Here is a 57,671-nt window from a genome sequence, read left to right on the forward strand (position 1 = left end):
CGGTCCGCGACACCGTCTACGCCGGCAACACGATCGTCGGCCGGGCCGGGTTCTCGGGCCTCACCCTGAAGGCGGGCAGCCGGGACAACGTCGTCCGCGACAACCGGATCGACGTCGACGCGCCGACCCAGCTCAGCGTCGGGGGATACGGAAACTCGCGCCTGGACCGGGAGTTCCCGGCGGAGTGGCAGGGCTTCGAGGCCAGGAACACCACGGTCACCGGCAACGCGATCGACGGCAGCGTGCGCCTGGTCTCGGCGGTGGACAACAGGATCACCGGCAACGCCATCACCGGTCCGGTGAGCAGCGGCACCAATGTCCACATGCCGAACTCCGTCAGAAGTTCGGGCAACACCGTGGACGACGGCTCGCGCCTGGAACGGGGCGTGGACGGGGTCGGGGCGAACATCGGCGACACGGGATCGAACATCTCGGGCTCGGTCGACCGCGGGGCCTACCGCTCCCAGCGACGCCTGGAGGATCTGCTGTCCGGCGACGGGATCACCCGCCAGGCCAACCGGGCGATCGACGGGGCGACCGGCGCCGTCACCGGCGCGATCGACAGGGCCATCGACGAGACGACCGACACGGTGATGCAGCCGGTCGAGGACATGATCGACGGCATCGGCCAGACCCTGTCGTGCAACGTCGCCGGCGCCGCGGTCGCCGGCGCGGCCGGCATCGTCAGCGGGATCTTCAGCGGCGGCAGGGCGACGCTGGGCGCCCAGCTGGCGCAGCACATGACCCAGATCGCCGGGAACCTGTGCCTGGGCAAGCAGCTCGCGGCCCAGCGCCGGCAGCTCGAGGTGCAGCGCCGGATGCTCGACCTCGAACGGCGCAACATCGCGGCCGGCACGGCCGACAACGCGGCCGGCCTCGACGGCCTGATGGCGAGGACCCTGCCCGGGCTGGACCGGGCGGGGTTCCTGCTGTCCGAACCGCGGATCGAGGATCAGTATCGGCAAACCTATCCCGACATGTTCCCGCCCCTGCCGCCGGACGGACTGGTCGAGGTCGAGGACGGGTTGCGCCGGCACGAGCGCGACGCGCATCTCCGGTCGCTCGCCCTGCAGAACCGGGCGGTCCAGGAGCAGGCCGGCACCCTCGGCCGGGCCGTGGACCATGCCGCCGCCGGTCGTGCCGGCCCGGGCCTGCGCTCCGAACTCCAGGCCATGAACGCCATCCAGGGCGAGACGATCGCGTCGATCAACGTCCTGACCGCGGCCACGGTGGGCCACCAGCGGGCCGTGACCGAGGCACGCCTGCGCGACGAGACCAGGAGAACCGCCGCCAACGCGACGGCGAAGGAGTTCATGAGCACGCTCGCCGTCTGCGGCAATTGCAACATCAGCCGCCCGTTCCTGGGCGATTAGACAGGAGGCACCATCATGAGACACTTGGCAACGGCTGCACTCGTTCTGGCGGGCCTGACGGTTACCGCATGCTGGGACGATGAGAAAGAGAAAAAATCCTCAGAGTTCATGTCAAACTTAACGAAGTGCGAGAACTGCAAGATTGATAAGCCATTTCTTGGCTCAACGGAGAAGATCGATGAACCCTGATTATAGCTATGATTACGCTTACCTGAACACTGCTATTACTGACATGCTGGGACGTATCACGTCGGTTGGTGGGGTGATTGATGCCGCATTACAGCCGGTATATTTCATTGTTGGCGTGTTGCTCCTGGTGTTGGCTTGCATCAAGTTCATGTGGCAGCGAGATTTAGCTCCATTGGCCCTTTTTGTAGTCCGATATATTCAGCTGATGGTGCTGATTCTTATCTCAGGCCAATGGATGCCACTGGCCGATGGTTATGTATCCCAGATGGGTGCCTTTGGAGCCAATGCAGCTGGATTCGATGTTCTTCAGTTGGCACCAGGAACTGTGATCATCCGCGCTTTGGAAATCGCAAATCGGATGTACACGGAGAATGTATCGTGGATGCGTGTACTATTCGGTTCATCGGAAGATACGATTGCTCATGTCCTGCTGCTGCTTGGATGCGCTGGCACGATCTTGATGAGCATTTTCATGGCTGCCTGGATCATGCTGTTTTTCGTCGTATTCAAACTGGCGTCGGTTGTTGCTCTAGTCTTTTTGGCATTTCTAATGTTTGAGGGCACGCGGTTCATGGCAGCGCCCGGTCTTGCCCGCATTTTGGCTTATGGTGTCCAAATGCTGGTGCTGAGTCTCGCCACAGGCTTGTTCTTTATGACCTTGGATGCACTCGACCTCAGCGGACACCTGCATGTAGGACAATCAGTGGCTCTGCTTGTGGTCATGTTCTTTTTCGGGCTGCTGTTCAAGTATACGACGGATATCGCCAAGGAACAGGTCACCGGCGTGCCGACCCTGTCGCTGCATGACACCGGCCAGCTTGCAGGCCGTGCCGCAGCCACTGCCGCATCGATGGTCGGCCACATCGGAACGGTCGGGCTCGGTACGCTGGGAGCCTTGAGGCTGACCGGCGCTGCCACAGCCGGGAGATACGCCAGCATTCCCACTTCGACCTCGGGCGCCGCCGCATCGTCAGGCATGAGACACGCCGTAGAAGGAGGTGCCGCCGAGGCACCGGCCACAGTTGCCCGTTTGCTGAACCGCTCGCCGATAGACGCCACATGGACCGAAGCCCGCGACCTCCCCCGGACGGCGGCACGCCTGCTGGAAGCGCGCCGCGCCCTGCCGCCGCCACCGCGCCAGCTACCCCCACCCCGTTCATGATCGGAGTTTCCCATGTTCGGATTTAGCCGAAGCAAGTGGAAGGAAGAGGACGAGTACAAGCGGGCCCGATGGGCCTACGAGGGCCAGGGTGCCGCCGCGACCAAGGCGGCGTGGTTCCTTGGCTTCGGCCTGATCGCCATGACGGGATTCGCCGCCCTGCAGACCTGGGACAAGCACCTGTTGGCCAGCCTGGGCGACCTGAAGTTCGCGACCATCGAAACCTCCCGGACGACCGGCGACGTGGTCAGCGTGTCGATCACCGACGGCGAGCTGGTGGTCGACGAAACCAAGCGGCGCCAGTTCCTCAAATGGTGGATCCCGCTCTGGAGGGCGGTCCCGGCCGACGCCGTGGCCTACAATCACAACTACCTGACGTCCCAGATCTACATGAGCGAACCGGTATACCACCGTGTCGCGGAGTACATGGCGGCGAACCCGGTGGACCAGTTCATCAGGGCGGGCAACGCCCGCATGGTGCGCGTCCAGAACGTGACGCCCACCGGCACCGGAACGCGCTACCGGGTGGACTGGATCGAGAGCGTCTACCGCCATTCCCAGCTCGTCGCGCAGATCCCGATGACGGCCGACATCGACCTGGAGCAGCACACGCCCCGCACCGAGGCGGAGGCCGAGGCCAATATCTTCGGCTTCGTGATAGAAGGCTTCTACTGGACCCCCTCTCCGGGAACCTGAGCCACCTTTTCCGAGTCCGCATGACTACATTAATACGGTAGTCAGACCGGAACAGGGATGGTATCGATGAGACGCGCCGCCGTTCTTTTGCTGTCCTGCCTCTCGGGAGCCTGTTCGCCCTCACCGGGATACCAGCCTCCCCTGCCCACTCTCCCGTCGGCCGCCGCGTCCCTGCCGGTCCCGGCGGCCAGACCGCCGCCGCCGGAAACCTTGCCCAAGCTGCCTCCCGAAGACCCCGTCAGGGCGACTGTCACCGCGCTGAGGGAGGGATTGGTGAAGCCGCGCCGGGAATGGTTCAAGGGAGTGACCTACGCCCCGCCCTACCATCCCAACCACAGCTACCTGGTCTACATTCCCGAAGGAGCCGTCTCGACGTTCGAATTCACCCCCGGAGAGAAGCCGCGTCCGGCCTACTGCGGCGACGGCGGCGTGATCCTGTCGCAGTCATGGTCGCACCTGGGCACCGGGCCGTCGAAGGCGTGGGTCTGGCACGTCAAGGCCAAGATGACCGCACCGCGCCAGACCTGCACGGTCACGACCAGCCGCGGCATCTACCGCGTGGTCATCCAGCCGACGGCCAGCACGCACATCCCCGCCGTCCACTGGTCCGATCCCTACGGGTTCCTGTCGCCCGCCGATCCCGCGGCGCCGGAGATGATCTGCCAGAAGGCCGACATCAACTACGCCTTCGCCGGGGATCCCGGCGCCTTCGGCCTGCGCCCCGGCGACGTCTCCAACGACGGGATGCACACCTGCATCCAATTTCCCCAGTCCGCCGGTTTCGCCACGCCGGCGGTCTGGCTGATCGAGGGTGACCAGGCACGTCCGGCCAGCCCGACCATGATCGACGGCGCATACCTGGTCGACGGCGTCCCCGCCGTCCTCGAGTTGCGCACCGACACCGCGACACTGCGCATCGAAAGGTCCATCCCATGACTTATGCCGAGCCACCGCGGCCGGTGGACGATCCCCGCCCGCCGGTCGAAACCCTGCGCAAATGGCCGTTCGTCGTGATGGGGCTCGCCGCCGTCGCGGTCCTCGGCGCCGTCACCATCGGCCCCTCGCTGCTGCGCGGGGAGCCGGAAAGCAGACGGATTGAGCCGGAGCCCCGGACGAGCACCCCGCGCCCCCTGCAGGGCCTGCCGCTGGACTACACCCAGGTGGTCCAGCAGCCGCCGCCTCCGGTACCGGAACCGGCGCCGCCGCCGGCCCCCGAACCGGCCGCACAGGCCCCGGCCGCCCCGGCCATCGGAATGGAAGGAATGCGACCGCAAGGCCCGACCCGGGCCGAATTGCTCAAGGCGGCCCGCATGGCCGATCTCGCGGCGGTGCCGGTCGCCGCCGCCGGCGCGGTCGAGGATACGGAACCGGGCGGCGGTCCCGCCGCGTCCGGCAGCAGGCTTTACAGCCGCCATTCGCTGACCGATCCGTTCCCCTGCCAGGTCAATGCCGGCGTCAGCATTCCCGCCATGACGGAGCAGCGCATCACCAGCGAGTCGCCGGGCACCGTCTCCGCCATCGTCACCCGGGATATCTGGAGCGCCGACAAGACCTGCCTGGCCATGCCCCGCGGGACGCGCTTCGTCGGCCGGTACCAGACCGCGGTTGCCGAAGGCCAGGCCCGCCTCGGCATCGTGTGGACCGGCCTGACCCGCCCGCCCCCGCGCAACGACACGATCGACCTCGACGACACCGTGGCCGGCGATCCGGACGGCACGGCCGGGCTGAGCGGCGAGGTCAACGCCCACTTCTGGCGCAAGCTGGGCTACGTCGCCGCCGCCTCGATCCTCGACATCACGAAGACCGCCATCACGGCCAGCGGCGAAGGAGGCATGGGGGCAGCCATTGCCGGTATTTTCGCTAATCGCGCGACAAACCCTATGGACGAGTGGGCGCGGAGACAGTTAGACATCCCGCCGGTTATAGAGGTGGAGCCCCGCGAGATCACCATCGTCCTCGCCCGGCATGTCCCTCTGGACGAGTTCAGAACCAGGAGATGAAGCTTCATGCCCCAGCGCGATGATAAGATCGGCGTACACTTCGGAAAGATCTCATCGGCAGTCTGGGACAGGATAAAGGATCAGCCCGGGGCCATCGTTGAGAACGCGGTGCCCCTGCTGGTCCGGACATACCGAGCCGGCACCCCCATCAACTACCAGCCGGCGATGAAGGCCGGGTTGTCGAAGAAGCTCTGGCTGACCCCGGAGACGGTGCAGATGCTGAACACGCTCAGCGAGGAAACCGGGCATCGCCGGACAACCCTGATCCTGACCGCCCTCGACCTGTATCTTGACGGCATCTACGAAAGCGCTGGGCCAAGGCAGATATCACAAGAACGCCGATGGTGATCCAGCCGCCCCAGGCGAAGAAAGCCGCCTCAAAGGGCGCCAGGGCCCGGTCGATGGCTCCGAACACAATTTCGATGAGCAGCAACAGAGCCAAAGTGGACACATCGCGCTCCATCTCGATCCTCACAGCCGCCGGGAGCAGGTCTTTCCTTGACGTTCGGTGTTTGCGATCTTGCCGCTGTTTCGTCCAGCTCGCAAGGCGAAGAACCGTTTCGGGAACTCGGCGGCGCCGTGAAGTCCCTGCAGTCCCGCCGCCCGGATATTGGGCACAGCATTGGAAGGGGGCGTCCCAGGACGGTGTCCACCACCGCCGGAGATCTCCTGGTCGAGGTCATCGGGCTGCCCAAGGCGGCGGACCACAGGCGCTGCGCAAGGCCGGCCACAGCCATGTCTTCGCGCGCCCGCTCTTTTTCTCCTGCCCTGGCGCTGTGCGGTCCTGATCAATCCCTGTCGGAGTTGGTCAGATCAACCACTACTGGGCAGTGGTCGGACAGGTGCCGGTAGGCGGCCGGCATCGCGGACCTGCTTAGCGGCGCGCATCGGGCGACCGCGCAGTACCCCGACACGCGAACCGTCTCCGGTCGCAGTTCAGTCATTGCCCGGGTCGCCACGATATGGTCCAGCCATCCTCCTGTGCCCTCGAAGTATTCGGTGCATTGCATCTCGGGCTTGAGGTGCCGGAACGCCACGGACTGGCGCCCGAGAACGGCCTCGAGATCGGCGATCTCATGACGGTCCGAGATCCCGCCATCCATGCCCATGGTATTCCAGTCACCGAGGATGACGATGTCCTGGTCGGTGCGTGCCAGTTGGGCGGCGACATCGGCCACCCGGTCGCGAGCCCGTTCCCGGTGGCCCAGATCGCGCTCCGACCGGCCGGAGTCGGCATGGACGACGATCACGTGGAAATCGGGGCCGCCGCCAAGGCTGCTGACACGGGCATGGTAGCCGGGCCGGAGGTTTCCGGCACACGGGTTGTTGGCAGAGTGGGCGGCGCCGTTGAGACGCCATTCGTCCCGGGCATCCGCGACATGCATGGTCCCGGCATTCCAGAGGAACCCGACATGCTGCGCGGTCGCGCCGCCGCACTGCTGGAATCCGGCCCGCCACGGATGGCCCGTCAGGTCGCCCAGGCGGCCGAGCAGCGCCGCCAGCGAGGCTTGCGCCTGCCGGGTGTCCAGCATTTCCTCGACCGCGACCAGATCGGTATCCAGCCACGTTATCGCGCAGGCCAGCCACTCCATGTCGGTCGGCGTGGCACTGTCCTGCCCGGGAGCGCCGCCGATAGGAAACCAGCGGATGTTCCAAGTCGCGAGACGACGGCTTCGCGGTTCCGCCTTGGGCAGCCGACCGCCGGCCTGGACGACGTCAAGACAGCCGGTCCGGCTCGCCCACACCCGCGCTTCCTGATCCTGGAGGGCAGGCCGTTTGGCGGGCACGCTGGGAGACGGTACGACGCGACCGATGTAGCGGGGCACGATCCAGCCGGTCCGGCCGTCCGGCAGGCGAACGTTGAGCCAGTGCTTGTCCGCGGTGGCACCGATCACCTCCGCGCCGCTGCCATCGGCGATGCGTCCGGTCATGCTCGGGCGCGGTCCCGCATGCAGCGGCACGCCATCGGCATGCTCGGCGTTCAGCTCGATCGTATCCCCGACCTGCTGCGCCTCCGCGACCGGTATCGATGCCAGGACGACCAGCATCGCCGCCATGGCGGTGCGGAGGAGGAACGGCAAGGATACGGACCTGAAGGACTGCACTGGGTGAACCTCGTCTGATGTCGGAAAAAATCTCATCGCGACCGGTATAGGATCATTGTCGGCGCACAGGCTGACGGTTCCTTTGCCTGCCGACTGCCTGCCGACTGCCTGCCGACGCGCCATGTGTTCCTGCGCCACACGGGAACGATGGCCGGGAAGGCTCCTTACCGGCACTCTATCCTGCCGTCGAGATAGGACACCCGTGTTCCCGGAGCGCAGTTCAGCAGCCCGGCCGCCGGTGGCGCCGCGGGTCGATTCTGTCCGGATCGGACTGGAACCTCAACGGGCTGACCGGTGATCGCGGCTCGTGCCTGCAATCCCGATAGAACGTCGGCGAAGCTGACAGGCTCGGATCCCGCCTCCTCGGCCGAAGGTTCAGCCGCGGCTGCCCCGGTCGCCCGAGCAAGCGACTCCTGGGTTCCGACGCAGATGTTCTTGCCGTTCCACCGTGTTGGGGCCGTTCCCGGCGGGCAGTCATCGGCACCGGCTCCGGCCCGCCGGTCCAGGTTGGAAGCCTCCCCGCCATCGGCAGGTCCCGGTCGCATCCCGATCGCCGGTTCCACGGGCATTGGCGGTGGCGCCGGTGCCGCCGTCCGCGGTTTCGCCGGCTTGGTCGCCGCCAAGTCCTGGGAATCGGTACTCCTCGCCCGGAATGTCGCTATGTCGGCTGCGGACACGTCGGAAGGATAGCACAAGGGGGACCCGCCGCCCGGGCGGCTGTAGGCGCTCGATCCACCACACCGGTGACCGTTTCTCTTCGAGTTGTAGGGGCACGGACAATTGCCGCTGTAGCCCGCAATCGACTGCTCGATCAGCAAACGCCTGATCGCATCGTCGGAGAGGCCTTGTGCGGATGCCTGCGGAACGGAGACAAGGAAAAGCCCGAGGAGTGCTACTATAAACTTCATGAACGGGAGTTCCGCCACAATCAGGGTGCTGCGGCAAGTGCGATCAAGGATATGGTCCGAGGCGATAAGCAAGTCCTGTGGCTTAATAAGGGCCTCGGTATCGAATAACAGGAAACGCCGTGAGGTGGAAGATGCATACCGGTCCACCGGGCAATGAATGATGAAGTGCCGGCCGGACAGCGATCACGCACAGATACTTGGTGCTGTCACGAAGGGGTGCGGTCAGGGCTGTTCAGTTCTCGCTATGAGAGGCGATATGCGAGCGCATTGTCGAAGTTGAGCGCGTTGACGTAGAGTTCGCGGGCGATGTTCTGGACGCCGTTGGCCCGCAGGATGTTGATCGCGAAGCTGCGGAACCGGGCGACGTGGGTGGGCTTGACGCGGGTTCGGCTGGCGTCCTCGCCGAACGTGACGTCGCGGACCCAATGGCTCCGGTTTTCAATCGCCCAGTGCCCCCGGACCGCCCGTCCGAACGCCTCGGCGCCGAGCGCGACCTGGCAGGCGTAGAACGAGACGTCCTCGGTGGCGTGCCACAGGCCTGACCTGGTGTCCTTGTGCCAGGTCAGGCGGGCGACGCGGGCGGCGCAGACGATTAGGCCGTCCCATTCGGCGTCGAGTTTGCCCCGGACATCGAAGGTCTCGACCGTGCGGGTCTCGTGGCGGCCGTGGCCCTTGGGATCAACGCTCCTGTGGCTTTCGGCCGGGGGCTGGGTGGCGGCGATGGCCTCGAGCGTGGCCAGCAGGGTCGGCTGGTTGGCCTTGACCTGGGCGAGCAACGCGTTGCCGGTGTCGCGGGCCGCCTCAAAGGTTTTTTTGACAGTGCAGCGCGTCGGCGGTGAACAGCACGCCGCTCAGGCCGAGCTCCGCGATCAGGCGCTGGGCCGCCGGGATCTCGTTGCTCTTGTCGTCGATCTCGCTGTGCGCCAGCAGGATCGCCGCCTCCGAGGCGAACGCGCTGAGCGCCTGGGCCGCCTTGCGGTCGTTGAGGTGGTCGAAGCTGCCCTTGAGCGTCTTGCCGTCGAGCGCGATCGCCGGCATCCCGCCCTCGGGGCGCGCCAGCAGGCTGGCGGCGTGCCGGCGGAACGCCCGCTCCAGGGCGTCGGCGTCGAGGTCCTGGAGCACGGTGCGCAGGGTGTTGACCGATGGCGCCCGCCTCAGGGCGACGCCGAACAGCTCGTTGAGCAACTCCCGGCGCTGCTCCAGGAAGACGATGATGCGGCGGTACGAGGTCGCGCCGGACAGCAGCGCCAGCACGGTGAACAGCAGCAGCGGCGCCAGCGGGTAGCGCTTGCCCGCCGCGCGCCGCGGATCGGGAACCTCGCCCAGGGCCGCGAGAAGCCGGCCGAACGGTACCATGGCAACCCCCAAGTCCAGGAATTGCCGAGCAAGGATTCACACATTCGCGCGAGATGGTAGACTCTTTCTACGCTGCTTCACACCCCGCCAGGACTCGCTGCGCGCGAGTCAGGCGCGCAACGGGGAGAACTGAACAGCCCTGAGGATCATCCCGATCTGTTCGATCAGGTGAAGCAGCACGAATCAATCAAGCTGGGACCGGATGTGATCGTTGAGCCTCCCCCGGCCGGTGAGGTCGAAGATACAACACGAGCCAGACGCGCCGTGAAAATCGACTTTGCCACGCGTGAGGCTCGGAACCGTGAGCTTGGTCGGGCGGGTGAAGAATGGGCCTTGGAGATCCTTCGCGAAGGCCTCCGAGAGGCAGGACGATTCGATTTGGCAGACAAGGTACGCTGGGTGTCGGATGAGCTAGGTGATGGCCTGGGTTATGACATTGAGGCATATGATCCTGACGGTCAGCCGCTCTACGTCGAAGTGAAAACCACCAACGGGCCGATCTCTGCACCATTCCTCATATCGGCCAACGAGGTGAGGGCTTCCAATGAAATCGGGAACCAGTATAGCATTTACCGGATTTTCGATTTTGCTGGAGAGCCGCGTGCTTACGTACTTCGTGGCCCGGTCGAAATTACATGTCGCTTGGTGCCGCAGGTCTATAGAGCAATGCCTTCAGCCGCTGAATGAGTTGCGACCATGAAGGTGGCAATGAAAGCTGAGTCTCAGAGTCTGTTTGTAGGCGTCAGGCGCCGATTTCCTGGGGCACAAGGCGCACTAGGCGGCGGGAGAGGATGGAGATGAAGGCGATTTCGATGAAGGCGACGAGATGCCCCTCGGTCCGCTCGAAAATGGTGTTCAACCGGCGATAGCGGCTAATCCAGCCCAAAGAGCGCTCGACGACCCACCGAATACCCTCCGGAATGAAGGTTCCGCCATGACCGCCGACGCTGGGTTGGAGGGTAATGCCGTGTGCCTCGCCGGCCTTGGACAACCGCTCGCCCCGATAGCTGAGATCGCCTGGAGCGGTCCCCTTGAAGCCGCGGCCGGCAAGCTGATGCAGCACCGGGACGATGCCCTTGCTGTCATGCTTGTTGGCCGGTGAGAGGTTGATCGCCAGCGGGAAGCCATACTTATCGACCGCGAGATGGATCTGATGCCCTTGATCTTCTTGCCGCCGTCGAAACCGCGCCCAAAGCAAGTCGGTGCCGAATGACAGGACCGGCTGTCGATGATGACGGCACTGGGTACGAGTTTGTCGCCGCAGGCCTGCCGCCAGGCCAGGATCAGTCGGTTGAGCAGGCGCCGCCACAGGCCGAGCCGGGTCCAGCGGGCGAACAGGGTGTAGAGCGTACCGAACGGGATGTCGCAGAATTGGCCGATGGCACGCCACTGCAGACCGCAGAAGCAGACGCACCAGATCGCCATGATGGCCTTGCGCAGCGCTGCTCCGGTCAACGGCGACTTGGGCCCGGAACGGGTCGACCGGGTGCCATCCATCGCCATGGCCGCGAGTTCCGCCAGCACCGCGTCGACGAAGGCATCGACATCGGAGAACGCATCCCAGGAAGCCGGGGAAGTCTTGGCGGGTCTGACGGCGGTGCCCATATACGGCTGGTCCGATGACTGTTGGCGACGGCCGAAGTCATAGCCCGCCGCCGTCCCGCGCGTCAGCCCTCATTCACCTCAAAGTAGCATCCCGGTCAGCACCGGCCGGCACGTCCCGCCTGCGAACAGACTCTCAACCGAATGCTCGACCTCGGACCCCGTCCCCACCGCTTGAAGAACACCGAACCAGGAGAGAAATCCGTGCTCTTCGGCCCCCGTGCACCACAGCATCATCATTTCAGAAATCGATCAGCCTTAAATCTCACATCATCCCATTGCTCAGATTGATCTCGTCCTCACCTCAACACCCTCTGTTTTTCGGAACAGCAGGCCTCTGACGAACCCCCCTGTCTCATTTCCGGGAACCAGCTCATCCGTGAGCGGGCGGTCCTACGATATGAGAGGAGCGGGGTATTACCACGACCTGCACAGGTCCTCGTCGATGCCGCTGCGGCCGGCGGCCCGGATCAAGTGGTAGCGCATGTGGTAGACCGCACCCTCGGCGTCGTGCCGCTCCAGCGCGGCCACGATGCTCTCGTGCTCGGCCACCGGTTCGTACAATCGGTCGCGAGCCGTCAGCGGCGCCCGGTGGCTTTCCAGGATCATCGCCGAAAAGCTCTGGTACATGTCGGTGAAGACCCGGTTTCCCGCCGCCGTCACGATCGCCGTGTGGAAGTGCAGGTCGGTCCGGGCAACGCCCTCCAATTGACCCTCCTCGAAGCAGGTGCGCATCTCCCCGATCGTCCTGCGCAGTTCATCGACTTCCGATTGGGTGATCCGCGGCGCGGCGAGACCCGCCGTATAGGCTTCGACGTGAAGACGGACCTGGAACACGTCCTCCTTCGGGATGCGGTTGCCGAAGCGCCAGCCGGGTTGCGAGCCTTCGGCGCAGACGACGGCGCCGCGTCCCGGCTCGATCCGGATCGAGCCCAGCGTTTCCAGGACGCTCATGGCTTCGCGGAGCGACGCCCGGCTGATGCTGAAGCGGACGGCGAGGTCCCGCTGCGAGGGCAGCTTTTCCCCCGGCTTGATCTCGCCGGACTGGATCATGTCCTGGATGCGCCACACGATGGTCTGCGGAACCGGCGCTCGCGCCCCGTTGAGTGGAGTCATTCCTTCACCGAGCTTGCCTTTCACCGAGCCTGCTATTCCTGATTCCCGTAAAGGGAGAAAGCCATATCGCAAAGCGCGGAACCGGTACAAGGTTTCTGGACCGGCCGCGTTGATTGGTCTGACCGGTCCGATCTCATGCCGTTCCGCTCGTTTGCCACGATACCGCCTAGAAAATGGACCGCAAGCGCTATTTACTTGAGCATACTGCAGAAACATTAAGCATGGTGCAGATTTTTATTGCGCCGCATACCGGCATATGATGATGCTATGTGGTCTTACCGGTAAGGCAAAAGGCCGATTCCGATATGTTCCAAGATTTCACGACCCGGACTGGCCAGGTTCGGACGGTTACCGCCGAGGCATTCGATCCGTTCGGTGATCTGCCGGAGGGTCCGGCGGAAACGGGCCGGATCGATCTCGCGACTACATTCAGCAATCTGCGCCCGCAGGCACGGATAAACGTGGCGCTCGTCCGCTGCGACGCCGTCCCGGCGGAACTGCGGGTATCCGAGATGGAGTGTCATCCGTTCTCGGCCCAAGCGTTCATTCCGCTGGACGCCCGCGACTACATCGTCGTCGTCGCCCACGATGACGGCACCGGCAAGCCGGACCCGTCGACGCTGACCGCGTTCCGCGTCAGCCATTCGATCGGCATCAGCTATCATGTCGGCGTCTGGCACATCGGCATGGGGTCGTTCGGGGACTCCGCAACCTCCGTCCTGCTGATCCCCGAGGACGGCACTCCGGACGATTGCCGTTTCCCCGCCGTCGAGCCTTTCGATGTGGTGGTTTCCCCGGAAACCGCCTCGGGTCCGTCTTGAGCGATCGTTCACCGGGCCGCGGCTGGCGCGCCCCGCACCACCACCGAATGACTATAGGGGGAGCTTCATGAAAAATCTCGGCACCATGTTTGAGTGGCACCCGTCCGCCAAGCTTCTGTCCGGCCTGCTGTTCTCGGCGTCACTGGCGCTCGCGTCGGCGCCCGCCGCCACCCCCGCCCAGGCGCAGGACGCCAAGTCCACGCTGGTCGTCGCCGGTCCCCGGACGCCGGAATCGCTGGACCAGGAGTATCCGCCGACCGAGGCGGTCCACGAACTGCGCCGCAATGTCTACGAGCGCCTGCTGGCCTATGCGCCCAAGAAGGGCGAGGACGGCGTCACCTACGAGGATTTCGGCAAGATCGTCGGCGCCCTGGCGGAGAGCTGGGAGGTCGGGCCGGACATGAAGTCCATCACCTTCCACCTGCGCAAGGGCGTGAAGAGCGCCGCCGGGAACGAGCTGAACGCCGACGCCGTGATGTGGTCGTTCGAACGGGGCTGGAACCTCAAGGCGAACTTCCACTGGTACATGACCCAGATCCTTAAGATCACGTCGTTCGAGAGCGCTTTCTCGAAGGTCGACGACTATACCGTCAAGGTCAGCATTCCCAATTCCTCGCCGCTGATCGAGCGTTTGTGGATCAACAGCGACCTGGGCATGCTGGATGCGGTCGAGATCAGGAAGCACGTCACGGCCGACGATCCGTGGGCGCAGCGCTGGCTCGCCACCAACAGCGCGTCCTTCGGCCCTTATCGGGTGACCAAGTATTCGCCCGGCCAGGAGATCGTCTACGAAGCCAACCCCGACTACTACCGCGGCGCGCCGAAGCTGAAGAGGGTGATCTTCCGCGAGATGCCGACTTCGGCCAACCGGGTCGCGGCGCTCCAGGCCGGCTCCGTCGACGTCGCCGAATACCTGCTGCCGCGCGAGCTGGCGCTGCTGGAGAAGATGCCGAACGTCAAGGTCAACAAGGTGTTCGGTAACTACATCCACCGTGTCGAGATGAACAACGACACGCCGCCCTTCAACGACGTCCGGGTGCGGCAGGCGCTCAACTACCTGGTCCCGCGCGACGACATCCTGAAGGCGGTCTATTTCAACACGGCGCGGCCGACCAGGAGCCCGATTTCCGAGATCTATCCCGGCTTCACCGACCAGTATTTCACCTATACCACCGATGTCGAGAAGGCCAAGAGCCTGCTCGCCGAGGCGGGCTTCCCCGACGGCTTCAAAACCGAGCTGGGTTATCGCACCGGCGACCAGCTCGAAGAGGAGATGGCCGTCATCCTGAAGTCGGCCTTCGCCAGGGCGGGCGTGGACATCACCCTGTCCAAGCTGCCGGCTTCGACCCTGGTCGAGCGCTACAGCAAGGGCACGATCCCCATGTACTTCTTCCGCGACATGGCGATCGTTCCCGACGCCGCCTACGTCGCGAACCTGTGGCTCAACAGCGCCTCGCTGATCAACTATTCGCACTTCAAGAGCGACGAGGTCGACAAGCTGATCGACCAGGCCCTGATCAGCACCGACGAGCCCAAGCGCCTCGAAGGCATGAAGCGGGTCCAGCAGATCACGGTGGAGAACGCGCCCTGGGTCTTCCTGGTCAATCCCGGCTATCAGGTCGCGACGCGGTCCAACCTGGGCGGCTATTCCTGGTACACGCCCAACGGCAACGCCTGGTTCGACTGGACCAAGAACTGAGCACGGCACACTGATACCGACCCGGCGGAGGCTTGGACCCAGCCTTCGCCTCCCCGCATCCGAGTTGGCGAACCAATGAACCTTCAAGGCTTCTGGCGTGGCCTGCCGCGTCCCTTGCGCATCGTCGCCACCCGTCTGCCGCTGATCGTGCCGCAGATGTTCGGCGTGATGCTCGTGACCTTCCTGCTGGTGCGGATGCTGCCGGGTGATCCGGCCCTGCTGATGCTGGGCAACACGGCCACGCCGGACAGCATTGCGGCGCTGCGCGAACGGCTCGGCCTGGACCGCAGCATCTGGGAGCAATTCATCGCCTACATGGGCAATGTTCTGCACGGTGACCTCGGCGTTTCCCTGTTCACCTCCAATCCGGTGACGGTCGACCTGATGGAGCGGGCTCCGGCAACTCTGGAACTCATCACATATGCGATGATCCTTACCGTCATCGTCGGCGTGACGCTCGCCGTCCTGTCGGTCGTCCACCGCGGCGGAATCGTCGACCGGTTCTCGCAGGTCTACGGCCTCGCGGCGGGGGCCATTCCGGATTTCTGGGTCGGGCTGCTGCTGATCTTCTTCCTGTTCTACCTCGCCGGCGCCGTGCCGGCTCCGTTCGGGAGGATCGACGCGATGGTCTCCGCGCCGCCGGGCGTCACCGGCTTCTACACGATCGACAGCCTGATCGCGGGCGACTGGACCGCTTTCCAGTCCTCCGCCGGGCGGCTGCTGCTGCCGGTCCTGACGCTGACCATCGTCAATGCCGGCGCGCTGATGAAGATGACCAAGACCAGCTTCAACGACATCTGGCGAAGCGACTTCATCCGGCACCAGCGGGCGAGCGGCCTGTCCCAGCGCGCCATCGTCCGCAGCGCCCTGCGCAACAGCCTGCCGCCGGTGATCACCCTGGTCGGTTTCCTGTTCGGCTTCCTTCTCGGCGCCGCCGTGCTGGTCGAGACCATCTTCGCCTGGGGCGGGCTGGGGCAGTACGCGGTCCAGGCCGTGATCAACAGCGACTATCCGGCGCTCCAGGGCTTCGTGCTGGTCGCGGCCGGCTTCATCCTGATCGTCTATCTCGTCGTAGACATCCTCTACGAGCTGGCCGACCCGCGGATCAAGGTGTGAGGAGAACATCCGCCATGGCTTCCCTCCGCAGCCTTCTCCCCTATCTCAGGCGCCACCCGGCGGCCCTGGCCGGACTGGTCCTGCTGACCCTGCAGGTCGCCGCCATCGTGTTCGCGCCGGTGCTGTCGACCCACTCGCCGGTCGAGGCCGACCCGCTCAGTTCGCTCCAGCCGCCGTCGCTGGAACACTGGTTCGGTACCGACGTGTCCGGCATGGACATCTATTCGCGGATCATCCACGCGACGCGGATCAACCTGCTGATCAGCATCTCGGCGGTGGCGCTGGCCTTCGTCCTGGGCGTGCCGATGGGCCTGCTGATCGGCTACTACCGGGGAATCGTCAGCTCGCTGATGATGCGCCTGTTCGACTTCATCCAGTCCTTTCCGGTGTTCGTGCTGGGGATGGCGCTGGTCTCGGTGATGGGGCAGGAGATCTGGAACGTCGCGATCGTCCTGGCCGTGCTGTTCACCCCGATGTTCGCCCGGCTGATCCGGGCCGAGGTGCTGTCGCTCCGCGAGCGGCCTTTTATCAGCGCTGCGCGGTGCAGCGGCGCCACCGACTTCTCGATCATGTTCCAGCATATCCTGCCGAACGCGCTGACCCCGGCCATCGTCCAGGTGTCGATCAGCATCGGCATGGCGATCCTGCTGACCGCCGGCCTGTCCTTCATCGGCGCCGGGGTGAGGATGCCGACGCCGGAATGGGGCCTGATGGTCTCCAGCGGCGCTCAGCAGATGATCCTGGGCGTCTGGTGGGTGTCGCTGTTCCCCGGCCTCGCGATCGTGCTTTCCGTCCTGTGCTTCGCCCTGCTGGGCGACGCGGTGAAGGACCTATCGGACCCGACGACGAGGACCCGCCAATGACCGCCCCCGATTCCAGCGTCCTCCTGGACGTCGAAAAGCTGAGGGTCGCGTTCGGCGACCGGACGGTCCTGAGCGATGTCAGCTTCACCCTGCGGCGCGACGAGGTGCTCGGCATCGTCGGCGAGACCGGGGCCGGCAAGTCCGTCCTCGCGCGGGCCCTGATCGACCTGCTGCCCGAGGGCGGCCGGATCGCGGGCGGTGACGTGCGCCTGTCCGGCCGGTCCGTGCCGTCCATGACGCCGCGGGAGAAGCGCGAGCTTCGCGGCGGCCGGATCGCCCTGATCGGCACCAACGCCAAGGCGCTGCTCGACCCGGTCGAGAAGGTCGGCGCCCAGGTCGCCCGCGTCCTTCGCGCGCACAAGGGCGGCAGCCGCCGGGACGCCTGGAAGGCGGCGGTCGACCTGTTCGCCAGGGTCGGCATCGTCGATCCGGAACGCCGCGCCCACGCCTATCCGCACGAGCTTTCGGGCGGCATGGCGCAGCGCGTCGTCATCGCCATGGCGATGATTGCGGAACCGCAGATCGTGCTGGCCGACGACGCGACGCTCGGTCTCGACGCCACGATCCAGGTCCAGGTGCTCGACCTGCTGGTCAAGCGGTGCCGCGACCTCGGCCTCGGCGCCGTGATCATCACCCACGACCTCGGTGTGGTCGCCAACTACTGCGACCGCATCGCCATCATGCGCGACGGCCGGATCGTCGAGCTGAAGCCGGCCGGCCGCTTCCTGGAGAAGCCGGAGGCGCAGTACAGCGCCGTGCTGCTCGACGCGGCGCGGGTCCGGCCCACTCCGATGGGGGCGTTCGGCACCGCCGCCTCCGCACCGCCAAAGCCGCTGCTCGAGGTCGAGAAGCTGGAGAAGTCCTTCCCCGTCGGCAACGGCAAGCTCGTCCGGGCGGTGGACGGAATCTCCTTCTCGGTCGCGGCGGGGGAGACGCTGGCCCTGGTCGGCGAGAGCGGCTCCGGCAAGACGACGGCCGGACAGTGCCTGGTCCGCCTGCTCGACTCCGACGGCGGGCGCATCCTGTTCGACGGAACCGACACCACGACCCTGTCGGAGCGCGGGTTCCGGCCGCTCCGCCGGCGCATCCAGATGGTGTTCCAGGAACCCTACGTGGCCCTCAACCCGCGCTGGCCGGTGGAGGACCTGATCGCGGAGCCGCTCGGCCTCAGCCCCGGCATGGACCGGGCCGCCCGCGCCAGGCGGGTGCGCGAGCTGCTCGACATGGTGCGCCTGCCCGCGTCGCTGGCGGCGGCGTATCCGCACCAGTTGACGGCCGGCGAGCAGAAGCGGATCGGCATCGCGCGCGCGCTTGCCACCGGTCCCGACTTCGTCGTGTTCGACGAGCCGACGACGGCGCTGGACATCCGGGTCCGCGCCCAGATCATCGACCTCGTGCGCGACCTCCAGCGGGACATGGGCCTGTCGGCGCTCTTCATCACCCACGACCTCAACTCCGTCCGGTCGCTGGCCCACTACGTCGCCGTGATGCGCAACGGCAAGATCGTCGAGCACGGCGAGACGGAGACGATCTTCGCCCGCCCGGCCGAGGACTACACCAAAGCCCTGCTGGCGGCCGAACTTCCGATCGAACAGAGCGAGGCGCAGCGCACCCGCGCGTTGAGTCGCCACGCGATGGCTCAGGCATGAGGGGCTCAGGCATAAGGAACAAGTACGACATGAGCGACGAGTCCACGATCCTGGTCACCGGCGCCGCCGGCCTGATCGGCAACGCCGTCCGTATCCTTCTCGAAGGCCGGGGCAGCCGCGTCCTGCCGGTCGACCGCGTGTCCGCAACTTCCGACGGGCTGCCGGTCACGGTCTGCGACGTCGGCGACGTGCACCGCCTGCACGCCCTCGCGGTCGAGAACCGCATCACCGGCATCGTCCATTGCGGCGCCCATTCCGGCCCCATGGTGGCGCGCGACAACCCGCATTCCATGGTCCAGGTCAACATCGTCGGCACCGCCAACGTGCTGGAGATCGCGCGCATCCACGGCGCCCGCTTCGTGTTCTGCTCCTCCACCAGCGCCTACGGCGACACGCCGGAGGGCCCGGTACCGGAGGACGTGCCGATGAACCCCGGCAGCGTCTACGGCGCCAGCAAGGTCGCGGGCGAGCAGCTCGTCTCCACTTACACGAAGCAGTACGGAGTCGACGGCGTCAGCCTGCGGCTGTCCTGGGTCTACGGGCCGCGCCGGACGACCGACTGCGTCGTACGGACCATGATCACGGACGCGCTCGCCGGCCGTCCGACCCGCATCCCGTTCGGGCGCGACTTCCACCGCCAGTTCATCCATGTGGAGGACGCGGCCCGGGCGCTGGTCATGGCGCTCGACACGCCGGACCTCCCGCGCCGGACCTACAACGTCACCGGCGGCAGCTACCTGACCCTGGCCGAGATCGGCGAGGTCGTCCGCGGCATCCTGCCGGATGCCGACATCGAGCTGGGGGAGGGCGCCGATCCCGTGGACGATGTGCAGCGCCGCTTCGACATCTCCGCCGTCGAGCGCGATCTCGGCTTCCGGCCGGACATGACATTCGAACAGGGCGTGCGCGCCTATGCGGACTGGCTCCACGGCCGGGCAACCGCCTGAACAGGAGGAAAAGGGACATGACGGCCATCTTCAGTCTCGCCGGCCGGAAGGCCCTGGTCACGGGCGGCAGCCGCGGCATCGGCGCCGCCGTGGTCGAGCTGTTCGCCCGCCACGGTGCCGAGGTGGCGCTGTGCCACTACCGCGACGAGGCCAACGCCGGGGCGCTGGCCGCCCGGCTCGACGGCGAGGGCTTCACCGTCCACGCAATGCACTGCGACGTCGCGGACGAGGCGGATGTCGCGGCCATGGCTGCCTGGGCGAAGGAGCGGCTGGGGCAGGTGGACATCCTGGTCAACTGCGCCGGCATCGGCGGCGACAAGCCCTTCACCGGGATCACCGTCGCCGACTGGGACCGCATGATCGGCGTCCACCTGCGCGGCACCTTCCTGGTCACCCATGCCTTCTTCGGAGGGATGGTTGAACGGTCCTACGGCCGCGTCATCAATTTCGCCTCGCAGCTCGCCTACAAGGGCGCTCCCGGCCTGGCGCATTACTGCGCCGCGAAGGCGGGCATCGTCGGCTTCACCCGAGCGCTGTCCTACGAGGGGGCGCCCCACGGCGTTATGGTCAACGCGATCGCTCCCGGCCCAGTCGAGACGGAGCTGCTGATGGGGCTGACCGAGGAATGGCGCGCCATGAAGAAGGCGCAGCTTCCGATCGGCCGCTTCGGGCAGGTCGAGGAGATCGCCCCCACCGTACTGCTGCTCGCCTCCCCGGCGGGCGCCTTCTATGCCGGCCAGACGCTGTCGCCCAACGGCGGCGACGTGATGGTCTGACGCGGGAACGGGACTGAAGGGAGATTCGTGATGAGTGATTTCGATCTGATCATCCGTGGTGGCACCGTCGTGACCGCTGCGGACACGGTCAGGGCCGACGTTGGCATCCGGTCCGGCCGGATCGCGGCCGTCGCCGACCGGCTGGAGGATGGTGCGGCCCGGGTCGACGCCTCCGGCCTGCTGGTGATGCCGGGCGGCATCGACAGCCACGTCCACCTGGCCCAGCCGGCGTTCGGCGGCCCCGCCATGGCGGACGGGTTCGAGACCGGCACGCGCTCCGCCATCGCCGGCGGCAACACCACCGTGATCCCCTTCGCGCTCCAGCCGCGCGGCGCGTCGCTACGCGCCAGCGTCGCCGACTACCACAAGGAGGCCGATGGCAGGAGCTATTGCGATTACGGTTTCCACCTGATCATCAGCGACCCGACCGCCAGCGTCCTGGGCCAGGAGCTGCCGGCCCTGGTGGACGACGGCTACACCTCGTTCAAGGTCTTCATGACTTATGATGACCTGGTGCTGAACGACCGTCAGTTGCTGGAGGTGTTCGACTGCGCGCGGAGCTGCGGCGCGCTGGTCATGGTCCATTGCGAAGGCTACGACGCGATCCGCTTCATGACCGAGCGGCTGGAGCAGGCCGGCAGGAAGGCGCCCTACTACCACGCGGTCTCGCGCCCCGAGTCGGTCGAGCGCGAGGCGACGCATCGCGCCATCAGCCATGCCGAACTGACCGACGTGCCGGTCATGATCGTCCATGTTTCCGGCCGCGAACCGATGGAGCAGATCCGCTGGGCGCAGCACAAGGGCCTGAAGGTCTATGGCGAGACCTGCCCCCAGTACATCGCGCTGACGGCGGACGACCTGAAGGGTCTCAACATGGACGAGACCGGCGGTAAATACGTCTGTTCCCCGCCGCCGCGCGACCACGCGAGCTGGGAGGCAATCTGGGAGGGTATCCGCACGGGCGTGTTCCAGACCTTCTCCTCCGACCATTGCCCGTTCTACTACGAGGGCGAGCAGGGCAAGCTGAATCCCAACGCGCGGACCTCGTTCCGGTGGGTGCCGAACGGCATCCCCGGCGTCGAGACGCGGCTTCCGATCCTGTACTCGAAGGGCGTGGTCGAGGGACGGATCAGCCTGAACGAGTTCGTGGCGCTCACCTCGACCAACCACGCCAGGATGTACGGGCTCTACCCGCGCAAGGGATCGATCGCGCCCGGCTTCGACGCCGACCTCGTCCTGTGGGACCCCAACCGCAAGGAAACGATCCGGCAGGAGCTGATGCACCATGGCGCCGACTACACGCCTTACGAGGGCATGGCGGTCACCGGCTGGCCGGTCGCCACGTATCTCCGCGGCATGCTGGTCGCGGAGGAGGGCCGGATCGTCGGCGAACCGGGCGACGGCGGGTTCCTGAAACGAGGGTTGTCGCCCTATGCGGTGCCTGCGCATGGCCGTGAAATCTGAGGTGACATCATGCCGACTGTACTGATAACGGGCGCCGGCATCGGGATAGGCCGCGCCACGGCGACAGCCTTCGGAGCCGCCGGCTATCATGTCGTCCTGACCGACGTGCTCGACGCCATGGGGGCGGAGGCCGCGGCCGGGATCGTCGCCTCCGGCGGGCGGGCGGAGTTCCACCGGCTGGACGTGCGCGATACCGCCGGGGCGGAAGCGATCGTCGCCTCGGTCATTGCCGCCCATGGCGGCATCGACGTGGTGGTCGCCAATGCCGGCATCGCGCACAAGGTCCCGCTGGCGGACCTGACCGACGAGAAGTGGAACCACACGCTCGACATCGACCTGGGCGGGGTCATGAGGATCGTGCGCGCGGCGGCTCCCGGCATGCGCGAGCGGCGCAGCGGCAGCGTGATTGCAATGTCCTCGATCATGGGCGTCGCCTACGGCTGGAACGAGCACGTCCACTATTCCGCCGCGAAGTCGGGCGTGGTCGGGCTGGTCCGCGGCCTCGCGGTCGAATTGGCACGCGACGGCGTCCGGGTCAACGGCATCGCACCCGGATACATCCGCACCGCCCAGGCTCTGTCGGAGGTCCACTCGCTCGGTCCAGCCGGGCTGGAGGCCGCGGCCGACTACATCCCGATGGGCCGCGTCGGCGAGCCTGAAGAAATTGCCGATGTCGCGTTGTTCCTTGCATCGCCCGCCGCCCGTTACATCACGGGACAGGTCATCGTCGTGGACGGCGGCCTGCTCGTCGGACGGTATTGAGGAAAGGGAAGAGAGACCCGGTGACACATGTCGTCGTTCTCAGCACCGGCGGAACGATCGCCTCGCGCTACAGCGCGGAGCACGCGTCCGTCGTCAGCAACGTCGCGGGCGGTGAGCTGATCGCCTCGCTCGGACCGCTCGCCCCCGATGTCGAGGTGAAGACGGAGGAGTTCGCCAATGTCGGCAGCTACCGCATAGACCTGCCCATGGCCTTCCGGCTGGGGCGGCGGATCGACGCGATCCTGGCGGAGCCGGAGGTCGCCGGCGTGGTCGTCACGCACGGTACCGACACGATGGAGGAAAGCGCCTGGCTCGCCGACCTGGCCGTTAGGTCGGACAAGCCGGCCGTCTTCACCGGCGCGCAACTCCATGCCGACGAGCCGGATTCGGACGGCCCGCGCAATCTCGCCGATGCCATCCGCGTCGCCGCGTGCGACGAGGCCCGCGGGCTGGGCGCGCTGATCGTCTTCGGGCAGGAGATCCACGCGGCCCGGGACGCGACCAAGACCCACGCGTCGCGGCTCGGCACCTTCGCGTCGGCGGAGCACGGCAAGCTGGGCGAGGTCGATGCCGGCCGCGTCCGATTGCACCGCCGCACCATCCGGCACGATCCGATCGCCGCCGACGGGATCGAGGCCCGCGTGGACCTGATCAAGCTGGTCATGGGGTCCGACGCGGCGTTCATCCGGGCGGCGGTCGCGAACGGCGCCCGCGGCCTGGTCCTGGAAGCCTTCGGACGCGGCAACGCGACGCCGGAGGTGACGGAAGCCGCGGTCGAGGCGATCGGCCGGGGCATCCCCGTCGCCGTCACCTCACGCTCTCCGCAGGGGCGGGTCGAGCCGATCTACGGCGCCGGCGGCGGCTCCGACCTCGCGGCGGCCGGCGCGATCTTCTGCGGCGACCTCAGCGGCATCAAGGCGCGGATTCTGTTGGCGCTGCTGTTGGGAGCGGGGAAGGACCCGCAGGAGATCCGGCGGCAGATGCGGCTTCGCGGGCACTGAAGCCGCCGTCGGTATTCTCGAAACAGACATCAAATTGCAGGGAAGAACAGACAGATGGCCAAAGAAATCCTGGTTTCCTACGGGATCGACGTGGACGCCGTCGCGGGCTGGCTCGGCTCCTACGGCGGCGAGGACAGCCCGTGCGACATCTCGCGCGGCGTCTTCGCGGGGCGCGTCGGCAGCATGCGGCTGCTGCGCATGTTCGAGCAATGGGGCATCCAGACCACCTGGTTCATGCCCGGCCACTCGATCGAGACCTTCCGCGAGCAGATGAAGGCCGTCGCCGACGCGGGGCACGAGGTCGGCATGCACGGCTACAGCCACGAGAACCCGATCGCCATGACCCCCGTTCAGGAGGAGGCGGTCTTCGACAAGTGCGTGGACCTGATCGCCGAGCTGTCGGGCAAGCCGCCGCGCGGCTACGTGGCGCCGTGGTGGGAGTTCGGCTCCAAGACGAACGAGCTGCTGCTGAAGAAGGGGATCAAGTACGACCATTCCCTGATGCACAACGATCATCACCCTTACTACGTGACGGTCGGCGACCAGTGGACGAAGATCGACTATTCGCAGCATCCGTCGGCCTGGATGAAGCCCTACGTCTCCGGCGAGGAGACTGACCTGATCGAGATCCCGGCGTCCTGGTACCTTGATGACCTGCCGCCGATGATGTTCATCAAGGCGGCGCCGAACAGCCACGGCTTCGTCAACCCGCGCGACATCGAGCAGACGTGGCGCGACCAGTTCGACTGGGTGTACGAGAACTACGACTATGCCGTGTTCCCGCTGACGATCCATCCCGACGTCTCGGGCAAGCCGCATGTCCTTCAGATGCACCAGCGGCTGTTCGACCACCTGAAGGGCCACGACGGGGTGAAGTTCGTGACCATGGAGACGATCGCCGAGGACTTCGCCCGCCGGTTTCCCAAGTCCGGCACGGCGCGGCCCCACTCATGACGGCAAGCGGATATGGGAGGCGATGAAGCCATGTGCGGGTTGTGCGGAACGTTCGGGGCTGCCGATCACTGGACCGACGGCCTGGGGGAAGGTGCGGCGCTTTCCCCATCGGCCGAGCGGAGGCGGCGCGCTGCCGTCGCCAACGAGGTGCTTGCCCTCTACGGGCTCAAGCTGACGGAGTGGGCGAACCGTTTCACCCTGACCGGCCGGACCGGGAAGTCCGCCGTGGTCGACCAGTTCGGCGCCGTCTGGGCCGAGGCCGAGCGGCTCACCGGACGGACCTGCGACCCGCTTGACCCGGCGGTGATCGAGGCGATGGAGGCGCGGCAATATGCCGGCCGCCGTGGCTGACGCCTTGGCCGCCAGCGCGCTGCCGCCGGTGACGGTCAACATCCTCACCGGCTTTCTCGGCTCCGGCAAGACTTCGCTGTTGAAGCGCCTGCTCGCCCGTCCGGAACTGAGGGATTCGGCGGTCCTGATCAACGAGTTCGGCGAGGTCGGGATCGACCATTTCCTGGTCGAGGAGATCGACGACGACGTGGTCCTCCTGAAGAGCGGCTGCATCTGCTGCACGATCCGAGGCGACCTGAAGGAAGCTCTCCTGGACCTGGACCGGCGGCGTGCCGCCGGGCGGGTGCCCGCCTTCGGCCGGCTGATCCTGGAGACGACCGGGCTGGCCGACCCGGCGCCGATCGTCGCGACCCTGGTGGCCGACCCGGCGTTGCGCCACCACTTCCGGATCGGCAACATCGTGACGGTGGTGGATGCCGTCAACGGCGAGCGGAACCTGGACGCACACCCGGAATCCGTCCGCCAGGCCGCCGCTGCCGACCGGCTCATCCTGTCCAAGATCGATCTGGCGGACGCCTGGACAGTCGATCTGGTCGAACGCCGCCTGGCCGCGCTGAACCCGACGGCGGACAGGGTCCGGCTCGACGAATCCCGGACGCCGGACGTGTCGCTGATCCTTGACGACATCCACGATGCCGAAGCCCGCCGGGGCGAAGTCGCGCGCTGGCTGGCCTCGGAGCCCGGTGAAGACCATCACCGGCACGGCCATCCTGACGTGAACCGCCACGGCGGCGTCCGGGCCTTCCTGCTGACGGCGGAGAAGCCGCTCGACTGGGCCCGCTTCGGGCTCTGGCTGTCGATGCTGCTCAACCGCCACGGAACGGAAGTGCTTCGCCTCAAGGGGCTGCTGTGGATCCGGGGAGTGGACACTCCCGTCGTCGTCCAGGGAGTGCAACATCTCATCCACAAGCCGGTTCACCTCGACGCCTGGCCCGACGGCATTCCGGCCACGCGGATCGTCGTCATTGCGCAGGGCTTGGACCCTGCAACCGTGCAGAGATCCTTCACCGCCTTCACTGATCCGCAGGCCAGGGCCGGTAGACCGGGCGAGACGCTCGAACGACACGTGGGTGGTTGATTACGCGCTTGCGGCGACGCAGCATGCGCTCCAAGACCTTCGGCCACCCAAGAGCCGCGGCCTGATCCACCTCTCCGACCAGGAGTCGCAGCATGTTGCCATTCGGGATGGCGGCATGACTCAACCAGTTCGGCCTCCGGGAATCCCGGCGCGGTTCAACTTCGACATGTCTGTTGCTCCCTCTCAATGCAACTGAGACATCAAGGGGGAACCCCAATTATGCCGAGCGCAAGCGCAGCCCGGACTGGCCAGGACGCCGTGGAATCACGTAAACTGCACAGCTGACCGCCGCGGACTGCGCATAATCAGACGCGCCACATAATTGCGGAAGACCACGGACGAGCGGATTTCCTGCTCGCTGGCGTTGTTGGTCGGCGGCACGCGGCGGTCGGCGAGGAAGACGAAGAACTTGCCGCGCCAAGCCTTGACCAGGCGCTGCAGCTCGCGTCCGGCCGGATGGGCGGCGGGGACGCCGACCAGGGCATCGAGGCCCCGCTCGGCCTTGGCGGCGTAGGCGGCCAGCGTGCTGTCCTTCAGAACCTGTTCGCAGACTGGGTGTGCCGCCCTGTGCTAACCGGTATGCTACTTTGAGATGAAAGAGGGCTGACACGCGGGAGGTTGACGGGCTATGCCGGGAGTCGTCGTCAACAGTCATCGAGCAAGCAGTATATGGGTACCGCCGTCAGAACCGCCAAGACTGGTCCGGCCTCCTGGGACGCCTTTGCCGACGTTGACGTCTTCGTAGATGAGGTTATGACGGAACTCGCAGCGCTGGAAGCGGACGGCACGAAGCCGACACGCTCTGGGCCGAAGCCGGCGCTAGAGCTTTGAGCCTTTAATCTGACGCATATCCGGCGTGTCTGAGATAGTTCCAGCACTCGCTTGGAGTGTATAGATCGCAGATCGATCCGACGGCTTTCCAGAGTTCCTCGATGGTGCGGGCGCCGATGCGTCGCAGATGGGCCTTGAGCTTGGCGAAGGCCATCTCGATCGGATTGAGGTCGGGGCTGCAGGGCGGCAGGAAGAGAAACCAGGCGCCGCGTTGCTTGAGGATGGCTTTGGCCTTTTCGCTTTTGTGGCTGGACAGGTTGTCGAGGATGACCACATCGCCCGGCCGCAGGGTCGGGGCGAGCTGGGTTTCCACATAGGTCTCGAAGAGCGTGCGGTTCATCGCTCCGGTGATCATCCAGGGGGCGGTCAGGCCGTCGCAGCGCAAGGCGGCGATGAAGGTCTGGGTGCCCCAGTGGCCGAATGGCGCCCGGCCTTTGAGGCGTTGCCCGCAAGGTGCCCGGCCCCGCAGCCGGGTCATCTTCGTGGTGGTGGCGGTCTCGTCGATGAACACCAGCCGCTCCGGCTCCTCGCGCATCCGGAGCTGACGATTGTCCCGCCAGATCCGGCGGTCCCGCGCCACGTCACGGCGACCGGCCTCGCTTGCGGGCAGTGTTTTTGTGACGGTGAAGCGTCTCCATGCACGCTGCCACCTACAACACCTTCAACGTCCAGCGCCATCCGATCTCGCGCCGGACCCTGTGCACCTTCTGGGCGCAGGCCATGGCCGAGCGGAATACTGCGACCGCAGCTGCGTGAGGAGCGCCTGAGATTCAGAGTCCTTGTGCACCGGCCAAGATCCTGTGACTGTGCCTGCAGGATGCCAAGGGCGGTTGTATCGGCGCTCGCTGCCGTTCTTCCCGAAATCCCAAGGGTTCATCCTTGAATATATACAATTGAAGTAATTTAATCGAAAAATAATAACTCGACCGTTTCATTTCAGTCCTGTGGCCTGCGTCCTGTCGCGCATCAGGAGCGCGGTGCTGACCGGATCGGGCGGTGGTGACATTGGGCGGGGAGCGGCGGCCGGCATGCCCCAGGAAAAAAAGAAGCACCTTCCTTTCCGTTGCGCGCCTGCCGTCATGGCGACGGTCTGCGCCGTCGTGCTTCTTGCCGTCTGGGGAGGACTGCTTGGCACCGTCCGGTACGACCGCCAGGAAACGATCGGCAAGGCGCACAGCGACGCCGCCAACCTCGCCCGTGCCTTCGGGGCGCACGTGGAGAGCACGCTCAACCGCCTCGACCGCGTCCTGCTGCACCTGCGGGAGGAGTACCGGTACGCGGAAAGGGATCTCGCCGCGGGCGCCAAGCCACTTCTGAACATTCTCGCCGCCGAACCGGTGCTCCAGATCAGCGTCATCGACCGGAGTGGCTTCCTCGGCTACTCCAGCCTTGCCCCGGCCACTGGCCCGGTGGACCTCAGCGACCGCGAACACTTCCGGGGTCCCCGGGACGCGGCGGACGACGACCTGTTCATCGGCAGGACTGTCAGCGGGCGGGTGTCGGGCAAGTGGTCGATCCAGCTGGCCCGCAAGATCATCGCGCCGGACGGCTCCTTCGACGGCGTCATGGTGCTGTCGGTCGACCCGGAACACTTCGCCAGCTTCTACCGGGCCATCGACGCCGGCCGGGAAGGCGTGGTAACCCTGATCGGAAGGGACCGGTACGTGCGGGCGCAGGCCAGCGGCGCCGATGCCGTGAAGGCCCCCTACGACGAGCCCTTGCCCTCCGATCGGCCTTACTTCCAGCCCGACCAGCCGGACCGGGGCGCCGTCACCTTGACCGGCCGCCTGGACGGCATCACCCGCATTGGCGCCTACCGCAGGCTCACGGCCTACCCGTTGGTCGTCCTGGTGATGCTGTCCGAACAGGAGGTGCTGGCCGCCTTCGAGGAACACCGCCAGATCCTTCTCCTGGCAGGAGCCCAGGCCTCGGCCTTCATCATTGCCGTGGGACTGCTCATCGTCCTGGCGACCCGGAAGGAGGCCGCCGCGGCGCGGCGGATGGCCGAGGCCGAGGAACGCTGGCGCCTGGCGCTGGAAGCGGTCGGAGACGGTGTGTGGGACTGGAACGCCCGTACCAACGAGGTCTACTTCTCCCCAGGCTGGAAGGCGATGCTCGGCTTCGCCGAGGACGAGATCGCGAACCGGCTGGAGGAATGGGACAGCCGGGTCCATCCGGACGACCGCGAGGCGGTCCACGCTGCCCTGAACCGGCATCTCTCCCGGGAGGCGTCGGTCTATGTCAACGAGCACCGCGTGCGTTGCAAGGACGGCGGCTACAGGTGGATCCTGGGCCGCGGCGTCGTGATCAGTTGCGGTCCGGACGGCTTGCCGCTGCGGGTGATCGGCACGCACACCGACGTCACCCGCCGACGCCGGGCAGAGGATGCCCAACGGGCGACGGCCGCCCACCTCAAGGCCGTCCTGGCCGGGGTGCCCGTCGGGATCGCTATCGTCGACCGCGACCGGCGCATCGGGATGGTCAACCCGCGGGCGGCCGAGATGCTCGGGTCGCATCCGGACAATCTCAGGGGGGCCTCGGCCGAAGCTGTCCATCCTTCCATGGCGTCGGACCAGGACAGTCGCCTGGACGCAGGCGGGACCGTCGATGACGAGGTCCGGTTGCCGAGGGCCGACGGCACCGGATTCTGGGCCCGTCTCATCGGGCGCCGGGTGTCCCCGGCCGATCCCGACCTCGGCACCGTCTGGATCATCGACGACATCGACAACCGGAAGGTGGCGACGCTGGCCCTTGAGGCGAGCCATCGATTCCAGCGCACGCTCATCGACACGATCCCGCTTCCCGTATTCGTCAAGGACACGGAAAGGCGTTACGTCGACGTGAACTTCGCCCTTGAGCGCTGGTTCGGACTGGACCGCGCCAGCCTGATCGGCAAGACGGCTCGCGACGTCGTGCCGCCGGAGGCCGCCCGCATCCACATGGAAGCTGACCTGACCGCGCTTGCGAGCCGGCAGACCGTGGTCTACGACGAGGTCGTGCCCGATGCCGAGGGCGGCGACAGGGAGATGCGGTTCTTCAAAGCCTCTTTCCCGGATGCGGAAGGGAATGCCGCCGGGATCGTTGGTGTGGTCATCGACCTGACCGAGCGCAGGCAGGACGAACGGGCGCTCCGTGCGAGCGAGGAGCGTTTGCGTCTTGCCGTCCAGGCCGCAGGGGTCGGCATCTTCGAGTGGGACGTCCCGTCGGACCGACAAGTCTGGTCGCCCGAAACCTTTGCGATCTTCGGCTGGGATCCCGGGACGCCGGTCACGGTCGGCGCCGTCATGGCCAGCTACCATCCCGAGGATCGCGCGGGCGTACTGGCCAGTTCAACGATGCTCCGCGACCCGTCCGGTCCCGGCATGCTGTGCAACGAGACGCGCATCGTACGACCTGACAAGGAGGTTCGGTGGGTGCGGACCATGGCACGCGCCGAGTTCACCGAGGTTGACGGTATCCGCCGTACCGTCCGGATCGTCGGTGCGGTGCAGGACTTCACCGATCGGCGGAATGCCGAGGAAATACTCGCGCACGTCAATGCCGACCTGGAGCGGCGCGTCCAGGAGCGGACCGCGCAACTGGTTCAGGCCCAGAAGATGGAGACCATGGGCCAGTTGACCAGCGGCGTGGCGCACGACTTCAACAACCTGCTCCAGGGCGTCGGCGGCTGCTTGGCGGCGCTGAGGCCCCGGGTCACCGATGGCCGGGCGCGCGAGCTCCTCGCCGCGGCGGATCAGGGTATCGAACGCGGGGGGCGGTTGGTCCAGCAACTGCTGGCCTTCGCGCGGCGCCAAGCGCTCTCGCCGAAGCCGACCGACATGGGAGCGCTGCTCGATGGCATGCGCCCGCTGCTGGAGCACAGCATGGGCGGCCTCGTCCGGATCGCCATCGAGGTGGCCGAGGGCACTTGGCCCGCCCACGTCGATCGCACCCAGGCCGAGCTTGGTCTGTTGAACCTGGCGGTCAATGCCCGAGACGCGATGGCCGCGGGCGGTCTGGTCCGCATCAGCGCCGAGAACGCAGTGGTTGGGCGGGGGTGTACCGTGGAGCACACCGTCGATGTCACGCCCGGGGAGTACGTCGTCCTCCGCGTGTCCGATACCGGCGTCGGCATGAACGCCGAGACCCGGGCACGGGCTGTCGAGCCGTTCTTCACGACCAAAGGACCCGGCCATGGCTCCGGCCTGGGTCTGAGCATGGTGTACGGCATGGCGGCACAGTCGGGCGGCGGCGTGCGGATCGACAGCGAGCCCGGCAAGGGCACCACGGTGTCTGTATACCTGCCGCGCGCCTCGGCCGAGGCCGGGAGGACCGACCCGCTCCCGGCCGCGCCGACGCGGCGCGGCGGCGGGACGGTGCTGCTGGCCGACGACGATGAACTCGTCAGGATGGCTGTGGCCGCGATCCTGGAGGAGTCCGGCCATCGGGTGCTTGTCGCCGAGGGCGGGGCGGAGGCCCTGGACCTGTTCAACTCGGACACCGCCGTCGACGTGCTGGTGACCGACTACGCTATGCCCGGCATGGACGGTGCCACCCTCGCGCGCGCGGTGCGCGCCCTGCGACCCGACCTTCCGATCCTCCTGATAACGGGACATGCCGAGCGGCCCTGTGACGTCGCGGGCCTTGCCTTCCTCCAGAAGCCGTTCCGACCCGAGGCGCTGACCTCGGAGCTGGCGGCGCTGCTGGACCGGGAGGCGGGTGGGAACCGTCCCGCCCCTTGCATGCCGGAGGCCGAGCCTATCCCGGCAGCCTGGCCGGGCCCTGGACTGCAAGGCCGCCGCTCGTCTTGCCAGGAGTTGGTCGAAGGAGCCGGCCAGCTGGTGTGACATGGTGGGCCGGAGGATGATCCCGAACCCGCGCCTGAGCGTGTTGCAACTCGACGGACGTCGGTAATGTCCGGCCCAAGCGCCAGCAGCTTGGTCGCCATGGTATGGCGCAGTAGGTGCGGGTAGAGGCGTTTCGTGATCGCCACGGCGTCGGCGACCTCGCGCACCGCTTGGCCGATGCGCTGCCGCGTGTAGACATACGGGTGCGGACCGGCCCCCTTTTCCCGACTGGGGAACAGCGGGCCAGCCCGGCGCCTGCCGATATGCAGGGCGAGCAGCCGGGCCAGTTCGGGGCGGATCGGCACCTCCCGCCTCTTGCCGCCCTTGTCCTCCTCAATGGTGACCACCCGCTCGGCCAGGCTGACATCCTCGACCCGGAGGGCGACGAACTCGGAAACCCGTGTCCCGGTTTCGAACAGGGTCTGCCTCATCAGGCCACGTTGGCCGCCCCGGGCATGGGCCCGGTTGATCCCACTACTTGGTGCCGCAAACCCGGCGTTTTCAGGGCTGGGATAGGCGCCCTTGGCGCGTCCGCGCCGAAGTCCTACTGGCGCTGTTGCTCGATGTACTGTTTGACGATCTCCAACGGCGCGCCGCCGCAGGATGCCGCGAAGTAGGATGGGCTCCAGAGATGTCCACCCCAGAGCCTTTGCGCCACTTCAGGGAAGTCGTGCTGACGCAGCAGGCGGCTCGATACACCCTTGAGGCTGTTGACCAGTTTGGAAAGCTGAACCGTGGGTGGGTACTCGATCAGCAGGTGGACGTGGTCGTCCTCGCCGTTCGCCTCCTTCAGCCGCGCGCCGAACTCGGCACAGACACCCAGGAAGACGTCGCGCAGCACTTCGTGGGCGCGGTCGCTGAGAACGCCGCGACGATACTTCGTGACGAAGACCAAATGAACATGCAGCGAACACACGACGCTACGACCCCTGCGATACTCGATGCTCATGAGCTTGCCTCCGAATGAGAGACCGAATATACCTATGCCATGATCAGGCTCAAGGCATACTGCTATCGCGTGTACCCGACCGCCGAACAGGAAGTCCTGTTCCGGCAGACGGTGGGGTCGTGCCGGTTTGTCTACAACCTGTGTCTCGAACAGCGGAAGCTTGACTATCACCGCAGCCATCCGCGCAGGCTGACCGCGTACGATCAGATCGCGGAACTGCCGGCGCTGAAGGTCGAGGTGCCCTGGCTGCGTGAGGTGCCGAACCATCCGTTGCAGCAAGCCGTCATCGATCTCGACAGGGCGTTCAAGAACTTCTTCGAAGGCCGCGCCAACTATCCGAAGTTCCGCAGGCGTGGAGATCGTGACAGCTTCCGGTATCCCGATCCCAAGCAGTTCAAACCGGAGGCGGATCGCATGTTCCTGCCCAAGGCTGGATGGGTCGCCTGGGTCCGGCATCGTCCGATGGAAGGCCGGATGAAGACTGCGACGGTCAGTCGTGAAGCCGACCGGTGGTATGTCTCCATCCAGTGCGAGATCGAGATGCCGGAGCCGATGGCGAACCTGGGGCCGGCGGTCGGGGTAGACATGGGCGTCGCGAAGCCGATGGTGCTGTCCACGGGGCAGGTGATCCAGCTTCCGCGAACCACGGACAGGGAAAGGCATAAGCTGGCGACGCTTCAGCGCAAGGTCGCCAGGAAGACGAAGGGGTCGAGAAATCAGGCCAGGGCGCGTCTTGCCGTCGCCCGGTTCCAGGCCCGTCTCGCGCGGCGGCGGAAGGATGCCGCGCACAAGGCGACGACAGCGATAGCCAAGAACCACGGCGTCATTGTCGTTGAGGACCTGAAGGTGCGGAACATGACGGCGAGTGCGGCCGGAACGATCGGGCAGCCGGGGAGTAACGTCAGGGCCAAGTCAGGGCTGAACAGGTCGATACTGGACGTGGCGCCCCATCAGATCAGGCTGATGCTGGAGTACAAGGCCGCGTGGTACGGCGGAGAACTCAGGACCACGCCGGCGCCGAACACCAGCCGGGAATGCAGCGTCTGCGGCTGCATCCATGCCGACAATCGGCGTTCCCAGGCGGAGTTTCTGTGTGTCGCTTGCGGTCACCACGAAAACGCCGATTTCAATGCGTCAAAGGTTATCAAGGCCCGAGGACTTCGGGTGTCGGCCTGTGGATCGAGCCGGGCTGCCGGACGGAAACAGGAACGCTGCGTTGTGAGGCGCGGAAGCTCGGCCCTTCAGGGCCGAGAGTAGTCACCAGGCCCATGTTCCTAGCACCATGGCCTTTGCGGACGCGGGCATGGTCGTCGCTGAAGACGACGTCGAGCCCCCAATGGAGGCGGTTTGGACCGCACCGGGAATGCGGATGGACCATTATTGAGTGCCCGACAACAGGGCCGGCAACCCGGTCCGGGGCGCCCGCCGGTTCCGACGGTGGAAGGTGATCGAGACACTCGGCTTCATCGTGCGCGAGGGGGTTCAGTGGCGCGAGTTCCGGGCAACGGGCGGGCATGTCTCGGGTGCCCCCGTCGCCACCGCCTGGACGAGTGGCACGCGACGGCGCTGCGTCCGCATGGGGCTCTCGGGCCCTTTCGCCGGCGCGTGGGACGCGGCGGTCGGTCGCTGCTCGGCCTAGGCCGAGCCGGGGTGGGAAGCTGACCGGCCTTGGCTCGGCCGCCGGGACCATCCGCGCCGCGGCCAAGGCAGCCACGGCGGTGACCGCGGTCCCGGTTCCCGGCGCTCCGCAGCCAGCAGCGTCACCTGGACAGGCGGGCGGCGCGGCAGGCCCGCTTCGAGGAAGCCGCAGCACTGCACGCCCGCGGCTGGTCGCAGAGCGCGATCTCCCGCAGCACCGGTCTGGACCGTGCCACGATCCGGCATGGCTGCGGGCGGGCCGGCCTTCCTCGTGGAGCAAACCGGCTGAGGGAGAGCAGCACGTGATTGATCAGGATCAAATCTAATCACGCGAAAAGGTATTAATTCTATGGATACAAGAAGCCGCTCCGCGTTCCGCGAGGGCGTAGTTGCCCTGATCCGAAGGTTTGCCATGTCTCGCTGGTTCTCGAACCTGAACCTCGCCTACAAGCTCCTGATTCCTGTCTCCATCCTGCTGCTGGTGATCGTCGCCATCGTCTGGCAGGCGCAGTCCTCGCTCGGGCACCTGTCCGCCTCGCTGGACACGGCGATCGGCCGCACGGCGGAGCGCAACTCCCTGGCCTTCCAGATCGAGGCCGCGGTCAACAGCGCGGCCATCGCCGAGAAGAATGTCATCGTCGAGGCCACCTCAGAGAAGATGCGCGAGAGCGTGGGGCTCTTCGACGAGCGTATCGCCCGGGCGAAGCAGGCGGCCGACCGGATCATCCCGCTGGCCTTGCCCGAGCGCCGCGCCACTCTCCAGAATCTGAGCGACATGATCGGCGAGTACGAGGCGATCGCACGGCGGGTGATGGGCCTGGCGCTCGAGTTCCGCAACGATGAGGCCCAGGCGGTCTCGGCCGCCGAGGGTCTGAGGGTTCGGACGGACCTTGCGCGGCTGATCCAGGACGTGACCGCGTACAATGAGCGGACACTTGCACAGGACCGCTCCGACGGGGCCAGGCTCGCCGCCGACTCGACGGGGATGCTGTACGCTGTCTCCGGCGTCGGCCTCGCCCTCGCCCTGTGCCTGCTCGGCTTCATCGTCCTGCGTCTGGTGGTTCGTCCCCTGACCGGCATGGCCGCGGCGATGCAGTCGATCGCGGGCGGAAACCTCGAGACTGAGGTCCGCGGCACCGGTCGCCGGGACGAGATCGGCACGCTGGCCCGTGCCCTCCAGGTGTTCAAGGACAACGGCCTGGAGATGCGGCGCCTGGAGCGCGAAGCTGCCGAGCAGAAAACGCGTGCCGAAGCTGAGCGCAGGGCAGCCCTGCTGAAGCTGGCCGACGGTTTCGAAGCCAGCGTCAGCGGCGTCGTGGACACGGTCTCGGCCGCCGCCACCGAGATGGAAGGTGCCGCCGCGGCCATGTCGGCGACCGCCGAGCAGGCCAGCCGCCAGGCCATGGCAGTCTCGGCCGCCTCCGAGCAGGCGAGCACCAACGTCAACACGGTGGCCGCCGCTACCGAGGAACTCAGCGCGTCGGTCACCGAGATCGGCCGTCAGGTCGAGGCCTCGGCCCGGATCGCAGCACAGGCCGTCACCGAGGCCGAGCGGACCAACATGCTGATCCAGGGACTGGCGGTCGCGGCCAACGAGATCGGCGAGGTGGTGAACCTGATCAACTCCATCGCCGGGCAGACCAACCTGCTGGCGCTGAATGCCACGATCGAGGCGGCGCGCGCCGGCGAGCAGGGCAAGGGCTTTGCCGTCGTCGCCTCGGAAGTGAAGGCGCTGGCGAACCAGACTGCGAAAGCCACCGAGGGCATCCAGGCCAAGGTGGCCGAGATCCAGCAGGCCACCGGCGGTGCCGTCGAGGCCATCGGCGGCATTACCGGCACCATCGGCCGGATCAACGGGATCGCGACCGCCATCGCCTCGGCGGTGGAGCAGCAGAGTGCCGCCACCCGCGATATCGCCGGCAACGTGCAGCAGGCTGCCGCGGGCACCGCCGAGGTCAGCGTCAACATCGTGGGCGTGACCCAGGCCGCCACCGAGACGGGGTCAGCGGCGACCCAGGTGCTGGATGCGGCGGGCGGGCTTGCCAGGGAGTCGGTCGCCCTGCGTCAGGAGGTCGAGCGTTTCCTGTCCACGGTCAGGGCAGCCTGAGGAAGCCGGCATCGGATATCCGGATCGACCTTGAGGGAGGGCTTTCTTCGGGCTTTGGGGGTGGACGGTGGGATGGGATGACGTTGTCGTGTGCCGCCGGCTCAGCGACGCCATCGACCATTCCCCCGGCCATCAGGCCAGCCACCGTTACACCAGCCGTGACAGGACGGTAGCTGCCGGCCTGCGCGGAGATGGGAAAACGAAGCCCTGAGAATGATGCAGAAGTTATCGATTATTGGCCGTCCCGGATCGGGACATTGCCCCCGTCCGGTATGAAACAAAAGCGAACCAAGCGGTCTGATCCGGGGCATGACAGATCGTAATCCGGTTCTTTCACGAGGGATGGGCAGGTCTTCGTCATGTCTGACCATTATGATCTTGTCTTGGAAACGATCTCGGACCTCCGGGCGCGGGGTGACGCTTGCTCACCCGCGGTGCGGGACCTCATCCACCGGCTCGGCGCGATTCACGACCGTGCCTGCGATGATCGGGAAGCCTGTGACCGGTGCCCGGTCGCCTGCCGGACCAGGTTGGCCGCCCGCCGCCCGTGAGAAGGTGCAGGTCGGCGCGCCCCCAGCCCCGATCGGTCTTCGAACCGGATTTCCCTCGGATCAGGCCAACACGACATCCACAACCGGATCGGACTGGCGGCATACACGAACCTGAACCAGGCTTGTTCCGGCCACACCTGCGTTCGGGAAGCGGGAGCCACCTCATCCGACGGCAATGAACATCGTTCCAGGTCGGAAAAGGGGATGAGGAGGTCACGCAGTGGCCGAACCTGGACGCCATGAGCAAGCTCAGGAGCTGCCTGCGGTCGAGCGAAGGCGTGAAGTGCGTGCTGCTGGCCACCGGCAACCCGGGCGGACCTGGGCACCAGGCGGCGAAGCAGAGGTGGGTGGACCCCGCCGCCGCCGGCATGCGACCGATCACCGATCCGGAAACCGGCGAGATCCGTGTCTTCATCCCGTCCCGGCTGAAAGACGACCTGCCGCTCATCCGGAACGACCCCGGGTACGAGCGAGCGCCGGCTGATGACGCTGGGCGACAGACAACTCGTGAAGGCGTGGCGCTACGGCGATTGGGACTGCACCTTCGGTGGCTTCATCGACGACCTGTAGGTTCCGTCGCGGCACGTGCTGGAGCCCTTCACGACCCCGCCGGGCTGGACCTGCCGCCGGTCATTCGACTGGGGCAGCAGCGGCCGAGCGCGATTCCCATGTGGGCGATCAGCGACGGCACGCCCGTGCGGGAGATGGGCGGGTTCGTCTTCCCGCGGGGCAGCATGATCCTGTTCTCGGAATCGTACACGGTGAAGGACGCCGGCGGCAACGTGAAGCCCAACGAGGGCCTGCGGCTGACAAGCCGGGCGATGGGGCGCGGCATCGCCGAGCGCAGCCGGGGGCGCACCTGGTCAGGCTGGGTCGTCGATCCCGCCATCTTCACGGAGGTGGGACGGGAGAGCATCTATGCCGAGATCAGGAAGGCCACGGCCGGGAAGGGCCAGGTGCTGAACGTCGGGCGGGGACCGGATCGGGGGCTGGCAGAAGACGCGAGAAATCATCGAGAACGCCGCCGAGACGAGGCCGGGGAAGCCCGGCATGTGGGTATTCACCCCCTGCGTCAACTTCCTGCGCACGGTCCCTACCCTGCAGGAGCTATAGCGGAATTTGGGTGACGAGGTATTCAGGCGGCGCTCTGTGATGTCGGCACGCTGACCTCGATGCCGTCGCGGAATGTGACGCCCTGGATGAGCTTGGGCAACTGGTTTTCGCCCTTCAACCGTCGCCAGGTTCTGGAGGCTGCCGAGATCAGCTTGAAGACCATGAGCTTGGCAGTGTCCTGCGAGAGCGCGCCCTTGGTGCGCACCGTCCGGTGACGGACCGTGGCGAAGACGCTTTCGATCGGGTTTGTTGTCCGCACGTGGTCCCAATGTTCGGCGGGGAAATTGTAGAAGGCCAGCAGGGCGTCGCGGTCCTTGGTCAGGCACTCGACGGCGCCGGAGTACTTGGCGCCGTACTTCTTCTCGAAGACGTCCAGGGCGCGCTCCGCTGCCTTGAGGTCGGGCGCCATCCAGATCTCCCGCAGGTCCTGCTTGACCGCGGGCTGGAGCGATTTCGCCACCTTGTTGAGAACATTAGAACTTTTATGAAACCAGCACCGCTGGTGCCGTGTCCCAGGATAGACCTCGTCGAGCGCCTTCCAGAAGCCCAAAGCACCATCGGCGACCGCCAGTTCCGGAGCGATCGTGAGCCCGCGCGCCTTCAGGTCGATCAGCAGTTCGCGCCAGCTTTGGGCGCTCTCGCGAACGCCGACCTGGAAGCCGAGCAGTTCCTTTTTGCCTTCCGGCGTGGCGCCGATCATCACCAGCATGCACTCGGCTGTAGGTTCCATACGGGCCTGGAGGTAGACGCCGTCGGCCCAGACATAAACGTAGCGCCGGGCCGACAAGTCACGCTTCTGCCAGCGCGCGTAGTCGTCCGCCCAGCTCTCCTTCAGCCGGGCGATGACGGACGGCGACAGGTTGGGCGCGTCCTTGCCGAGCAGGACACCCAGCGCCTCCTGGAAATCACCGGCCGAGACGCCGCGCAGGTACAGAATCGGAAGCAGAGCGTCGAGACTGGTCGTCCGCCGAGCCCAGCGCGGCAGCAGCGCCGAACTGAACCGGATCCGCCCCGTAGCCGGACCGGGATCCCGGTCGCGAACCTTGACCCGCTGGAACTCGACCGGGCCGATACCGGTCTGGATCACGCGTTCCGGCCCATGGCCATGCCGGACCAGCCGATCCCGGCCATCTGGCAGTTTCAACTCCTTCATGGAGGCCAGAAATGCCGCCACCTCGGCTTCGATGGCCTGCTCCAGCAACTGGCGGGCTCCCGATCGGAGAAGGGCCGTCAGAGGATCATCGATTTCGTCAGGCTGGCAAAACCGGACAATGCTGGTATCTTCGTTCATGGCGTAGCGCTCCCTCGTGGAGGTTCTGGCAGGCTTCAAGCACCTACCTCGTTACGCCACCTTCCTCACCTCGTCATCACCCAGTTTCCGCCATAGCTCACCCTGCAGCGGGACGAGTCACGTCCCGACGACGTGGACGCCGACCAGGAGGACCATCACGGGAATGCAGCCCGCTGCGCCTGCAACGGCGTTCCGAAAGTTCCGAAGCTGGGTAGCTTCGTCACGGGTGGATAGGCAGTTCCCCGCCCGTTCGCAATTTGGGCAGCAGTTAGTTGTAGAACTAACCAGAATCAACCGATGCCGAACCTTCTATCTAACGGGTTATCCACGAAATGAGTGGATAAATCTGTTAGCAAATTACCACATCCGTCTAGGCTCTAGAACGGAATAGGTACGTATTTTGGCCGAAACGATGGGCCATAGATGTTCGGCCCGAGTGTCCGCAGTTTCATCTCCAGGTCAGGATTGTCGTCGGTGATGTTCGACGCCGTGACCTGGACCAGGAAGCTCCGCAGGTTTGCGACCCCGTTGGTCAGGACTACGATGCGGGCAGCGCCGTGGTCTTCCATGAAGATCGTCAGGAGCCGGCACGCCTCATCAGTCGTCCGTGATCTCCTCGGGCCGCCGTGGCAGCATCCAGACGGCCGGCATGCCTTGTGTGCGTCTTTGTACGCCGTGGCATCAGATGACCGTGAGCGAAGCCCAGGCCATTCCGTCGCGCGTCCATGCCTTCAGGCGGTTCGCCTTGGTCTTCTTCCCCGGGAATGCATCCAGGTCCTTCCAGAGCGTCTCCCACTGGAGCGTCGTGCGGAAACGTTCGTGCGCGATCTGGAGCAACACGTTGATGCTGCCGTCGCCCCGGCGAGAGCCGCCGGCGGTGGGTTGGCGATGTCGCCGAAGCCGGCCAGGTGCATCGAACAGATCTCGACATTGCAGCTGCGGGAGAAACCGTTGCAGACGGCGATCACGAACGCGCCGCCGCCCCAGTCGATCAGCCTCTGCAGGCGCTTGCGCTGCCGCTCCCCTTCCCTACGGATCAGAAAGCTAGAGCCGTGCCCGACCGCGTTGATTCGTGAGGAGGGGTTTTCAAGACGGATTTCATGATCAAGTCCAGGCCCGGCTGAATTTTGGAGGACGTATGCCGGCACCCTATTCCCAGGATCTTCGCGCCCGTGTTGCTTGGGCGATCTCGAGCGGTTCGTCCGCCCGGAAAGCGGCCGACCGGTTCGGGGTCGGGATCGGCACGGCGATCCGGTGGGCGCAGCGCCTGCATACCGAAGGCCATGTCGAGGCTCGGGCCATGGGCGGCGACCATCGCTCGCGGCTGACGGAACATCGGGAAGCGGTGCTGACGTTGATCGCCCACCAGCCGGACCTGACGCTGAAGGAGATCCGCTGCGCGCTGGTCGAGCGGCACGGCATCACCGTCGGCCGGAGCACCATCTCGCGCTTTCTCAGAACCTGTTCGCAGACTGGGCGTGCCGCCCTGTGCTGACCGGAATGCTACCTTGAGCTGAAAGAGGGCTGACGCGCGGGAGGTTAACGGGCTATGTCGAGGGCCATCGTTAACAGTCGCCGAGCCAGCAGGATATGGGTACCGCCGTCAGAACTGCCAAGACTTCGCCGGCCTCCAGGGACGCCTTTGCCGACGTCGATGCCTTCGTGGACGAGGTTCTGATTGAAGTCGCGGCCATGGAGACAGATGGCACGAAGCCGACACGCTCCGGGCCGAAGCCGGTGCTGACCGGAGTGGCACTACGCAAAGCGATCATGGCGATCTGGTGCCTGTGCTTCTGCGGCATGCAGTGGCGCGCCATCGGCCAGCTCTGCGATATCCCGTTCAGCACGCTGTTCACCCTGTTCTCTCGTTGGACCCGGCTCGGGCTATGGCGTCGGTTGCTCGACCGGCTGCGCCGCACTTGGCGGCTGGCCTGCGGTGATGCCGCGGAGCCGACCGCCGTGGTGATCGACAGCCGATCCTGCAGGTCGGCGCCGAGCTGCTTCGGCCGTGGCTTCGATGGCGGCAAGAAGATCAACGGCGTCAAAGTTCACCTGGGCGTCGATAAGTATGGCATCCCGCTGGCGATCGACGTCTCGCCAGCCAATGTGCATGATACGAAAGGTATCATGCCGGTGCTCCGCGAGCTCTCCGGCAAAGGCTTCCGGGGATCGGCGCTGGGCGACCTCGGCTACCGGGGCAAACGGCTGGCCAAGACAGGGCGGAAGCTCGGCATTACCGTCGAGCCCGTCGCTCGCGGCCGTGATGGCAAGTTCCTCCCGGCCGGGATCTGCTGGGTGGTGGAGCGCTCCTTCTCCTGGATTGCCAATTACCGGCGGTTGAACACGATCTTCGAGCGAACGAAGGAGCACCTCGTCGCCTTCGTCGAGATCGCCTTCGTTTCCATCCTCGCCAGGCGCCTGAAGCGCTTGGTGATCGAGGAGGTCACTGCCTGACATCTACGAACAGCTTCTGATAGAGAACCGCCCGTCCTGGTGGTCGATGTCCGGCAGACGGCGGCAACCGGCCTGGCCGAGCGCGAGGCGGCCATCTCAATGATTGAGGCCATCCCGGGCCGCCACCGCTTATAACCTGATCCGCCTGCCCAATCTGCTGGCCACGGCGTAAAGCACGCCTGGAGTCCGCCTGGACGGCGGCTCCGGGAACTCTGAAGCGGAGCGAAAACGCTTCTCTTCAACCAAAATGGGTACAAAACGTGCTGATTTCGATCCTTAAAGGTGGCGAGGGCACTGCAGAGGCATATTTATCCGCGTCCTGTTAAGCCCACCAGCCTCCCGCTCATCAGCTCATAATCATTTCAAAATAGAACCCTGGTCGGCACGCCTCGTCTGCGAACAAGTCTTTGATTGAGGTCATTTTGACGGTAAATGGAGTGCAAGTAATATCCGGTATTCATAAGATAATTATTTCCGATTACTTAAATTCATTCCGCTGCTTCTAATTCCTGCTGAAGCGTGGCTGAGTCTCCGAAGATGGCAGGGCGCTCAGTCGGGCATGGAGTGCGGAAACTTTCCATTTCTCGCATCAGCAGCCATAATTGAGCGCGTATACCAGCAAGACGCCGAGCTTGATCTGGGGGCCAAGGCTCAACGGCGGCTTCGTCAATCGAGCGGATAGCTTCATACAAAGCGGTTCGGTGCATTGCCCGTCCTTCCCAATTAGCCGTAGGACCTAAGGAGTATGATAGGCCTAATTAGTTAACATTACGTCAATAAGCATATCACGTCGAGCTTGGGCCAAGTAGCCGCCTTTATGCGCCGAGGCGCTGCGCAGCCCGACTACCGAACGAAGATGCTCAGCGTGCGGCCTACAAGCGACTGACCAGGCAGGCCGAAGCGCTGATCGCCGGGACCTACCTGGCCGGCACCAACACCCGCCGGGTCCGCCGTGCCCTGGGAGCGCTGTTCGGCGGGGCGGTCGGCAAGGACACCGTCAGCCGGGCCTGGCGCAAGGTCCAGGGCGACTGGGAAGCCTGGCAGAAGCGGGATCTGTCGCAGGACGACATCGTGCGCATCATACTGGATGGCACCGTGGTCAAGGTCCGGCTGGACAAACGGGCCACCGGCATCTCGGTGCTGGTGGCACTCGGTGTCCGGCGCGACGGCCAAAAAGTGCTTCTCGGCCTGCGCAATATGGGCGGCGAGAGCGAAGCCGCGTGGCGGGCCTTCCTGGATGATCTGGTCGCCCGCAAGCTCGCCACGCCGGACCTGCTGATCATCGACGGCGCCCCGGGCCTGGAGGCGGCCCTGAGTGCCCTCTGGCCGGACGTGCCGCGGCAACGCTGCACAGTCCACAAACATAGGAATCTCGTGGCCCACGCGCCCAAGAAGCTGCACGACGAGATCAGCGCCGACTACACCGACATGATCTACGCCAGGACGGTGAAGGAAGTCGAAGCCCGGCGGAAGGCGTTCGTGCGAAAGTGGCGGCTGAAGTGCCCAGCGGTCGCCGCCAGCCTTGAGGAGGCAGGTGCCAACCTGTTCACCTTCCTGCTCTACCCGCCCGACCAGTGGAAGTCGATCCGGACGACCAACGCCATCGAGCGGTTGCACGAGGAGTTCAAGCGCCGGATCAAGACGCAGTGCCTGCTGCCGTGTGCCGAGACCGCTTGCATGCTGTTCTGGGCCCTGCTCGCCAGCGGCCAGATCACCCTGCGCCGCGTTGACGGTTGGGACACCCTGCACGTCGCTCCCGCCGACCAGCCGCTTGACCTCGCCGCATGATCCGACGACCCTGAAGCTCAGGAGAATGCGCCCTCAGCAATTCCTACCAACCTTCGGACACGACCCATCGGTGAAGACAAGGTCGATGGCGGGTCCGGCAACGACACCGTCCGAGGTGGCGACGCCAATGATTTCGTCGGCGGCGGCACCGGTGACGATAAGCTCTATGGCGATGCGGGTGGCGACTACCTCTGGGACACCGCCGGGTTCGATCAGCTCTTCGGCGGGGCTGGCCATGATCGCCTGTTGGGAGGCGAGGGGCGCAACAATCTCAGTGGCGATGACGGAAACGATACGCTGGTCGTACAGCAATACAGCAACGTGACAACCAACCTCTCCAGCGTGTATCGCGGGGGGACCGGAACCGACACCCTGCATGGAAATGTAGACGCGCTGATCGACAGCGATCCCGGACATAATGCCTGGAGCAATGCCGCGTTCTCCGTCAACGTCGACGACGTGGCGGCCGATGGTGGGCTATTTGGTTTCAGCGACCGCCAGGAGGGATGGGTCGAGGGGTATCAGTGGCGCCAAGGGGGCTCTTTCTCTGGTATAGAGCGGATCACAGTGGAGGCGGACACCGTCTTGGAATATCACGGTGGCCGGGCCGCCATGACCGCGATTGGCGGCAATCGTCCTGACTTTTTCCATGGCGGTGCTGGCAACGAAACCCTCATGGGCGATGGCGGTGCCGATCTGTTCGACTTCTCCGGCATCTACAATCAAGGGCTGGATCGCATCGTGGGCTTCAACGCCGCTGAGGGGATCTGGTCACCACGCGATGGAGCGAGGAAGGGTGGTACACGGACCCTGTGAACGTCGACATCGTAGAGCGTAACGGGCACACGATCGTCACGAGCAGCCAACTCGATGGCACTGTGTTCCATGTCATGGACCTCGATGCCGTCGGCATTCAGAACAACATCATCATCGGAGAAATCTGGGGCTGATCACCTTCAGCTCCGCAGTCTGAGTGTGTATTCCGACGAAGTCGGCCACTAATTCCAACCGGAAGCCGGCCATTGTTCCGACACGATGTCGGCCATCATACCGATCTGATGTCGGCCGGGTCTGGATGCTGACAGGTCGATTGTGCTCATCTCACGGGACGCAGGTTCGGTCAAGCTTTCGTCGAGCCTGGGTTGCACCGTCTGCCCGGCTCTCGCAGGGGCTGGGCTGACGGTGGCGGTTACTTTTGCTCGACTTCGGCTTTGTGTTTGCGCAGGGAATCCCCGCTCAGTTCGATTGAACCGCGCCGGGATTTTCGGAGGCCGATTTGGTTGAGAAGCTGTTCGTAGATGTCAGGCAGTGACCTCCTCGATCACCAAGCGCTTCAGGCGCCTGGCGAGGATGGAAACGAAGGCGATCTCGACGAAGGCGACGAGGTGCTCCTTCGTTCGCTCGAAGATCGTGTTCAACCGCCGGTAATTGGCAATCCAGGAGAAGGAGCGCTCCACCACCCAGCAGATCCCGGCCGGGAGGAACTTGCCATCACGGCCGCGAGCGACGGGCTCGACGGTAATGCCGAGCTTCCGCCCTGTCTTGGCCAGCCGTTTGCCCCGGTAGCCGAGGTCGCCCAGCGCCGATCCCCGGAAGCCTTTGCCGGAGAGCTCGCGGAGCACCGGCATGATACCTTTCGTATCATGCACATTGGCTGGCGAGACGTCGATCGCCAGCGGGATGCCATACTTATCGACGCCCAGGTGAACTTTGACGCCGTTGATCTTCTTGCCGCCATCGAAGCCACGGCCGAAGCAGCTCGGCGCCGACCTGCAGGATCGGCTGTCGATCACCACGGCGGTCGGCTCCGCGGCATCACCGCAGGCCAGCCGCCAAGTGCGGCGCAGCCGGTCGAGCAACCGACGCCGTAGCCCGAGCCGGGTCCAACGAGAGAACAGGGTGAACAGCGTGCTGAACGGGATATCGCAGAGCTGGCCGATGGCGCGCCACTGCATGCCGCAGAAGCACAGGCACCAGATCGCCATGATCGCTTTGCGTAGTGCCACTCCGGTCAGCACCGGCTTCGGCCCGGAGCGTGTCGGCTTCGTGCCATCTGTCTCCATGGCCGCGACTTCAATCAGAACCTCGTCCACGAAGGCATCGACGTCGGCAAAGGCGTCCCTGGAGGCCGGCGAAGTCTTGGCAGTTCTGACGGCGGTACCCATATCCTGCTGGCTCGGCGACTGTTAACGACGGCCCTCGACATAGCCCGTTAACCTCCCGCGCGTCAGCCCTCTTTCAGCTCAAGGTAGCATTCCGGTCAGCACAGGGCGGCACGCCCAGTCTGCGAACAGGTTCTCAGCGCATGGCCCATGAAGACCAGCTTCGCCGGGTGCCCGTTGTCCTTGCGGTACAGCCGGGCCTCGGGATCGCTGGTCGAGGCGTGCGTTTCGGTGGACCGCTTCTCTCCATGAAAGTCGCGCTCGCCGTTGCGCCCCGGCGGTTCGCCGCTGCCGTCTTTGGGTCGGAAGCTCTTCACGATGGCCCATGCCTCAATCAGCGTGCCATCCACTGAGAAGTGCTCATCCGACAACAGCGCCTCGACCCGCGGCTGGTCCAGGACGGCGGCCAGGAACTTCGCCGCCACGTCGCCGGCCAGCAGCCGCTCGCGACTCCTGCACCGGGGCGTCAATCGACAAGCTGACGAACTCCGCCTCCCTGCACCAGAGCATCTCCAGGCAACACGGTGGCGCTCACCCTCCTCTCCCCTGCCTTGGCGGCTCAGACCGGATGGGCCATGGCGAACTCGTCGAGGACGAGGTGGACCCACTCGTGGAAATGGACCGCCTCGACCGATGTCCCCGGCAGCTTCGACCGGGGAGACTTGTCGGCGGCCTTGCGCCGGGCCAGGTTCAGCCACCGCTGCCGCTGCTGGGCCACCATGTTGCTGAGCGAGAACATGGCCCTGCAGTTGGGCTGGTCCAGGTCGCGGCCCAGGGCTTCCGTCCAGTCCGCCGGACGGCCCTGCTGCACGGCCAGGACCAGGTCCCCGAACATGGTGGTCAGCCAGCGCTCGAACACCCGGGCGGGCCGGTCGACCTTGACGCCGTGCCGGGCGCACCATTCCGCCCAGGCCACCACCAGGTCGTCGATCGGCGCGTGGCCGTAGTCGGCGCGCAGACGCTCGCGGGTCTGGGCCGTCAGCCTGCGGGCCAACGCTGCCGGATCGATCTCGCAAGCCGGATCGACCGCCGGCAGGTCGAGGGTGAGCTGCCCCGGCAGGTCCTGCGGCTCGGCCTCCATCTTGGCAGGCGGAAGCGCGCTGGTCGGCCCCTCCACCACGAAGGTCACATGGGTCCGCCGCCGCGTCCGCTCGTCCGCGATCAACTCGTAGCGGACGCGGAAGGCGGCATACCGGTTGATCTCGTCCACGGCCACCTTGAGCACGCGACGCTCGAACGCCGCCCAGGAGTCGTAGCTCGCCGCGGCCGCGTTCAGCACCTGCCTCAGGTCGCCCACCGACACCGTCCAGGAAAAGGTCTCGCGGTCGGCATTGGCGCAGAGGAGCTGGTAGAGGCGGTGGCTGTAGCCGGAGGTGAGCTTGGCCAGCACCTTCAGCTGCACCAGGAACCGCTCGCCCCGCGTGGACATCAGCTTCTCCAGCTCGGGACTGAAGCGCCAATACACGATGCCCTGGTTCTCGGGCACGTCGGACAGAGTGACGAGACTGATGTTCATGTGGCGGAGATTATCGTCGCCCGGCGCGAAATAGCCGATCGTGATGACCGACCCCTGCAGCTTCCGGGCCGCCGCCAGCAGGCTCTTGTTGCTCTTATGCCCTTCCCATCCCATCGCCCGCTTCATGTCGGTCGCGAGAGCGGAGTAGAGCATGGTGCCGGGAGACGACTTGCCGCTGGCGACGACGCTCACCACGGCATCGGTGGCATGGGCCAGCATGGCGTCGAGCAGCTTGCGGTCGGTGACCGACAGTTCGGGATCCACGACCTCGATCAGTTCCCGCACCTTCAGGAAGCTGGGGTCGCCGTGGATCCAGTTCGACACGGCCAGCGGGCTGGTCCGCAAGGCCGGATCCGGCGGCAGGACCTCCGGCACCTTGCCGGCGCCGGCCGGACCGGTAGCGCCCCTGCCGCAGCCGCCAAGGGCGGCATCGAAACTGTCGGTATCGAAATCCTGCACGAGAACCTCTCCCGGGCCCCGCTCCATGATGGCCCCCAGGACGTCATGGTGACCTGTTCGGGGCCATCCTGACAACCCGTCGAAAGGCGGGGGGTTGCCCAACATGACGCGTCGGGGGCCATAAAGGCGCCAGCAGTGCCGAACTGGGCGACTTGGAGGCCCGCCAAACCCCCGCGTCATCCCGGACCGAGGCCATCACGGCCTCCTACACGTCACGATGACCTATTCGGGTCCATGATGGCGCCCGCGCTGAACGCCCATGCACGCCGATTCGGTAGGTGTCCGGGATTGTCGATCGCACCGCGTCATCCTCAAACCCTTCGCGGCCTTGGGCGCCGACCGAAAGGGTGACATTGAAGTGTCACAACGGTTTCGACGCCACCGACGCCCCGGGCACGTCAGGGTGACGTATCCGAGGGTATGATGGCTGATCCTCCGGGATCTGCCGGATGCCATCATGCCCCCAAACACGTCACTCCCGCCCAAGGGCGCGCTTTGGACGCCATCATGCCCCCGGTCACGTCACCCTGACGCCTCAGGGGGCATGATGGCGCCCTGGTTGAGAACCCCGCGGACCCGGGCAAGCCCAATGAACCAGTGCCCAGGGCCATTCCGATCGATGCGGAGTTGCGAGTCGCAGGGTGACGCGACGGGGGGGTTGATGGCAGGCGGAAGCTCGCACCACCATGCCCCACGACCCGTCACCCTGACACCGCTGATGGCATGATGGCAGGCGCACCGGCGCCTTTATCCACCCTTGGCCGTCATCATGACGCGGTGGGGGCCATATTGGCGGGGCAAAACCGAACATCAGCGTGTGAATCGGTCGGTAGACCCCATGAGGGAGCGGGCCATCCGGATGCGGTCCTCCTCCATGCCCGGTCCCGGCAGTTGAACGAGCGCCGGACGGGACATGGTCAGGACGGATCGCGCCGGGATGACGACGGCCCGGCGTCCCGATTGAAGACTTGAAAGGATTTGCTGCATGGAATGCCTTTCCAGGCAGAGGATCGGGCTCGTTCCGGCCCGTTATCTGGACCACCCCGACCTGGGCGCCGCCGACCTGGCCGTCCTGTTCGTCCTCTGCGCCCATGCCGACCGGCACGGCCTGTGCTGGCCTTCGCAATCCACGATCGCCGCCAAGTCGAAGCTCGACCGCAGTACCGTCAACCGTATCCTGGCAAAGCTCGTGGACCTCGCGTTGATCGCGAAGGGCCGGCATCCGAACCCGAGGATCCGCACCTGCACCTACCGTCTCGCGGGGCATGAAGCCCTGTTCCGGATCTTTTCCGACGACCTGGACAACGAGCCCGAAATGGCGGGCCCTTCGCCTTCGAAGGATCTGCCGGCGGAGGCTGCTGTCGTCCAGCGCGACACAGAACACCTTGAACAACAAACCTCTCCTCCTGGATGCGCTGGCGCGCGGGAGGCGGGGAATTCCGGAACCGGCAGGACGGTCGCGGCAGAACCGACGATCCTCGGCGACGATTGGACACCCGACCCGTCCGACCTGGTATTCGCCCACGACCACCGGAGCGACCTCACGCCGGAAGACGTCGCCCTGGTCACCCGCAAATTCATCCTCCATCACGGCGGCAGGCCGCTCACCGACCCTTCACGCCTGTTCCGCCGCTGGCTGCTCACCGAAAGGAAGACGCATGCGTGCCCCGACGCTACCCGCGACCCCCGACGCCCTGCCCCACGCTCCGGATTCCCCCGAGGCGGCGCGGCACAGGGGCCTGCCGGCCAAGCCCGATTTGACGCCTGGGCTCGCGCGGCTGCTGAACGCCGAGCGCGTTACGCTCACCACGCCTGATCCCGGCGACGACACGGCAGCCTGCCGGCCCGATTTCGTGGGGACTGCCGAGAAGCCGTGGCACCCCGCTCCCCTGTCCGCCTGCCAAGTCAAGGCGGCACGGCGGATACTGGCCGGGTTCGACGACTACCTGCGTCCGCAGGACTGGGACGAGAACGGCAGGGCCATGCGGGCCATCGCCGTCCTGCTGTCCAGATACAGGCAAGCCGACAGGCCTCCCGAGATGGAAGAGGATATCGCCGCGGAATGGGGCGAGGATGTCGAGGAATACCCGCTCTGGGCGGTCCAGGAAGCCTGTCGCAGCTGGCGGCGCGATCCGAACAACCGCCGGGCTCCCCATCCGGGGGAGTTCCGGACCCTGTGCGAGTCGCTGGTCCGGGAAGCCCGGCAGCAGCGGGACCGCCTGAAGCGCTGCCTGGAAATGCCTCCCCTGCTGGAACCGCCGAGACCGCTTTCGGCGGAGGACCGCGCCGCCCTGGAGGACCGCCGGAGGGCGGAACGACAGGCCGAGATCGCGCGCTTCGAGGAGATCAAGGCCCGGCTGGTGGCAGAGGGCAAGTGGCCCGGCAGGATCGCCGGTAGTCCCCTGCCCTCTCCCGCCGAAGCCGCCGGTCCGCCGCCGGATACGGCATCGGAGCCGTCCGGCGAGCGGCTGCCGGACCACTCAGTCGCCGACGATGTCGGCTCCGCGGTGCGCAGTGCCCTGGACCCCGCCGCCCTCCAGGAGGCGGATGCTGTCCTCGACCTCGGCCAGGGCGCGGCGGAGACGGTCGCGCTGGGCCTTCAGCCGGCGCAGGTCGAGGGTGCCCTGGCGGGGCTTGGCGGCGCGCAGCGAGCGCTTGAACTCGATGATGTCCTTGCGCCCGATGTCCGGCCGCACGAGGCCGGACTGGCGGGCGCGCTTGATCTCCTCGTCGGACAGGGTAGTCAGCTGGTAGGCAACGGAATAGGACGGCGGGATCTCCTCCTCGACCAGCTTCCGCTCCTCCACCGCCTTGGCGATGGCGATCATCTGGCTGGCGATCGGGCGCGAGAACGGCAGCCCCTCGATCAGCCGCTCGAAACGCCCCGGCTGGTCCTCCAGCTTCTCCAGGGCGTTCAACAGGTTGCGGCCGATCGCCAGCACGCGCTGACGGGTTTCGCGCCAGAGGCGGTCGAGATGCTCCCGGAACGCGTCGACATCCTCGGGATCGACGATGCGGTCGAGGCCGGCATCCGGCGCGGCCGGCACGGAGCGGGTCTCCTCCGGATCGCCGATGAAGGACAGCGCCCGGGTGTCGGCGACGGCGGCCTTCTTCTTCGCCTGGGTAAGACTGACCATCACAGCCTCATTTCGTTACGGACGAAGTGCCACAGCCCGATGCAGTCGTCGCGGCCTTTGGCATTGTCGATGTCGACCGCGGATAGGCCCTGGTCGGCGAAGGAGTGGATGTGTTCGAGATCGGGAATGTCCACCGGGCAGAGACGGCCCTCCTTCAGGAGCAGCTTCTTGGCGTCGCGAAATGCCACCGTCCCCCGCTTCACGCGGTTCATGACGAACGCGGCCTCCTTGCCGTAGTGCTTCATCACGCCCATCCAGGGTATGGCGGAGCGGCGGTCGTCGAAGGTCATTCCCGTCGGCAGGAGGACGAAGTCCGCCAGTCCGATCAGGCGGATCACCGCGTCCCGGTAGGCCTGGACGGCGTTGGGCGTGTCGATCACGACGAGGTCGTAGCCGGTCAGCTTCTCGATCTCCTCGGGAGCGGTCGTGATGTCCATCGGGAAGCAATCGAGCTTCGCAAGGCTCTCGTAGCCGGATTCGTCCCGCAGGGTATGCCAGGCGGCAAGGCTTCTCTGGTCGTCGGTATCGACGAGCGCCACCCGCAGTCCGTCCAGGCTCGCGGCGACCCCGACGATGCGGCTGCATCCTGTCTTGCCGATGCCGCCCTTGCTTCCGGAAATGAGCAGCTTCCGCGGAAGCTTGGCCGGTTCCGCGACCGCACCGTCCGGTGCCGGCGTTCCACTGATTTTCTTCGACCTGGGTTTCTTCATCATGACCGCATCGTCCACCATGGCCACCCCCTGGTGATTGGTAATCCCGACGGTCTTATAGGAAACCGCAAGTCAAGAACAGCAGCATGACGCGGCGGCGACGCGGTTGCCTCGCCGGTGTGTCCCGTTTACCCGGTAAACGGTGGAGCTTGCCTATCGTCCCCGCCCGCCGCGATCCCGTTTACCGGGTAAACGGAGAGTGCCCGCTCCTCAAGCAGATCCGCCGGGGTCTCTTCCGATGATCGCCCGGCCCTGCCCTCCCCCGCAAGGAGCCGTGCTGCATCCCGGATCGGGATCGTCCCGGAAACGATGCTGCTTCCGACGCGATCGCCCGGTGGATCTCCGGAATCGTTCAGTACAGCCCGACGGCGGTGCCGCTATCCTGCGCGGGTGCGGTGCCGACCGCCCGGATCCCGGGAAGGTGCGGCGCGTCTCCGCGCCTCGGCCGACCGGAACGGCGGCCCGACCGAACGACACTGGAGGAGACGACCTAATGGACACGGACACCAGGGGTTTGGGGCCGACTGGGCGCAAGCCGCCCCAGGGGAAACTCGACGCGCTGATCATCGGCGCCGGCGTCGCGGGGCTCTACCAGCTGCACCTGCTCAGGAGCCAGGGCCTTAGGGTCAGGGCCTATGACAGCGCGTCGGATGTCGGCGGCACATGGTACTGGAACCGCTATCCGGGGGCACGTTTCGACTCCGAGGCCTATATCTACCAGTATCTCTTCTCGGAGGAGCTTTACAAGGGCTGGAGCTGGAGCGAACGGTTTCCCGGCCAGCCGGAGATCGAGCGGTGGATGCACTACGTCGCCGACCGCCTCGACCTCCGCAGGGATATCCAGTTCGGGACGGCCATCACGAGTGCCCGTTATGACGAGGACGCCGCCCGCTGGATGGTCACGACCAGCCGCGGTGAGACCATCGACACCCAATTCCTGATCACCTGCTGCGGCATGCTCTCGGCTCCGCTGAGCGATCCATTCCCCGGCCGGGACAGCTTCGAGGGGCGGATCTTCCACACCGCGCGGTGGCCCCGCGAGCCGGTCGAGTTCGCCGGCAAGCGCGTCGGTGTCGTGGGCGTCGGGGCAACCGGTATCCAGGTCATCCAGACCATCGCCGCGGAGGTCGGGCATCTGAAGGTTTTCGTGCGGACGCCCCAGTACGTCCTGCCCATGAAGAACCTGCGATACGGTCCCGCCGACGTGGATGCCTACAAGGCGCGTTTCGACGAACTGAAGGCGACGCTTCCCCACACCTTCACCGGCTTCGAGTACGATTTCCAGCACAGATGGGCGGACTTGGCGCCGGCCCAGCGCCTGGAGGTGCTGGAAGAGATCTACGAGAACGGCTCGCTGAAGCTCTGGCTCGCCTCGTTCGCGGAGATGTTCTTCGACGAAGCGGTCAGCGAGGAGGTCTCGGAGTTCGTGCGCGGGAAGATGAGGGCACGGCTGAAGGACCCCAAGCTCTGCGATCTCCTGGTTCCGACCGGCTACGGCTTCGGAACGCACCGCGTCCCGCTGGAGACCGGTTATCTCGAAGTCTACCACCGCCCGAACGTCGAGGCCGTCGGCGTCGCCGACAACCCGATCAAGTGCGTGACCCAGGAAGGCATCAGGACCGCCGACGGCACGCTTCATGAGTTGGATATCATCATCCTGGCGACGGGGTTCGACGCGGGGACCGGAGCCCTGACCCGGATCGATATCCGCGGCTGGGGAGGGCGCTCGCTCCGGGAGGACTGGGGAAGGGACATCCGCACCACCATGGGCCTCCAGGTGCATGGCTACCCGAACCTTTTCACGACGGCCGTCCCGCTCGCCCCATCGGCCGCCCTGTGCAACATGACGACCTGCCTGCAGCAGCAGGCCGAATGGATCAGCGACTGCATCCGGTACATGCGCAACCGGAACCGGACGGTCGTCGAGCCCACTGCCGAGATGGAGGAGCGCTGGGTCGCGCATCATGACGAGACCGCCGCCGCGAACCTGATCTCCAGGACGGACTCCTGGTATCTGGGCTCGAACGTTCCGGGCAAGCCGCGGCGAGTCCTCTCCTACACCGGCGGGGTCGGCACCTATCGCAGGAAATGCGACGAGGTGGCAGCCGGCGATTACCAGGGCTTCGAGATGCGATAGGGGGTGACCGGACCGCGACTTTGCTGACGTCGACGGATCAGTAATGGTTCATCATCGGGAGGAAGAATGATGCTTACGGAGCTGAAAGCTGCTGAGGACGCCGTGCTGAAGGGCGTGGTCGGTTCGGAACCGCGCGTTCCCGGCGTCGTCGCGATGATCACCGACTGCGACCGGAACATCTACGAGGGGGCCGCCGGCACCCGCCGGCTCGGCGGCGGCGAAGACATGACGACCGATACCGTCTTCGCGCTCTTCTCGACGACCAAGGCGGTAACCGGAACCGCGGTGCTCCAACTCGTCGAGGAGGGCAGGCTCGACCTCGATGCGCCGGCCAGGAACTACGCGCCCGGGATCGGCGAGCTGAAGGTCATCGAGGGCTTCGGCGAGACCGGGGAGCCGAGGCTGCGGGCGCCGAAGCGCGACGTCACCACGCGCATGCTGATGCTGCACACCGCCGGCTTCGGCTACGACTTCTTCAACCGGACCTATCATCGCCTGGCGCAGGAGAAAGGGCAGCCAAGCGTCATCACCGCGTCCAGGCGCGCGCTGATGACCCCCCTGCTGTTCGATCCGGGCGAGAAGTGGGAATACGGAAGCAACATCGACTGGTGCGGGCAAGTCGTCGAGGGCATCACCGGACGGAGGCTGGGAGAAGTCTTCAGGACGCGCATCTTCGAGCCGCTCGGCATACGCGACATGACGTTCGAGCTCGATGACGGGCTTCGGCGCAGACTCGCCGGGATGCATGCGCGCAACCCGGACGGCTCCCTGGCGCCGATGGATTTCGAGCTGCCTGCAAATCCGGAGGTCCACATGGGCGGCCATGGCCTCTACGGGACGGTCGGCGACTACATGCGGTTCATACGCATGTGGCTCAATGACGGGCAGGGGGAGCACGGGCGCGTCCTCAAACCCGAAACCGTGGCCATGGCCGAGAAGAACCATCTCGGCGACATGAAGGTCTCCATGCTTCCCGGCGTGATCCCGTCGCTGTCCAACGACGCGGAGTTCTTCCCCGGCCTGTCGAAATCCTGGTCATTCACCTTCATGGTCAACGACGAGGAGGCCCCTACCGGAAGGCCTGCCGGATCCCTCGGATGGGCGGGGCTGGCCAACCTGTTCTACTTCATCGACCGGAAGAACGGCTATGGCGGGTTCTGGGCGACGCAGATCCTGCCCTTCGGCGACCCCGTGTCGTTCAGCGGGTATGTGGACTTCGAATCCGCCCTCTATTCCTGCCTGAAGCGGACCAAGGCTGCCTGACCCCTGCTGGACCCCGGCCCGGATCGCCGGGCGCCCGGGCCGGGGACGCGGGGCGGGGCCGTCCCGTCAGCCGGGGCGCCGGGCTTTGCCGGTCTCGCGGATCACCGCATCCCCGCGTCCGCGCACTTCCGGCAGGAGGGCGGTGCCCAGGCCCGGCCCGGTGGGCGCTTGCACCATGCCGTTCATGATCACCGGAAGGTCGGTGACAAGATCCCGGTACCACGTGGCCAGGGTCGCCCTCACGACCTCCTGGAAGATCGCGGTCGGGGCATGCAGGCCCAGATGAAGGCCCGCCATCAGGGTCACCGGCCCGGTGCAGTCGTGGGGCGCCAGCGGCTTGGCGTAGGCCTCGGCCAGGGCCGCGATCTTGCGCCCCTCCGTCAACCCGCCGCACCAGGCGAGATCGAGCATGACCACGTCGACCGCGTCGGCCTCCAGCATGCCCCGGAACGAGACGGCACCGCCCAGCGTCTCGCTGCCGCAGACCGGCACCCGCGTCCGGCGGCGCAGGTCGGCCAGGGCCCTCGCGTCGCTCATCTTGGCGATAGGGTCCTCGACCCAGAAGACGTCGAACTCTTCCAGCGCCTGGCAGATCCGGAGGGCGGCGCCGGCACTCCACAGGCTGTGCAACTCGCACATGATGTCGATCCGGTCGCCAACCGCGGTACGAACCCTGCGGAACGGCTCGATCCCGGCCTTCAGGTCGGCCAAGCCGATCATCTGGCCGCCCGAAGCATCGGCGTAGATGTCGAGCGGCCAGATCTTCATGGCCGTGAATCCCTCCGCCAGGAGGCTTTCCGCAAGCCCGCCGGCGTCGCGCATGAAGGCGATCTGATCGTCATAGGGGCCGGCAGGGGCGTCCGCGGCGTGGATGGCGCGCCGCGCGACACCGCCGCTGTTGTAGGCATAGCCGGCGCAGGTGTTATAGGCGCGGATCTCCGTCCGGACCGCCCCGCCCAAAGCCTCGTGCACCGGAATTCCATGACGCTTTCCCGCCAGATCCCACAGGGCGAGATCGATGGCGCTGGCCGCGCGCATCTCGGCCCCGGTGCTGTGGAACCCCAGGTAGGGCGTCATCAGATGGCGCGATACCGCTTCGATGCGGCGGGAATCGCGGCCGACCAGCCAGGGGGCGACCTGCTCGTGGATCACCGCCTCCACGGCTTGGGCGCCGCGGAAGCTTTCGCCGAGACCGGTCAGGCCCTCGTCCGTCTCGATCTCGACCCAGATGAGGTTGGGCCGTTTCGCGATGCGGATCGTGCGGACGCAGTGCACCTTCGACATTCCTGTTACCCGCCGTGGATGTTGTTGCCGTGGGAAACAGCCTATCACCACGGCCGGCCCCGATCGATCCGGGTATGGCGATTCCGCTGGCTGGGTCGCTCGCGTCCCGTCGGCATACGAATCATGCCGACAGCGTTCAGGAAGGGGGCCGGCTCCCGGCCAGTCCCGCCAACGTGCGCTTGGTCCGCGCGATCGCCCGGTCGGTGTCCGCCAGCAGCGCATCCAGATCGACCGGCATGTCAGGCTGATGACGGTGGGGCAGGGCGGAGATTTCGAGCACCGGCCGCACCGGCTCCTCCAGGTCCCGATCGGACTCCGGCTCGTCCCGGAGCGGCGGCCGGCCGATCATGCCGGCCTGCGGGCGGCGAGGCCCGGCAGTGGCCAAGCGGAGCGGGGCCAGGTCGGGCAGGCCGTACAGGCGATGGGTCCGCCGGCCGGTCAGCTCGACCGCGACGCCGAGACCGACCAACTCGTTCAGCGCCGTCGTCGCGGCCGGGATGCTGCGGCCGAGCACCCGCGCCAGCTGGGCCGGTCCAAGGGTCGGCGCGGACGCCAGCAGGGTGACGGTGCGGGGCAGGGGAGAGTCGGAACGGACGGCCCGGCGCCGGCCCTGTCCGGCCGGCCCCGGCAGACCGGCCCGCCGCTCCAGGGCGTCAAGGGCGTTCAGCCACGCTCTCTCCATCGTCCCCAGCAGACGGACACCCTCGTCCGCCTCTTCCGCCAGGGCGTCGAGGATCGCGACGAGCCGCCGACCGGCGGTGGCTCGGCCGTCGCGCAGCGCGGCATCGCCGGTCAGGTTGGGACAAAGGGACCGCATCAGCCCGCGTTCGACCAGCAGCCGGGGGATCGCCGCCCGGATCGCGCCGCGGTCGTCGGATCGCTCCAGCCAGGTCATCAGGCCGGCGGCGGCCGTCGACAGCACCGGGCTGTCGGCCGGTCCGGAACGCAGGTGCGCCAGCGCCGTCCCGACCGCCGCCTCCAGTTCGGTCCGCTCGCTGTCGGGATTCTCGGCCGGCGGCCCGGCGGAGTCCGCCGCCACGGCCATCAGGCGGTGATGCCGGCAGGCCAGCAGGTATCCCGCCATCTCGATCGAACGGTCGACCAGCGACTGGCGGCGATCCACGGTCAGCCGCAGGCCCTCGATCATGGCACCCAGGCGGTGCGGGTCGACGCTGTGTCCATCGGTGGCCGCATGCCGGCATGCCGAGGCGAGGCGGGTTCGATGCCGCCATGCCGGCGCCAGCGGGTGGCCGGTGACGGCGCTGTCGAGCCGGCCGAGCGCGGCTGCGGTGCGCTCCAGGGCCAGCAAGCTTGCGCGGTCGCCTAGCATGAGACCGGGATCATGCGGCGTCGCGCGGCAACGCTCCCGTCGGGAATGGTCCGCCCCGCCATGGACTCTCCCTCGGCTCCGCGTTTAAGGCTATCCTGCTTATCCCTTAGAACAGCCGTGTTCCGCCGTCAACCGTTCGC

Annotated in this window: 45 protein-coding genes and 8 pseudogenes (1 of these 53 cut by a window edge); 35 read left to right on the forward strand and 18 right to left on the reverse strand. The window is 66.2% G+C overall.

The window, feature by feature from the left end; translation table 11 throughout:
• The 7 genes from JL101_RS32420 to JL101_RS32450 form a co-directional block, all read left to right on the forward strand.
• On the forward strand, nucleotides 1-1,373 hold the 3' portion of the coding sequence (locus tag JL101_RS32420) for a right-handed parallel beta-helix repeat-containing protein (RefSeq protein ID WP_203103818.1). It extends 523 nt beyond the left edge of the window; 1,373 of the gene's 1,896 nt are visible here — the last part of the coding sequence; the start codon falls outside the window, past its left edge; its stop codon occupies nucleotides 1,371-1,373.
• 15 nt (nucleotides 1,374-1,388) lie between these two features.
• A complete protein-coding gene (locus JL101_RS32425; RefSeq protein ID WP_203103816.1) occupies nucleotides 1,389-1,562 on the forward strand; it encodes a hypothetical protein in 174 nt (57 codons plus the stop codon).
• Nucleotides 1,552-2,724 carry a type IV secretion system protein gene (locus tag JL101_RS32430; RefSeq protein ID WP_203103814.1) on the forward strand — a complete coding sequence of 391 codons (1,173 nt, stop codon included), beginning with the start codon at nucleotides 1,552-1,554 and terminating at the stop codon, nucleotides 2,722-2,724. Before JL101_RS32425 ends, JL101_RS32430 begins: the two co-directional genes overlap by 11 nt.
• 12 nt (nucleotides 2,725-2,736) lie before the next feature.
• Nucleotides 2,737-3,417, forward strand: coding sequence for a type IV secretion system protein (locus JL101_RS32435; RefSeq protein WP_203103812.1), 681 nt, complete (start codon nucleotides 2,737-2,739; stop codon nucleotides 3,415-3,417).
• A gap of 66 nt (nucleotides 3,418-3,483) precedes the next feature.
• Nucleotides 3,484-4,353, forward strand: a complete 870-nt coding sequence (locus JL101_RS32440) for a TrbG/VirB9 family P-type conjugative transfer protein (protein WP_203103810.1) — start codon at nucleotides 3,484-3,486, stop codon at nucleotides 4,351-4,353.
• Entirely contained in the window at nucleotides 4,350-5,417 is a 1,068-nt protein-coding gene (locus JL101_RS32445; protein WP_203103808.1) for a TrbI/VirB10 family protein, read from the forward strand. The genes JL101_RS32440 and JL101_RS32445 overlap by 4 nt, the downstream gene beginning before the upstream one ends.
• 6 nt (nucleotides 5,418-5,423) lie before the next feature.
• Nucleotides 5,424-5,765: a hypothetical protein gene (locus tag JL101_RS32450; protein WP_202685299.1), complete on the forward strand. Its 342-nt coding sequence runs from the start codon at nucleotides 5,424-5,426 to the stop codon at nucleotides 5,763-5,765.
• 440 nt (nucleotides 5,766-6,205) lie between these two features.
• On the opposite strand, the gene JL101_RS32455 is transcribed toward JL101_RS32450, so the two are convergent.
• The gene (locus tag JL101_RS32455) at nucleotides 6,206-7,498 is read right to left on the reverse strand and encodes an endonuclease/exonuclease/phosphatase family protein (protein WP_203103806.1); all 1,293 of its coding nucleotides are present in this window, start codon (nucleotides 7,496-7,498) and stop codon (nucleotides 6,206-6,208) included.
• Between the two features lie 1,174 nt (nucleotides 7,499-8,672).
• Nucleotides 8,673-9,786, reverse strand: a pseudogene (locus JL101_RS37050) (ISAs1 family transposase).
• A 168-nt stretch (nucleotides 9,787-9,954) separates the two neighbouring features.
• Between JL101_RS37050 and JL101_RS32470 the strand changes: the two are divergent.
• Entirely contained in the window at nucleotides 9,955-10,473 is a 519-nt protein-coding gene (locus JL101_RS32470) for a DUF3883 domain-containing protein (protein ID WP_228435623.1), read from the forward strand.
• 55 nt (nucleotides 10,474-10,528) lie between these two features.
• Here JL101_RS32470 and JL101_RS32475 read toward each other — a convergent pair whose 3' ends face one another.
• Nucleotides 10,529-10,984: a transposase gene (locus tag JL101_RS32475; RefSeq protein WP_203104341.1), complete on the reverse strand. Its 456-nt coding sequence runs from the start codon at nucleotides 10,982-10,984 to the stop codon at nucleotides 10,529-10,531.
• An 821-nt stretch (nucleotides 10,985-11,805) separates the two neighbouring features.
• Nucleotides 11,806-12,504: a FadR/GntR family transcriptional regulator gene (locus JL101_RS32480; protein ID WP_201081988.1), complete on the reverse strand. Its 699-nt coding sequence runs from the start codon at nucleotides 12,502-12,504 to the stop codon at nucleotides 11,806-11,808.
• A gap of 269 nt (nucleotides 12,505-12,773) precedes the next feature.
• Here JL101_RS32480 and JL101_RS32485 point away from each other — a divergent pair, with 269 nt between their 5' ends.
• From JL101_RS32485 to JL101_RS32545, 13 genes are all read left to right on the forward strand, one after another.
• Nucleotides 12,774-13,325, forward strand: a complete 552-nt coding sequence (locus tag JL101_RS32485; protein WP_203104338.1) for an ureidoglycolate lyase — start codon at nucleotides 12,774-12,776, stop codon at nucleotides 13,323-13,325.
• Between the two features lie 67 nt (nucleotides 13,326-13,392).
• Nucleotides 13,393-15,024, forward strand: coding sequence for an ABC transporter substrate-binding protein (locus JL101_RS32490; RefSeq protein WP_203104335.1), 1,632 nt, complete (start codon nucleotides 13,393-13,395; stop codon nucleotides 15,022-15,024).
• A 75-nt stretch (nucleotides 15,025-15,099) separates the two neighbouring features.
• On the forward strand, nucleotides 15,100-16,140 hold the full coding sequence (locus JL101_RS32495) for an ABC transporter permease (protein WP_203104332.1): 1,041 nt from the start codon (nucleotides 15,100-15,102) through the stop codon (nucleotides 16,138-16,140).
• 14 nt (nucleotides 16,141-16,154) lie between these two features.
• Nucleotides 16,155-17,003, forward strand: coding sequence for an ABC transporter permease (locus JL101_RS32500; RefSeq protein WP_203104329.1), 849 nt, complete (start codon nucleotides 16,155-16,157; stop codon nucleotides 17,001-17,003).
• The gene (locus JL101_RS32505) at nucleotides 17,000-18,652 is read left to right on the forward strand and encodes an ATP-binding cassette domain-containing protein (protein ID WP_203104325.1); all 1,653 of its coding nucleotides are present in this window, start codon (nucleotides 17,000-17,002) and stop codon (nucleotides 18,650-18,652) included. Before JL101_RS32500 ends, JL101_RS32505 begins: the two co-directional genes overlap by 4 nt.
• A 29-nt stretch (nucleotides 18,653-18,681) precedes the next feature.
• Entirely contained in the window at nucleotides 18,682-19,599 is a 918-nt protein-coding gene (locus JL101_RS32510; protein WP_203104322.1) for an NAD-dependent epimerase/dehydratase family protein, read from the forward strand.
• A 17-nt stretch (nucleotides 19,600-19,616) separates the two neighbouring features.
• Nucleotides 19,617-20,375 carry an SDR family NAD(P)-dependent oxidoreductase gene (locus JL101_RS32515; RefSeq protein ID WP_201081978.1) on the forward strand — a complete coding sequence of 253 codons (759 nt, stop codon included), beginning with the start codon at nucleotides 19,617-19,619 and terminating at the stop codon, nucleotides 20,373-20,375.
• Between the two features lie 30 nt (nucleotides 20,376-20,405).
• Nucleotides 20,406-21,839 carry a dihydropyrimidinase gene (gene hydA, locus JL101_RS32520; protein ID WP_203104319.1) on the forward strand — a complete coding sequence of 478 codons (1,434 nt, stop codon included), beginning with the start codon at nucleotides 20,406-20,408 and terminating at the stop codon, nucleotides 21,837-21,839.
• A gap of 9 nt (nucleotides 21,840-21,848) precedes the next feature.
• The gene (locus JL101_RS32525; RefSeq protein ID WP_203104316.1) at nucleotides 21,849-22,601 is read left to right on the forward strand and encodes an SDR family NAD(P)-dependent oxidoreductase; all 753 of its coding nucleotides are present in this window, start codon (nucleotides 21,849-21,851) and stop codon (nucleotides 22,599-22,601) included.
• Complete coding sequence (locus JL101_RS32530; RefSeq protein WP_407697463.1) at nucleotides 22,598-23,602, forward strand: asparaginase; 1,005 nt, start codon at nucleotides 22,598-22,600, stop codon at nucleotides 23,600-23,602. Before JL101_RS32525 ends, JL101_RS32530 begins: the two co-directional genes overlap by 4 nt.
• A 54-nt stretch (nucleotides 23,603-23,656) precedes the next feature.
• Nucleotides 23,657-24,556 (forward strand): polysaccharide deacetylase family protein, encoded by a 900-nt coding sequence (locus JL101_RS32535; protein ID WP_203104310.1) that lies wholly within the window; start codon nucleotides 23,657-23,659, stop codon nucleotides 24,554-24,556.
• Between the two features lie 12 nt (nucleotides 24,557-24,568).
• Nucleotides 24,569-24,907, forward strand: coding sequence for a hypothetical protein (locus JL101_RS32540; protein WP_203104307.1), 339 nt, complete (start codon nucleotides 24,569-24,571; stop codon nucleotides 24,905-24,907).
• Entirely contained in the window at nucleotides 24,888-25,985 is a 1,098-nt protein-coding gene (locus JL101_RS32545) for a CobW family GTP-binding protein (RefSeq protein ID WP_228435624.1), read from the forward strand. The genes JL101_RS32540 and JL101_RS32545 overlap by 20 nt, the downstream gene beginning before the upstream one ends.
• A 324-nt stretch (nucleotides 25,986-26,309) precedes the next feature.
• On the opposite strand, the pseudogene JL101_RS32550 reads toward JL101_RS32545, so the two are convergent.
• Nucleotides 26,310-26,519, reverse strand: a pseudogene (locus JL101_RS32550) (IS66 family transposase); the annotation flags it as partial.
• A gap of 301 nt (nucleotides 26,520-26,820) precedes the next feature.
• Nucleotides 26,821-27,468, reverse strand: a pseudogene (locus JL101_RS32555) (IS630 family transposase); the annotation flags it as partial.
• A gap of 376 nt (nucleotides 27,469-27,844) precedes the next feature.
• On the opposite strand from JL101_RS32555, the gene JL101_RS32565 reads away from it, so the two are divergent.
• Nucleotides 27,845-31,642 (forward strand): PAS domain S-box protein, encoded by a 3,798-nt coding sequence (locus tag JL101_RS32565; RefSeq protein WP_203104304.1) that lies wholly within the window; start codon nucleotides 27,845-27,847, stop codon nucleotides 31,640-31,642.
• A gap of 113 nt (nucleotides 31,643-31,755) precedes the next feature.
• On the opposite strand, the pseudogene JL101_RS32570 reads toward JL101_RS32565, so the two are convergent.
• Nucleotides 31,756-32,073 (reverse strand): annotated as a pseudogene (locus JL101_RS32570) (tyrosine-type recombinase/integrase); the annotation flags it as partial.
• A 113-nt stretch (nucleotides 32,074-32,186) separates the two neighbouring features.
• Nucleotides 32,187-32,591: an IS200/IS605 family transposase gene (tnpA, locus tag JL101_RS32575; protein ID WP_228435625.1), complete on the reverse strand. Its 405-nt coding sequence runs from the start codon at nucleotides 32,589-32,591 to the stop codon at nucleotides 32,187-32,189.
• A 39-nt stretch (nucleotides 32,592-32,630) separates the two neighbouring features.
• On the opposite strand from tnpA, the gene JL101_RS32580 reads away from it, so the two are divergent.
• The 4 genes from JL101_RS32580 (at nucleotide 32,631) to JL101_RS32595 (ending at nucleotide 38,014) form a co-directional block, all read left to right on the forward strand.
• On the forward strand, nucleotides 32,631-33,848 hold the full coding sequence (locus tag JL101_RS32580) for an RNA-guided endonuclease InsQ/TnpB family protein (RefSeq protein ID WP_228435626.1): 1,218 nt from the start codon (nucleotides 32,631-32,633) through the stop codon (nucleotides 33,846-33,848).
• Nucleotides 33,849-33,975: 127 nt separating this feature from the next.
• The gene (locus JL101_RS32585) at nucleotides 33,976-34,230 is read left to right on the forward strand and encodes a hypothetical protein (RefSeq protein WP_203104552.1); all 255 of its coding nucleotides are present in this window, start codon (nucleotides 33,976-33,978) and stop codon (nucleotides 34,228-34,230) included.
• A gap of 411 nt (nucleotides 34,231-34,641) precedes the next feature.
• Complete coding sequence (locus JL101_RS32590) at nucleotides 34,642-36,336, forward strand: methyl-accepting chemotaxis protein (RefSeq protein ID WP_228435627.1); 1,695 nt, start codon at nucleotides 34,642-34,644, stop codon at nucleotides 36,334-36,336.
• Nucleotides 36,337-37,126: 790 nt separating this feature from the next.
• On the forward strand, nucleotides 37,127-38,014 hold the full coding sequence (locus JL101_RS32595) for a hypothetical protein (RefSeq protein WP_228435597.1): 888 nt from the start codon (nucleotides 37,127-37,129) through the stop codon (nucleotides 38,012-38,014).
• Nucleotides 38,015-38,022: 8 nt separating this feature from the next.
• Here the strand turns inward: JL101_RS32595 and JL101_RS32600 are convergent, their stop codons facing one another.
• From JL101_RS32600 to JL101_RS32610, 3 genes are all read right to left on the reverse strand, one after another.
• Complete coding sequence (locus JL101_RS32600) at nucleotides 38,023-39,291, reverse strand: IS256 family transposase (protein ID WP_203104637.1); 1,269 nt, start codon at nucleotides 39,289-39,291, stop codon at nucleotides 38,023-38,025.
• 377 nt (nucleotides 39,292-39,668) lie between these two features.
• Complete coding sequence (locus JL101_RS32605; RefSeq protein WP_203104625.1) at nucleotides 39,669-39,860, reverse strand: hypothetical protein; 192 nt, start codon at nucleotides 39,858-39,860, stop codon at nucleotides 39,669-39,671.
• A gap of 112 nt (nucleotides 39,861-39,972) precedes the next feature.
• Nucleotides 39,973-40,128 carry a hypothetical protein gene (locus JL101_RS32610; protein WP_203104627.1) on the reverse strand — a complete coding sequence of 52 codons (156 nt, stop codon included), beginning with the start codon at nucleotides 40,126-40,128 and terminating at the stop codon, nucleotides 39,973-39,975.
• A gap of 301 nt (nucleotides 40,129-40,429) precedes the next feature.
• Between JL101_RS32610 and JL101_RS32615 the strand changes: the two are divergent.
• The 6 genes and pseudogenes from JL101_RS32615 to JL101_RS32640 all read left to right on the forward strand — a co-directional run.
• A pseudogene (locus JL101_RS32615) lies at nucleotides 40,430-40,780 on the forward strand (helix-turn-helix domain-containing protein); the annotation flags it as partial.
• Between the two features lie 101 nt (nucleotides 40,781-40,881).
• Entirely contained in the window at nucleotides 40,882-41,745 is an 864-nt protein-coding gene (locus JL101_RS32620) for an IS5 family transposase (RefSeq protein WP_203104668.1), read from the forward strand.
• An 873-nt stretch (nucleotides 41,746-42,618) separates the two neighbouring features.
• A pseudogene (locus tag JL101_RS32625) lies at nucleotides 42,619-43,533 on the forward strand (IS256 family transposase); the annotation flags it as partial.
• Between the two features lie 66 nt (nucleotides 43,534-43,599).
• Nucleotides 43,600-43,785, forward strand: a pseudogene (locus tag JL101_RS37055) (calcium-binding protein); the annotation flags it as partial.
• A 69-nt stretch (nucleotides 43,786-43,854) separates the two neighbouring features.
• Nucleotides 43,855-44,349, forward strand: a complete 495-nt coding sequence (locus JL101_RS32635; protein WP_228435599.1) for a hypothetical protein — start codon at nucleotides 43,855-43,857, stop codon at nucleotides 44,347-44,349.
• Nucleotides 44,346-44,483: a hypothetical protein gene (locus tag JL101_RS32640; protein ID WP_203104657.1), complete on the forward strand. Its 138-nt coding sequence runs from the start codon at nucleotides 44,346-44,348 to the stop codon at nucleotides 44,481-44,483. The genes JL101_RS32635 and JL101_RS32640 overlap by 4 nt, the downstream gene beginning before the upstream one ends.
• A 351-nt stretch (nucleotides 44,484-44,834) precedes the next feature.
• On the opposite strand, the gene JL101_RS32645 is transcribed toward JL101_RS32640, so the two are convergent.
• The 3 genes and pseudogenes from JL101_RS32645 to JL101_RS32655 form a co-directional block, all read right to left on the reverse strand.
• Nucleotides 44,835-45,698 (reverse strand): IS5 family transposase, encoded by an 864-nt coding sequence (locus tag JL101_RS32645; RefSeq protein ID WP_228435600.1) that lies wholly within the window; start codon nucleotides 45,696-45,698, stop codon nucleotides 44,835-44,837.
• Between the two features lie 134 nt (nucleotides 45,699-45,832).
• Nucleotides 45,833-46,150 (reverse strand): annotated as a pseudogene (locus tag JL101_RS32650) (IS5/IS1182 family transposase); the annotation flags it as partial.
• 104 nt (nucleotides 46,151-46,254) lie between these two features.
• The gene (locus tag JL101_RS32655) at nucleotides 46,255-47,670 is read right to left on the reverse strand and encodes a replication initiation protein (protein ID WP_203103426.1); all 1,416 of its coding nucleotides are present in this window, start codon (nucleotides 47,668-47,670) and stop codon (nucleotides 46,255-46,257) included.
• Nucleotides 47,671-48,655: 985 nt separating this feature from the next.
• Here JL101_RS32655 and JL101_RS32660 point away from each other — a divergent pair.
• Nucleotides 48,656-49,486, forward strand: a complete 831-nt coding sequence (locus JL101_RS32660; RefSeq protein WP_203103424.1) for a helix-turn-helix domain-containing protein — start codon at nucleotides 48,656-48,658, stop codon at nucleotides 49,484-49,486.
• Nucleotides 49,487-50,150: 664 nt separating this feature from the next.
• On the opposite strand, the gene JL101_RS32665 is transcribed toward JL101_RS32660, so the two are convergent.
• Nucleotides 50,151-50,807, reverse strand: coding sequence for a hypothetical protein (locus JL101_RS32665; protein WP_203103422.1), 657 nt, complete (start codon nucleotides 50,805-50,807; stop codon nucleotides 50,151-50,153).
• On the reverse strand, nucleotides 50,807-51,538 hold the full coding sequence (locus tag JL101_RS32670; RefSeq protein ID WP_203103420.1) for a ParA family protein: 732 nt from the start codon (nucleotides 51,536-51,538) through the stop codon (nucleotides 50,807-50,809). The genes JL101_RS32665 and JL101_RS32670 overlap by 1 nt, the downstream gene beginning before the upstream one ends.
• A 472-nt stretch (nucleotides 51,539-52,010) precedes the next feature.
• Here JL101_RS32670 and JL101_RS32675 point away from each other — a divergent pair, with 472 nt between their 5' ends.
• Together JL101_RS32675 and JL101_RS32680 are read left to right on the forward strand one after the other, a co-directional pair.
• Nucleotides 52,011-53,654, forward strand: a complete 1,644-nt coding sequence (locus tag JL101_RS32675) for a flavin-containing monooxygenase (protein ID WP_203103418.1) — start codon at nucleotides 52,011-52,013, stop codon at nucleotides 53,652-53,654.
• 69 nt (nucleotides 53,655-53,723) lie between these two features.
• Nucleotides 53,724-54,917: a serine hydrolase domain-containing protein gene (locus tag JL101_RS32680; protein ID WP_203103434.1), complete on the forward strand. Its 1,194-nt coding sequence runs from the start codon at nucleotides 53,724-53,726 to the stop codon at nucleotides 54,915-54,917.
• 66 nt (nucleotides 54,918-54,983) lie between these two features.
• Here the strand turns inward: JL101_RS32680 and JL101_RS32685 are convergent, their stop codons facing one another.
• Both JL101_RS32685 and JL101_RS32690 read right to left on the reverse strand, forming a co-directional pair.
• Entirely contained in the window at nucleotides 54,984-56,201 is a 1,218-nt protein-coding gene (locus JL101_RS32685; protein ID WP_203103416.1) for a mandelate racemase/muconate lactonizing enzyme family protein, read from the reverse strand.
• Between the two features lie 136 nt (nucleotides 56,202-56,337).
• Complete coding sequence (locus tag JL101_RS32690; protein ID WP_203103414.1) at nucleotides 56,338-57,531, reverse strand: hypothetical protein; 1,194 nt, start codon at nucleotides 57,529-57,531, stop codon at nucleotides 56,338-56,340.
• Nucleotides 57,532-57,671: the final 140 nt, after the last annotated feature.

Origin of the sequence: Skermanella rosea (assembly GCF_016806835.2) — a bacterium.
Taxonomy (GTDB): domain Bacteria; phylum Pseudomonadota; class Alphaproteobacteria; order Azospirillales; family Azospirillaceae; genus Skermanella; species Skermanella rosea.

Excerpts from the sequence above, each read along its gene's own strand:
- JL101_RS32545 (WP_228435624.1), top strand. The coding sequence starts at position 24,888 with ATGCCGGCCGCCGTGGCTGACGCCTTGGCCGCCAGCGCGCTGCCGCCG.
- JL101_RS32590 (WP_228435627.1), top strand. The coding sequence starts at position 34,642 with ATGTCTCGCTGGTTCTCGAACCTGAACCTCGCCTACAAGCTCCTGATT.
- JL101_RS32440 (WP_203103810.1), top strand. The coding sequence starts at position 3,484 with ATGAGACGCGCCGCCGTTCTTTTGCTGTCCTGCCTCTCGGGAGCCTGT.
- JL101_RS32445 (WP_203103808.1), top strand. The coding sequence starts at position 4,350 with ATGACTTATGCCGAGCCACCGCGGCCGGTGGACGATCCCCGCCCGCCG.
- tnpA (WP_228435625.1), bottom strand. The coding sequence starts at position 32,591 with ATGAGCATCGAGTATCGCAGGGGTCGTAGCGTCGTGTGTTCGCTGCAT.
- hydA (WP_203104319.1), top strand. The coding sequence starts at position 20,406 with ATGAGTGATTTCGATCTGATCATCCGTGGTGGCACCGTCGTGACCGCT.
- JL101_RS32425 (WP_203103816.1), top strand. The coding sequence starts at position 1,389 with ATGAGACACTTGGCAACGGCTGCACTCGTTCTGGCGGGCCTGACGGTT.
- JL101_RS32435 (WP_203103812.1), top strand. The coding sequence starts at position 2,737 with ATGTTCGGATTTAGCCGAAGCAAGTGGAAGGAAGAGGACGAGTACAAG.
- JL101_RS32480 (WP_201081988.1), bottom strand. The coding sequence starts at position 12,504 with ATGACTCCACTCAACGGGGCGCGAGCGCCGGTTCCGCAGACCATCGTG.
- JL101_RS32680 (WP_203103434.1), top strand. The coding sequence starts at position 53,724 with ATGCTTACGGAGCTGAAAGCTGCTGAGGACGCCGTGCTGAAGGGCGTG.
- JL101_RS32595 (WP_228435597.1), top strand. The coding sequence starts at position 37,127 with ATGAGCAAGCTCAGGAGCTGCCTGCGGTCGAGCGAAGGCGTGAAGTGC.
- JL101_RS32665 (WP_203103422.1), bottom strand. The coding sequence starts at position 50,807 with ATGGTCAGTCTTACCCAGGCGAAGAAGAAGGCCGCCGTCGCCGACACC.
- JL101_RS32685 (WP_203103416.1), bottom strand. The coding sequence starts at position 56,201 with ATGTCGAAGGTGCACTGCGTCCGCACGATCCGCATCGCGAAACGGCCC.
- JL101_RS32565 (WP_203104304.1), top strand. The coding sequence starts at position 27,845 with ATGCCCCAGGAAAAAAAGAAGCACCTTCCTTTCCGTTGCGCGCCTGCC.
- JL101_RS32515 (WP_201081978.1), top strand. The coding sequence starts at position 19,617 with ATGACGGCCATCTTCAGTCTCGCCGGCCGGAAGGCCCTGGTCACGGGC.
- JL101_RS32490 (WP_203104335.1), top strand. The coding sequence starts at position 13,393 with ATGAAAAATCTCGGCACCATGTTTGAGTGGCACCCGTCCGCCAAGCTT.
- JL101_RS32600 (WP_203104637.1), bottom strand. The coding sequence starts at position 39,291 with ATGAACGAAGATACCAGCATTGTCCGGTTTTGCCAGCCTGACGAAATC.
- JL101_RS32430 (WP_203103814.1), top strand. The coding sequence starts at position 1,552 with ATGAACCCTGATTATAGCTATGATTACGCTTACCTGAACACTGCTATT.
- JL101_RS32540 (WP_203104307.1), top strand. The coding sequence starts at position 24,569 with ATGGGAGGCGATGAAGCCATGTGCGGGTTGTGCGGAACGTTCGGGGCT.
- JL101_RS32505 (WP_203104325.1), top strand. The coding sequence starts at position 17,000 with ATGACCGCCCCCGATTCCAGCGTCCTCCTGGACGTCGAAAAGCTGAGG.
- JL101_RS32525 (WP_203104316.1), top strand. The coding sequence starts at position 21,849 with ATGCCGACTGTACTGATAACGGGCGCCGGCATCGGGATAGGCCGCGCC.
- JL101_RS32450 (WP_202685299.1), top strand. The coding sequence starts at position 5,424 with ATGCCCCAGCGCGATGATAAGATCGGCGTACACTTCGGAAAGATCTCA.
- JL101_RS32535 (WP_203104310.1), top strand. The coding sequence starts at position 23,657 with ATGGCCAAAGAAATCCTGGTTTCCTACGGGATCGACGTGGACGCCGTC.
- JL101_RS32605 (WP_203104625.1), bottom strand. The coding sequence starts at position 39,860 with ATGGAAGACCACGGCGCTGCCCGCATCGTAGTCCTGACCAACGGGGTC.
- JL101_RS32510 (WP_203104322.1), top strand. The coding sequence starts at position 18,682 with ATGAGCGACGAGTCCACGATCCTGGTCACCGGCGCCGCCGGCCTGATC.
- JL101_RS32500 (WP_203104329.1), top strand. The coding sequence starts at position 16,155 with ATGGCTTCCCTCCGCAGCCTTCTCCCCTATCTCAGGCGCCACCCGGCG.
- JL101_RS32660 (WP_203103424.1), top strand. The coding sequence starts at position 48,656 with ATGGAATGCCTTTCCAGGCAGAGGATCGGGCTCGTTCCGGCCCGTTAT.
- JL101_RS32620 (WP_203104668.1), top strand. The coding sequence starts at position 40,882 with ATGGGTACCGCCGTCAGAACTGCCAAGACTTCGCCGGCCTCCAGGGAC.
- JL101_RS32645 (WP_228435600.1), bottom strand. The coding sequence starts at position 45,698 with ATGGGTACCGCCGTCAGAACTGCCAAGACTTCGCCGGCCTCCAGGGAC.
- JL101_RS32670 (WP_203103420.1), bottom strand. The coding sequence starts at position 51,538 with ATGGTGGACGATGCGGTCATGATGAAGAAACCCAGGTCGAAGAAAATC.
- JL101_RS32690 (WP_203103414.1), bottom strand. The coding sequence starts at position 57,531 with ATGCTAGGCGACCGCGCAAGCTTGCTGGCCCTGGAGCGCACCGCAGCC.
- JL101_RS32675 (WP_203103418.1), top strand. The coding sequence starts at position 52,011 with ATGGACACGGACACCAGGGGTTTGGGGCCGACTGGGCGCAAGCCGCCC.
- JL101_RS32580 (WP_228435626.1), top strand. The coding sequence starts at position 32,631 with ATGATCAGGCTCAAGGCATACTGCTATCGCGTGTACCCGACCGCCGAA.
- JL101_RS32495 (WP_203104332.1), top strand. The coding sequence starts at position 15,100 with ATGAACCTTCAAGGCTTCTGGCGTGGCCTGCCGCGTCCCTTGCGCATC.